We start from the raw sequence: 54,271 nt of genomic DNA on the forward strand, positions 1-54,271 counted from the left end.
TGTTCATTCGGACCCTCCGGTGAGTGCTGAAGCCTGGTAACTCCAGTCTCCCCGGTCCGGTCCGAATGGACAACCTCCCGAAAGCTCACAGCTAGCGAGCGTTCATGCCTTACGACCAGAAGAAAATCGTCGAAGCCTTGCGCGCCTTCGAACGCGGCGAGATCGTCGTCGTCATGGACGATGACGGGCGCGAGAACGAGGGCGACCTGATCGTCGCCGCCGTTCACTGCACGCCGGAAAAGATGGCGTTCATCGTCCGCAACACCTCCGGAATCGTCTGCACGCCGATGCCGCGCGAGGAAGCCAAGCGCCTGAATCTTTCGCCGATGGTCGCCGACAATGATTCGGCCCACACCACCGCCTTCACCGTCAGCGTCGATTTCAAGCACGGCACCACAACAGGCATTTCGGCCGACGACCGCACATTGACCGTGCGCAACCTTGCCAACGGCAATGTCGGCGCGTCGGATTTCGTCCGCCCCGGCCACATCTTTCCGCTGATTGCGCGCGAAGGCGGCGTGCTGATGCGTTCGGGCCATACCGAAGCCGCGGTCGATTTGTGCAAGCTTGCCGGCCTGCCGCCGGTCGGCGTCATTTCCGAGCTGGTCAATGATGATGGCACCGTGATGCGCGGCCCGCAGGTACAGGCCTTCGCCGAAAAGAACGGTTTGAAGCAGATTTCGGTCGCTGACCTGATCGCCTATCGCCAGCGCAAGGAAACGCTGGTCGAGCGTGTCGCGTGTTCGGACATCGATACGCCTGGCGGCAAGGCGCAGGTCTTCACCTACACGCTGCCCTGGGACTCGATGCACCATGTGGCGATCGTCTTCGGCGACATCCGTGACGGCGAGGAAGTGCCGGTGCGGCTGCATTCCGAGGACGTGGTGACGGACGTCTTCGGTACCAGCCACAGGCTGGACGGCATCATGAAATCGATGGGCGAGCGCCGACGCGGCGTCATCGTCTATCTGCGCGAAGGCTCAGTCGGCGTCGCCCATCAGGAGCGCAACCGACCGGCTGCCGGCGACCGCGAGGACCATGAAGAGGCGCGCCGCCGCGAAAGCGAATGGCGCGAGATCGGCCTTGGCGCGCAAATCCTGAAGGATCTGGGCATTTCTTCGATCAACCTGATCGCCTCGCGCGAACGCCACTATGTCGGCCTCGAGGGCTTCGGCATCCACATCGCCAAGACCGAGATTCTTTAGACCACTGAGGCAATCGGGATGAGCTTCGAGGCATATCTCAGTTGTTTTGAAAACGGCGAGCAGAGCCATTTCCCGACGTCGACGGTGAGCGAAGCCTTCGCGCCGTTCATCACCAGCCGCGATCCTGAATTCTCACGCTGGACCGTTACCTATCAGGACTCTTCGTCGGCATTGGACCAAACCGAGCTTTATCTGGATCTCGACCCGAATGACGCGTTGCGGTGTTCCGGGTTCACGGTGGCGCGCCCGACTTCCGATGGTCGCCTGTTCGATTCGCTCCTGAGAATTCTCCAGACAACCAACTCGACCATCTATTGTTCCGGCGAGTGTCCGCCAATGGTCGGACATGCCGAAGCAATTGCCCATTTGAACTCTGAATTGGTCGAGGCACTGGGAACCCCGGTCGTCGTCCTGAACGGAAACGAGATTAGGGCTCGGTTGGAAAGATCGTAAATTCCAGCTCCGGCATTCGTCGCCCATCCATCTTTCGAACCTGATTGCCTGAAATGCGGCGTCACGGCGCATGCCGAGGACGCCTTGAGCCGCCTTGGCTAGTGTGATTGTGACGCCGCGAGCTTGGCTGCAGCGCACGTAAAACCGTGCTGCTCCGAATGGGCTGCGCATCGGCATTCATGAAGCTCACGCATAAGAGCATGCGGAATTGAGCCCCTAATCGCGAGCGCTGCTCAAACTATCTTTCCCCTTGGGACACCTCTGTCCCGATCGCGACGACCAACAGGACGTTGCCGAAAATCTGCACGCCTTCAGCAGCCATTGATGTGCTCGCTCTGACAGAGAAGAGGATCAAAAGCGACATGACGACCTCCGGAGACTTTAGTATCACCAGACGGTATCTGTTGATGGCAGGAGCCGCTTCCGCGGCGATGACCGCGGCGCCATCCGTGGCGAACGCTCAAGCTCGCGATGTGCGTTCCGCCGTCGGCGAGCCTGCCATGTCGAAAGTGGCCATCACCGTGAACGGCCAGGCCCGCGAACTGGACCTCGATACGCGCACCACGCTGCTCGATGCGTTGCGCGAGCACCTGCATCTCACCGGCACCAAGAAGGGCTGCGATCATGGCCAGTGCGGCGCCTGCACGGTGATGGTCGACGGCCAACGGATCAATTCATGCCTGACGCTCGCGGTGATGCACGAAGGCGACACCGTCACCACCATCGAAGGGCTCGGCACGCCGGAGAACCTGCACGCGATGCAGGCCGCCTTCGTCAAGCATGACGGTTATCAGTGCGGCTATTGCACGCCCGGGCAGATCTGCTCCGCCGTGGCGGTGCTCGCCGAGATAGAGGCCGGCATTCCGAGCCATGTGAGCGAAGATCTGACCGCGGCACCGCAGGCAACTGCCGGCGAGCTGCGCGAGCGGATGAGCGGCAACATCTGCCGTTGCGGCGCCTATTCCAACATAGTTGAGGCGATAACCGAAGTCGCCGGGAGGCCGGCATGAGATCCTTCACCTATGAGCGCGCGAGCTCACCCGCCGAAGCTGCCGCTGCAGCGGCGAGCACGCAAGGCGCCAAGTTCATTGCCGGCGGCACCAACCTGCTCGATTTGATGAAGCTCGAAATCGAAACGCCGACGCACCTGATCGATGTGAACGGCCTGGCGCTCGACAAGATCGAAACGACGACCGAGGGTGGGATGCGCATCGGCGCCCTGGTGAGCAACACCGATCTCGCCGCTGACGAGCGCGTGCGACGCGACTACGGCCTGCTCTCTCGCGCGCTGCTCGCCGGCGCCTCGGGCCAACTGCGCAATAAGGCGACCACCGCGGGCAACCTGCTGCAGCGCACGCGTTGCCCCTATTTCTACGACACCAACCAGCCATGCAACAAACGCAAGCCCGGCAGCGGGTGCGCGGCGATTGGCGGGTTCAGCCGTCAGTATGCCGTGATCGGCGCAAGCGATGCCTGTATCGCGACGCACCCGAGCGATATGGCAGTGGCGATGCGCGCGCTCGATGCGACCGTGGAGACGGTGCGCCCCGACGGCACGGCGCGGAGCATACCCATCGCTGAATTCCACCGGCTGCCCGGCGACACGCCGCATGTCGAGAACGTACTCGTGCCCGGCGAGTTGATCACCGCAGTCACGCTGCCCAGACCGGTGGGCGGAACGCAGATCTATCACAAGGCGCGCGACCGGGCTTCCTATGCCTTCGCACTGGTCTCGGTCGGCGCAATCGTACAGCGCGACGGCACCGGGCACATCGCTGTCGGCGGCGTGGCGCACAAGCCGTGGCGTGTCGAGGCAGCTGAGACCGAGATGCCGCGCGGCGCCAGGGCCGTGAGTGCGCAACTGCTCGCCGATGCCAGGCCGACGCATGAAAATGCATTCAAGCTGCCGCTGGTCGAGCGCACGCTCGCTGCGGTTCTGGCGGAAGCAAGGAGCTGATTCATGAGATTCGATACCCCCGCTACGACGAACCCGATCGACCAGCTCAAGGTCGTCGGCAAGCCTACCGACCGGATCGACGGTCCGCTCAAGACCACAGGCACCGCGCCCTATGCCTATGAATGGCACGATGTCGTACCCAACCAGGCCTATGGCTATGTGGTCGGCTCGGCCATCGCCAAGGGCCGGATCGCCTCGATCGATCTGACCCATGCCAAGGCCGCGCCAGGCGTGCTGGCCATCGTCACGGCTGAAAACGCCGGCAAACTCGGCAAGGGTGACTGGAACACAGCCAAGCTGCTCGGCGGTCCCGACATCCAGCATTATCATCAAGCGATTGCGCTCGTCGTCGCCGAGACGTTCGAACAGGCGCGCGCCGCGGCGCAGTCGCTCCGCGTCGACTATATCAGGGCCCAGGGCGCGTTCGACCTCGCGAGCGCCAAGGATTCCGCGGTCGTGCCGGAGGCCACGCCTGATACTGCGGTCGGCGACTTCGTCAGCGTCTTTGCCAGTGCGCCGGTCCAGCTTGATGCGACCTACACCACACCCGATCAAGGGCACGCGATGATGGAGCCGCATGCATCGATGGCCGCGTGGGACGGGGACAAGCTCACGCTTTGGACGTCAAACCAGATGATCGCCTGGAGTACGGGGGACATGGCCAAGACCCTCGGCATCCCCAAGGAGAACATTCGCCTTATCTCGCCGTTCATCGGCGGCGGCTTTGGCGGCAAGCTGTTCGTGCGATCCGATGCGGTGCTTGCAGCCCTTGGCGCACGCGCCGCCCGGCGGCCGGTGAAGGTGGCGCTTGCGCGACCTTTTATGTTCAACAACACCACGCATCGACCGGCAACGATCCAGCGTATCCGCATTGGCGCGACCCGCGACGGCAAGATCACCGCGATCGGTCATGAAAGCTGGTCTGGCGACCTGCCCGGCGGCGGGCCAGAGAATGCGGTTCAGCAGACCAGCTTGCTCTATGCCGGCGCCAACCGCATGACCGCCACGCGGCTTGCCGTACTCGACTTGCCTGAAGGCAATGCGATGCGTGCGCCGGGTGAAGCGCCGGGCTTGATGGCTCTCGAGATCGCGATGGACGAGATGGCGGAAAAGCTCGACATCGATCCGATCGAATTCCGCATTCTCAACGATACCCAGGTCGATCCTTCGAACCCGGATCGCCGGTTCTCGCAGCGCCAGCTGGTCGAGTGCCTGCGCACCGGCGCCGAACGCTTCGGCTGGAAGACACGCGACGTCCAGACCGGCGGCACCATGACGGGCCGGGTCCGCGAGGGGCGCTGGCTGATTGGTGCGGGTGTTGCCGCGGGTTTTCGCAACAACCTTCTGACGACGTCTGCCGCGCGCGTTCGTCTCGATCGTCCTGGCACCGTAACTGTCGAGACCGACATGACCGATATAGGCACCGGCAGCTACACGATCATCGCCCAGACGGCGGCGGAGATGATGGGCGTGCCGCTCGACAAGGTGGTGGTGCGGCTCGGCGACTCGATCTTCCCGGTTTCGGCCGGCTCGGGTGGACAATGGGGCGCCAACAACTCGACATCAGGCGTTTATGCAGCGTGCGTCAAGCTACGCGAGGCGGTGACGCAAAAGCTTGGATTCAACTCCGCCGACGCCGTTTTTGAGGATGGCAATGTCCGCTTGGGCAATCGCAGCGTTTCGCTCGCCGAGGCCGCAGGCGAAGCAGGCCTCGTCGCCGAGGACGCGATAGAATATGGCGACCTCGCCAAACAGTACCAGCAATCGACCTTTGCTGCTCACTTCGTTGAAGTCGGTGTCGACGCTGCAACCGGGGAGATCCGCGTGAGGCGGATGCTCGCTGTTTGCGCGGCCGGTCGCATCCTCAATCCCAAATCGGCGCGCAGCCAGGTCATTGGCGCCATGACCATGGGCGTCGGCGCGGCGCTGATGGAGGAGCTTGCGGTCGACAAGCGCCACGGCTTCTTCGTCAACCATGATCTCGCCGGCTATGAGGTGCCGGTCCATGGGGACATCCCGCACCAGGAGGTGATCTTTCTCGACGAGACCGATCCGATTTCGTCGCCAATGAAGGCCAAAGGCGTCGGCGAGCTCGGCCTCTGCGGGGTCGGCGCGGCGATCGCCAATGCGATCTACAACGCCACGGGCGTGCGCGTGCGCGACTATCCGATCACACTCGACAAGCTGCTTCCGGGTTTGCCCGAGATATGAGCGTGGCTGTCGTTCTCGGGGAGCAATCGTCTTCCCCGCTGCCGCGCCTCGCGACATCCAAGAGCCTCGTCATCGAATGCAAATCTGGATCAGGAATGGAGAATCTCCTCATGAAGAAACTCGCGGCTTCCCTCATGATCTCGTCGCTCGCCGCCTCTGTCGGCGAGGCGCAGGAGCGGCCCGCAGGCCGGATCGCACCGCCGGAGGTCTATGTCGTGGCACCTGGTCTTGGAGATTACACGGACGAGCTTCTGTTCGGCGACGTCTGGCTGCGCGACGAGCTCAAGCCTCGTGATCGCAGCATCGTCACGGTCTCGGCTCTGATTGCGTCGGGTCGGATTGCCCAAGTGGGCGGGCATGTCGGTCGGGCGCTCGACAACGGCGTGACCCCAAGCGAGATCGGCGAGATCATCACCCATCTCGCCTTCTACTCCGGTTGGCCGAACGCCATTTCCGCCGTCAACGAGACAAAGGAGGTTTTCGATAAGCGCGGGATCGAGCCGGTTGCGGCCGAGGCGGGGCAGCCACTGGAACTCGATCCAGCTTCCGAGGCGGCAAGGGCAGCGAGCGTCGATACGTCGACCGGCCCTGTCGTTCCGGCGCTCGCGGAATACACCAACCGGGTGCTCTTCGGCGATCTTTGGCGACGGCCGCAAATTTCAGCGCGCGACCGCAGCCTTGTCACCATCGCCGGGCTCATCGCGATGGGCAAAGCCGAGCAACTGCCATTCCATGCAAGCCGCGGGATGGACAATGGCTTGACACGAACCGAGGTCGCCGAGGTTCCGACGCACCTGGCCTATTATGCCGGCTGGCCCAATGCGATGTCGGCGGTGCCAGTCCTGCGCGCGGTGTTCGAGGCTCGCGAAGCCGCTGCGCCAGGGAAAGCGGAAACCCGCGCCAGCGCGCTTACTGTGCAGAGATACGACCCGGAGGCCGCGGCCGCTGGATCACCTGAAAACTTCACTGGCTCCGTGCGGGTCGAGTCGCGGTTTCAAGCCGAAGAGCCGGCGCGAGTCGGCGGGGCGACGGTGAGCTTCGAGCCAGGCGCACGCACAGCCTGGCATACGCATCCGCTTGGCCAGACGCTGATCGTCACCTCGGGTTGTGGCTGGGTACAAATCGAAGGCGGGCCGATCAAGGAGGTGAGGCCTGGGGATGTGGTGAATATCCCGCCAAATGTCCGCCACTGGCATGGCGCCTCGAAGGGGGCCTCCATGACCCACGTGGCCGTGGCGGAATCCCTCAATGGTAGTGCCGTCACCTGGATGGAGCAGGTGACGGACGACCAGTATGCCCGCGGCCCCGAAGCCGCCGATCCGTGCCGCGGCTGATTTGCTGTGCCGTGTCGGCCTTCAGGGCGTCGCACCAGAGGCGGGCGGTCGTCTACGCCTTCGAAAAGAGGACGTCCGGCCCCGCTCGGGACCGGACGCATGGAGACTATTCAGCAGGAACCGCGGCTGCGTCGCATGCGGAGGTGTCGCAATCCGCCGTGGCAAGGCTGCGCTGGCCGGCGAGCACGATAACCAGTGCGATTGCGCCCGCCGCCACTGACACCAGGAACCCGCTCTGTGCGCCGAAGGCGTCCACCACCCATCCGGCGGCGAAGGAGCCGAGCGCCATGCCGATGCCTATGCCGGTCATGACCCAGGTGACGCCCTCGGTCAGCATCGCCTCCGGCACGCGCCGCTCGATCAGGCCGAATGCCGTGATGAAGGTCGGCGAGATCGCCACGCCGCTAACGAAGACGGCCAGCGCCAGAAGAGGCACCGTGTCGGCGACGAGCAGCGGCAGCGTGGTGAGGGCGATGATGGCGATGGCGATGGCAAGCTGAATTTGCAGCGGTGTTTTCAGGTTCAGGGCGCCGGTGATGATGCCGCCGACGAACGATCCGCGGGCGTAGACGCCGATGACGAGGCTGGCGGCGCCCGGCTGGCCGAGCTCTTTGGTGATCGCCACGGTGCTCACCTCGGTGGTTGCGAAGGTCGCGCCAATGAAGATCAGGGCCAAGGTGATGATTTGGACCGGCCGCAGGCGGATTGCCGAGCCGTGCGAGCCCTGGTCGACCGGTCGCACTCGCGGCTCGGTCGAGCCCTGCAGGATGAAGGCTGTCGAGCCGAAGGCGAGGAACAACGTGCTCGCCAACATTCCCGCTTCCGGGAAAAGGGCGACGCTCAGGCCCACCGATAGCGATGCCCCGGCGATGTAGACCAGCTCGTCGGCCGCCGACTCGAAGGCGAACGCGGTGTTCATCTCGGGGCGATCCCGGAAGAGCTCTGTCCAGCGCGCGCGCACCATTGCGGGGATGCTGGGCATTGCGGCGGCCAGCAGCGCTGACACAAACAGTGTCCATATTGACCAGTCCTGATTGGCCGCCGCAATCAGCACCACGAAAGCGAGCACGGAAATGACGGTGGTGGGCACCACAATCCGCGCTTGGCCGAGGCGGTCCACCAGCCGCGATATCTGCGGCGCGACAAAAGCGTTGGCCAGCGCATATGTCGCGGAGACGGCGCCGGCCAGCCAGTACTCGCCGTGCGTCTGCGACAGCATCGCGACGATCCCGATCGGAGCCATGGCCATCGGCATCCGGGCGACGAAGCCGGCTGCGGCGAAGCCCTTGGCTCCCCTTGCCTTGAAGATTTCGCGATAGGGATTGGGCATGAGAACACTCCTGGATTTTTGAGGCCGAGCCACTTATATACGTGGCGTATGCAAATCAGAATGACATACGACGCGTATGTCAATTAATATACGAGACGTATGTGAAGGGACGAGCGAATGGGGCACAAACCGCGCAAGGAGATGATCGCGGAGACCCGCGCCAAACTGGTCGCGGCGGCGCGCCATGCCTTTGGCAGTGTCGGCTATGCCGAGGCGTCGATGGACGACTTCACCGCATCGGCCGGGCTGACGCGCGGCGCGCTCTATCATCACTTCGGCGACAAGAAGGGCCTTCTCCAGGCGGTCATCGCCGAGATCGACGCGGAAATGTTCGCCCGGCTGAAGATCGTTTCGGCTAGGGCGGACACACTCTGGCAGGGCTTTGTCGACGAATGCACCGCTTATATCGAGATGGCGCTGGAGCCGGAGATCCAGCGCATTGTCCTTCGCGATGGACCGGCGGTGCTCGGCGATCCTTCGCAATGGCCGAGCCAGAATGAGTGCATCCGCTCGATGAGCGAGAACCTTCAAAAGCTGAGGGACGAGGGAACCATCGTTGCCGTTGATCCCGAAGCCGCAGCAAGGTTGGTCAGCGGCGCCTCGCTACATGCTGCGCAGTGGATCGCAAATTCGGAGGATCCCGAAGCGACGTCGAAAAAGGCGGTGAAAGCCTTCAACGTGCTTCTCGAGGGATTGCTCAAGCAAGGCCGCAGGATTGGCAGTCCGCAAGCACCGGCTGAGATTGACAAATCGCTGGCCTGAGTTTGTTCAAGACCATCGAAGGCCAGGTGCCCGACCTGGCGGCTGGTCGAGCCTCGGTCGGCGGCTCGCGCCGGACCCAACCAGCGCCCAACATCCAAACCCTGTTGAACGTCTGCCTTTGGCCGTGCCAAAAACATGGTCAATGCCGCCGGGCACGCCTATATCGGGGGCATGGTTACAAGGCTTTATACCCACCCGATCTTTCTCGAGCACATAACGCCGCCCGGTCATCCGGAGCGGCCGGACCGCCTGCGCGCCATCGAACGGGTGCTCGACGACGAAGCCTTTGCGGGCCTTGATCGTGCCGAGGCGCCCGAAGGCGACGAGGCTACCATTCTCTACGCACATCCGCAGGAATTCGTCGAACGGGTCCGCGCCACGATACCGGACACCGGTATCGCGCGCGTCGACGCCGACACCACCGCCAGCCCGAAAAGCTGGCAGGCGGCCGTGACGGCGATCGGCGCTGCCAACGCCGCTGTCGACGATGTCTTTCGGGGCAACGTCGCCAATGTCTTTGTCGCCGCCCGGCCGCCCGGCCACCACGCCGAAAAGACGACGTCCATGGGCTTCTGCCTGTTCAACACCGCGGCGATCGCGGCGCGCTACGCGCAAAGGCAGCACCAGGCGGAGCGCGTCGCCATCGTCGACTGGGACGTGCATCACGGCAATGGCACGCAGGATATTTTCTGGGACGATCCGTCGGTGCTCTATTGCTCGACGCACCAGATGCCGCTTTATCCCGGAACTGGAGCCGTGAGCGAAACGGGCGCCGGCAACATCGTAAACGCGCCGCTGGCGCCGCAGACCGGCAGCGAGGTTTTCCGAGACGCTTTCCTGTCGCGTATCTTGCCGGCGCTCGACAATTTCGTGCCCGACCTCATCATAATTTCCGCCGGCTTCGACGCGCACCACCGCGATCCGCTGGCCGAGATCAACTTGACCGAGGACGATTTCGACTGGGCAACCGGCCAGCTGATGCAGCGCGCCGGTCGCCACAGCGACAACCGGCTCGTCAGCCTGCTCGAGGGCGGCTACGATCTGCAGGGATTGGCATTTTCAGTCGCCGCCCATGTCGGGCGACTGATGAAAGGATAGACGATGGCTGGTGAGACCAACGAAGACGTCAAGGCAATGAGCTTCGAGCAGGCGCTCGACGCGCTGGAGAAAATCGTCGATGATCTGGAGCGCGGCGACGTGCCGCTCGACCAGTCGATCCGCATCTATGAGCGCGGCGAGGCGCTGAAGGTGCATTGCGATCGGCTGCTCAAAGCGGCCGAGGACAAGGTCGAGAAGATCAGACTTTCGCGCGACGGCAAGCCGGTGGGTACAGAGCCGCTGGACGCGGAGTAAGTCGCGGTCTCGAACGACAATTTCGCCTTGCGGCTTTTGGACATGATCATGATTGCGGATAAAATCCGTCCCGTTTGAAAACGGCTCCAGGACGAGAGGAGATTGCGAACGATGTGCAGAAACATCAAGACCCTGTTCAATTTCGATCCGCCGGCAACCAATGACGAGGTCCGCGATGCCGCACTCCAGTTTGTCCGCAAGCTGAGCGGAACGACGCGGCCGTCGAAACAGAACCAGCATGCGTTCGACCACGCCGTCGAGGCCATAGCCGCGTCGGCGCGCGAATTGCTAGACAGCCTCGAGACGACACAGCATCCGCGCAATCGCGAAGAGGTGGCGGTCAAGGCGAAAGCCAAATCTGCACTCCGCTTCGCCTGAGAAAGACCGCATGAGCTTCTTCCCCGGAAACGACCCTCTGCCCGGTGATGCCTTCGCCAGCGACCAGATCGAACTGATGGTTATTCCGAACGCTAAGGACATTGGCGGTTTTCAGGTTCGCCGTGCCTTGCCGACCGCCAGGCGTCGGATGGTCGGTCCCTTCATCTTCTTCGATCGCATGGGCCCGGCGATTTTGCGGGTCGGCCAGGCGCTCGATGTCCGTCCGCATCCGCACATCGGCCTGTCGACGGTGACTTACCTGTTCGACGGCAAGATCAGGCATCGCGATTCGCTCGGCACCGAAATGGTAATCCAGCCCGGCGACGTGAATTTGATGACCGCCGGCCGCGGTATCGTCCATTCCGAGCGTACGCCACAGGAGCTGCGCGGCGCGCCGATGTCGGTTTCCGGCCTGCAGACATGGCTGGCGCTGCCCGACGATAAGGAGGAGGTCGCCCCAGTCTTCGAGAATACGGCGGCAATGCGTCTGCCAGAGATCGACGCCGAAGGCGTCAGTGGGCGCGTCGTCATCGGCGCATTTTCCGGGCTGCGATCTCCCGTCATGACCGCTTCCGACACGCTCTATGCAGACCTCAGCCTGGCGCCCGGCGCCAGCGTGAAAATCCCTGCCGATGCCGAGGAGCGCGCCATCTATACGTTGGAAGGCGAGGTTTCGATATCCGGTGACCGCTTTCCGGCAGAGCGGCTGCTGGTGTTCCGGCCTGGCGACGAGATCGTCGTGTCGTCGCAGGGTGGAGCGCATTTCATGCTGTTCGGCGGCGCCTCACTCGGCTCCAAGCGCTACATCTGGTGGAATTTCGTGTCATCGTCGAAGGAACGCATCGAACAGGCCAAAGAAGAGTGGAAGACAGGCCGCTTCGATATCGTTCCTGGGGACGAAGAAGAGTTCATTCCTCTGCCGGACAATTAGAGCGCCGCGCGTGGTTTTGGACACGCAAAGGAAACCTTAACACTTTGAATCTGGCCCGCGTCACTCACACGCATTTACATTCGCCGGCCAGCGGCCTATTTCGCACGTGAATAAAAAGCGGGCCCTACGACCAGTGAACGCAAAGCTCCATACGCCCCTTCTCGACAAGGTCCGCATCCCGGCCGACCTCAGGACGCTTGACGAACGTGATCTGCCGCAGTTGGCATCGGAGCTTCGCACCGAGTTGATCGACGCCGTGTCCCACACCGGCGGACATCTCGGTGCTGGTCTTGGCGTGGTCGAACTGACGGTGGCATTGCACTATGTCTTCAACACGCCAGACGACCGGCTGATCTGGGATGTTGGTCACCAGGCCTATCCGCACAAGATCCTGACCGGCCGCCGCGACCGAATCCGCACGCTGCGGCAAGAGGGCGGCCTGTCCGGCTTCACCCAGCGCGCCGAGAGCGAATACGATCCGTTCGGCGCCGCCCACTCCTCGACGTCCATTTCCGCCGGCCTCGGCATGGCAATGGCACGCGATCTCTCAAATGGCCGCAACAATGTCATTGCCGTTATCGGCGATGGGGCCATGTCGGCCGGCATGGCCTATGAGGCGATGAACAATGCTGGCGCGCTCGATGCCCGTCTGATCGTCATCCTCAACGACAACGACATGTCGATCGCTCCGCCGACCGGCGCAATGAGCGCCTATCTGGCCCGCCTTGCCTCGGGCAAGGCCTATCTGGGCTTGCGCGATTTCGGCAAGAAGCTGACCTCCTATCTCGGCGAGCGCGCCGATCGCGCCATCAAGCGGGCGGTCGAGCATGCGCGCGGCTACGTCACCGGCGGCACGCTGTTCGAGGAAATGGGTTTCTACCACATCGGCCCGATCGACGGTCACAATCTCGAGCACCTGATCCCGGTGCTGAAGAACGTCCGCGACAATGCCGACGGCCCGGTGCTGATCCACGTCGTGACCCAGAAGGGCAAGGGCTATGGACCGGCAGAGGCGGCCGCCGACAAATATCACGGCGTCAACAAATTCGACGTCATTACCGGCGCGCAAGCCAAGGCGCCGGCCAACGCGCCGAGCTACACGAAGGTCTTTGCCGAAAGCCTGATCCAGGAAGGCCGGGAAGACGATCGCATCGTCGCCATCACCGCCGCCATGCCGAACGGTACCGGCCTCGACCTCTTCGGCGAGGCGTTCCCGTCGAGGACCTTCGATGTCGGCATCGCCGAGCAACACGCGGTGACCTTCGCCGCCGGCCTTGCCACGGAAGGCTTCAAACCTTTCGCTGCGATCTATTCGACCTTCCTGCAGCGCGCCTACGACCAGGTCGTTCATGACGTCGCGATCCAAAAACTGCCGGTGCGCTTTCCGATCGATCGCGCCGGCTTCGTCGGTGCCGACGGGGCGACCCATTGCGGCGCCTTCGATACGACTTTTTTGGCGACGCTGCCCGGTTTCGTCGTCATGGCCGCGGCGGACGAGGCGGAACTGCGCCACATGGTGCGCACGGCGGCAAGCTATGATGAAGGCCCCATCGCGTTCCGCTACCCGCGCGGCAACGGTGTCGGCGTCGACCTGCCGGAGCGTGGCTCGGTTCTCGAAATCGGCAAGGGCCGTATCGTCAGGGAGGGCACCAAGGTTGCGCTGCTTTCCTTCGGCACGCGGCTGCAGGATTGCCTGGCTGCGGCCGAGGAACTCGGCGCCGCAGGGCTTTCCACCACGGTCGCCGATGCTCGTTTCGCCAAGCCGCTCGACGAGGATCTGATCCGGCGGCTGGCGCGCTCGCACGAGGTCCTGGTAACGGTGGAAGAGGGCGCGGTCGGCGGCTTCGCCAGCCACGTGCTGCAATTCCTGGCCCATGAAGGGCTGCTGGAAAACGGCCTAAAGGTACGCCCGCTCGTGTTGCCGGACGCATTCACAGATCACGCCAAGCCCGAAAAGATGTATGCCGACGCCGGGCTGGATGCCGCCGGCATCGTGCGCACCGTCTTCGTGGCGCTGGGACACACCGCCAGCGCGCAAAGCGCCTGAATCAAAATCTCAACGGCTTGCATCAGCTTGTCGACAGGCGGTCATAACTGACTGTTTGTGTTGTCATCTTGGCTTTCGCCTACGGTGCATCATGAGGCCGCGATGACACCTTTGATGCAAGGGCTTTCATCGTTTCCGCTATCACCTCCGTGACATGCCTCGTCCGGTCAATGCCTTCTCCTACCGATATTAGGAGGACCTGATTTAGTGTGATGTCGCTGCTATGAGAACCTGCTACCCTGACTCGTCATAAAAACAGGCCCGTCGCGCATGGAACGGAGACTTAGCGCAATACTTGCTGCCGATGTGGTTGGTTACAGCCGGCTCATGGGTCTCGACGAGGGCGGTACGCTTTCGGCGCTCAAGACGCATCGGAGAGAGCTGGTCGATAGCAAGATCGCCGAGCACCAGGGCCGGATCGTGAAACTCACCGGCGACGGCATGCTGGTGGAGTTCCAGAGCGTGGTGAACGCGGTCGCCTGCGCGACTGATATCCAGCGCAGGATGCGCGAGCGCAACGCCGACGTGCAAGAGGAGCGCCGCATCGAATTTCGCATCGGCATCAATCTTGGCGACATTATCTTCGATGACAACGACATCTATGGCGACGGCGTCAACGTGGCGGCGCGAATTGAAACTATTGCTCGGCCCGGCGGCGTCGCAATCTCGGGCACGGTTCGCGATCATCTCGGCAAGAATCTTGACCTCGACTTCGAGGACACGGGGGAACATGAACTCAAGAACATCGACCGGCCCGTCAGAGTCTACCATGTCGCACTCGCCGCGCCTTTTCGCTTCGAGGATAGCGCGGTGACAGCAGCGCCTGAAATGCGCGTGAAGGAAAAACCTTCAATCGCCGTCTTGCCGTTCACAAATATGAGCGGCGACCCCGAGCAGGAGTATTTCTCCGACGGAATTACCGAAGACATCATCACCGACCTGTCGAAAATCTCTGGCCTGCACGTCCTCGCCCGCAACACGGTATTCACCTACAAGGGCAAGCCGGTGAAGGTGCAGCAAGTTGCGCGGGAACTCGGCGTCAAATTCGTGCTCGAGGGGAGTGTACGCAAGGCCGGTCAGCGCGTCCGCATCACGGGACAGCTTATCGACGGGGCGGATGGTGGCCACGTGTGGGCCGATCGGTATGACCGTGAACTCACAGACATCTTCGCTATCCAGGACGAGATCACTCACACCATTGTCGATCAGCTCAAGGTCAAGCTGCTGCCGGCCGAAAAAAAGGCGATCAAGGCGGCTCCCACTGATAACGTCGAGGCTTATACGTACTATCTAAGGGGAAGAGAGTTTTTCCACCGGACGTCCAAGACCTACTATGTGCTGGCGAAGCGGATGTTCGGCAAGGCAATCGAGCTCGATCCGCTTTATGCGCGCGCCTATGCGGGCATCGCTGACTGCGACTCCTTTCTATTCCTCTATTACGACGAGAAGGTCTCCCTCGAGAGCATTCTCGCCAACAGCGGCAAGGCGCTCGATATCGAAAGTGGGCTGGCCGAAGCACACGCGTCGCGTGGTCTCGCTTTCTCGGTTAGCCAAAAATATCAGGAGGCCGAAAATGAGTTCGAACAGGCTATCGCAAGTGATCCCAATCTGTTCGAAGCGCACTATTTCTACGCGCGCGCCTGCTATGCGCAAGGCGAGTTCAAGCGGGCTGCCCACCATTACGAACGGGCCGCCGAGATCAAGCCTGATGACTACCAGTCAGTTCTCCTGCTTATGCAGGTTTATCATTCTCTAGGGCGGCAGGAAGACGAAAGGGATGCAGCCCGCAAAGGCGTCGAACGCGCCGAGCGCGAATTGGCAAAGTATCCTGAGAACCCCCGGCCAGCCTATCTTGGCGCATCTGCCCTCGCCTTCCTTGGAGAAATCGAGCGTGCGAAGGAATGGTCCGCACGTGCTCTGGCCATCGATCCAGACGATATCCTGACCCAATACAACGTCGCCTGCTTCTACTGCATTTTAGGCGAACTTGATCGTGCGCTCGATCTGCTGGAACGCCTGCTACCTGATGCCAACCACGAAACCAAGGCGTGGGTGAAGCAGGATTCTGACTTCACCCCGCTGCACGGGCATCCGCGCTGGCAGCGCGTATTGGGGTTGGCAGCTTAGCCATTGAACTCTGCCTCATAGCGATGAGCGGCCACAGCACTTTGCGGCACAATCGTGTCTCTCAGGGAGGATGAAATAGCCACTAAGCATACCTTTGGCGACGTTTGTGCCAGTGGCGGTCAGGGACCGCTCAGGGTCATGGGCGTGAATTCGGCCGGTCGCGAACGAACCACCGCCAAGGGGTCATCTTCCGCTCTTCCGCACGGTACTGAGTCCACTAGAACCACATATCACGCACGCAGCGACCATCGCGCGGCAGGTCCTCGAATTTATGGAGGCCATCGAAATGGTCGATTGGGAGGTCGGCGACGGCGTCAAGCGGCGCAAGCCTCACATTGACTGCGATCCGAGTGCGACCGGCTCTGGAGCGCAAACCACGCCAGGCCAGAACACAGGCACATGTCGGACAGAACAGAATCTCGAGTGATGGGGCTTCCTTTCCGGCGCGCGTATAAGCACTCGTCGGTCCCGCAATGCGGATGCGTTCGTCAACATAATCGTAAGCCCATAACGCGCCATAGCGGCGGCAAAGCGTGCAATTGCAGGCTGTGATCGAGCCGGGATCGCCCTCCAACGTCCAGTGGGCCGCGCCACAATGGCAGCTTCCGGTCAGCATCCGTCCTCCTCACATTCTGGCAGCAAACGGCATATCGCTCCCAACATTGTGCCGGACCTGGTGCGATATTCAACAGATTGTGGGGCTGCCTGATGCGCTCGCCGCTTTCCGAAGATGTTCGTTGTCGTCGCCAATATCCTTGCCTTCGTGACAGGCTTTCGCCATGAAGGCCGATGAACTCCCCTTTGCCAGCCAGCACGCGCCAGCGGCTCGACGAACTGCTCGTCGCGCGCGGCCTGTTCCCGAGCCGCTCTCGCGCCCGCGACGCGATTGAGCGCGGTACGGTGACGGTCGATGGCGTCATAGCTCGCAAGCCCGGCCAGACCGTCTTGGTTGATTGCCTCATCGCCATCGATGATCCGGCGCAGGGTTACGTGTCGCGCGCTGCGCTGAAGCTGATCGCCGGGCTCGATCATTTCGGTCTCGATCCAGCCGGCAGCGAAGCGCTCGACGTCGGCGCCTCGACCGGAGGCTTCACTCAGGTCTTGCTCGAACGCGGCGCGGAACATGTCACGGCGATCGATGTCGGGCATGGCCAGATGCATCCGGATATCGGTGGTGACCCGCGCGTGACCGTGATCGAGGGATTGAACGCCCGCGATCTCTCAATCACCGATCTTGCCGATCGCATTCCGGATTTCATCGTCTCCGATGTCAGCTTCATCTCGCTCAAACTGGCGCTGCCGCCGGCGCTCGCCATTGCCAGCAGCGGCGCCAGGGCAATATTTCTGGTCAAGCCGCAATTCGAGGCGGGCCGCGAGGCAATCGGCAAGGGCGGCTTGCTGAAAGACCCATACGATGCGGCGCGGGTTGCCGGCCTGCTGCAGGATTGGCTCGACAGCGTCTCGGGCTGGCGCTCGCTGGGACTGCATCTGTCGCCGATCGAAGGCGGCGACGGCAACCGCGAGTTCCTGCTCGCCGGGATCAAGGACGCCAGGGTCGAGAATAAGGGGATCGGAGGCCGATGAACGCGCGCTTCACGATCACAAGGCTGGGCTCCCAGGGCGACGGCGTCGCCGGGACCGAAACCGGCGAGCTTTTCATTCCGTTCACGCTGCCCGGTGAAACCGTCACCGCCGCGCGCGAAAAAGACCGTGCCACGCTGATGGCTGTGCTGGAAGCGTCGCCGCTTCGTATCGATCCCGCCTGCCGGCATTTCACCGAATGCGGCGGCTGCGCCATCCAGCATCTCGAGGTCGAAGCTTATCATCGGTGGAAGCGCGACAAGGTTGCGCATGCGCTCAACAGCAAGGGCGTCACTTGCGACATTGACGAGCTGGTGCCGTGCGCGCCGCAGACGCGCCGGCGCGTCGTGTTCACCGCCCGGCGGAGCGAGGCCGGCATGCTGCTCGGATTCGTTCGGGCGCTGTCGTCCGAAGTCATTCCCATTGAGGAATGCCCGATCTCGTTGCCCGAGATCGTCGCAAAGCTCGACGGTCTGATAGCACTCGCCGAATTGGTTTGCGCAACGACGAAATCGTTCCGCATGACGGTCACAGCGACCGGTTCCGGCCTCGATGTCGCGGTTCACGAGTCCGGCAAGCTCGGCGAGAACCAGCGGCGCGTCGCCTCCAACTTTGTCATCGCTCAGGGATTGGCCAGGCTTTCGATCGATGGCGAGATCATCATCGAACCCAGAAAGCCGGTTGTCACGTTCGGCGGCGTCGCTGTCGCAGTGCCGCCGGGCGCATTCCTGCAGGCCACCGAGGCCGCCGAGCAGGCGATGGCGGAGATTGTCGGCCGGCACCTCGCGCGCGCCAAAAAGGTCGCCGATCTCTTCGCCGGCTGCGGCAGCTTTGCGCTGCGCCTCGCCGCGAAGTCGGAAGTCCATGCGGTGGAGGGCGATGCGGCAGCGCTTTCGGCGCTCGACCGGGCGTTCCGTTTCGCCAGCGGTCTGAAGCGGGTCACCAGCGAACGCCGCGACCTGTTCCGGCGGCCGCTCACTTTCAAGGAGCTGAATGCCTTCGACGGCGTTGTCTTCGATCCGCCCCGCGCCGGCGCCGAGGACCAGTCGAAGCAGATCGCCCGTTCCGATGTGCCGCTCGTCGCCGCGGTGTCCTGCAATCCGGTGACGCTGGCGCGCGACCTGCGCACCCTCATCGACGGCGGCTATGCGCTGAAAAGCGTGACGCCGATCGACCAGTTCTTGTGGTCGCCGCACGTCGAGGCTGTGGCGCTGCTGGAGAAGCCGAGGTGAAGGCGCTAATGCGCGTCGCGTTGAACGGCTTGCGAGACACGCTCTAAATTCTTGTTTTTGCATGTTGCGTTTCCCGACTGAAACGAGCATAATGCACGCTAGGGTAGAGGGAAAGAATAATGTTTTCATCAGGGGTTGTGGCTGAGATTTTGGGCGCCGCTTTGTTCATGGCGGTCACCGGTGCGCTGATCGGCTGGCTTTTGAGAAAGGTCACCCGCATCGGACTGTTGCCATCCTATGCACTTGGCATCGCGGTCATGACATTTGTCGGCGCTGCGCTATATGTGTTCAGCCAGGACGGGGCTGTCGACTACCTGAGTGCCTGGATCAGGCAAGCGATCGGCGGTGTTGTCGGCTTCCTGATCCTCTATGCGACCTCGCGCAGATCTGTCAGCAAGACGTAGCCGCTCGCTCCCGGAGGCCATGCGCTCAAGCCTATCTGTTCCGGATAGCAGTTGAGCTTGAACTATACGCGAGTGAAGAGAGTCCGAAGCGTCAGAAAGTCATCATGAACACCGGAGACTTCGAAGTCCCGGCGCGGTCACAGAGCCTCTCGGCGAGGCGGGTTGCCGAACTGCTCGGCGTCAACCTGACCGAACTGGCCAGCCTGATCGGTGTCACACGTAGCACACTTGCCGCCAACGCCGGCGCACGCAAGGTCGACGCTGCACTCAGTCCCGTCGTTCGCATTCTGTCGATGGCGGGCGAACTGGCCGGCAACGGACAACGCGCGGCGATCTGGTTCAAGCATCAGCCGATTCCCGGCTGGGCGGGAAAGACCGCCTACGATCTCGTTCGCGAGGGTAAGACCGACAAAGTGTTTGCCTATCTGGAGGGAGTCCGCTCCGGCATCTATGCCTGACACCTTCGTGCCTCACCGGACGGCATGGGTGGTTAGACGGGGCCCGCTAGGCTAGGCTTCTCTCACGCCGTCATATCCGGCCGCCTTTGCGGTCTTAACGAACTTGCGGTCAAAAGTCGCGAAGCCAGCGCAGTGAGCGGACTTGCCCAGGTGCAGCGCATCAGCGAAATCCAACCCTCTTTCAGAGAGGTCGAGCGCGGACGACACGACCGCTCCGTCCTCTATCTCCACTGTCGGAAGCCCGCTAAACGCCCGTAGCGTACGGGCGATTTCAAGCGGCGCAAAACCATAGGTACTGCGCAACACCCACTCGACCTCCAAGATCACCGTAACGGCGACAAAGACCGGCTGGCTATCGATCAGCGCCCGGGCGCGGGAAGACTGCGTCGGGTGATCGCCTGTCAGGTAGCGGACGATCAGGTTGGTATCAATCGCGAGCATGGCGCCGTCGCGCTTCGGCGAGCACACCCGCGTCCATTTCTTCCAACGTCTTCGGCTTGCCTCTATGGGGCAGGGATCCAAACACGTCCTCTGGCCGCGTCTCGGCGAAGACCGGCGCAGGTTTCAGCAGCACGCCCTCTGGAGTATCCTCGACCAGAAGGCGTGTGCCGGCATCCCATTCCCTCCGTTTCCGGATCGCGCTGGGCAAAATGACCTGTCCCTTGGTCGAGACCGTGGTTATGAGCTTTTCCGAAGCAGCCATCTCGGTACGTCCTTAGGTGTAAGACAAACGTAAGATAACCGGAAGTCGCGCCAAATTCAAGGCGCAAGCTACGCCTACTTGACGCGATGACGAGCCAGTGGGCGGCGAGGACTGGTTGTTCTGGGGCGGCGATAATTCGGCGTCGGCTCGCTCAAACCCGCGTGCCGCCGACCGTCATCTGGTTCATCCTGAGATGTGGCTGGCCAACGCCGACCGGCACGCCCTGGCCGGCCTTGCCGCACATGCCGATGCCGGTATCGAGCTTCATGTCGTTGCCGATCATCGAAACGCGGTGCATGGCGTCAGGCCCATTGCCGATCAGCATGGCGCCCTTGATCGGCTGCGTCACCTTGCCGTTCTCGATCATGTAGGCCTCGGTGCAGCCGAACACGAACTTGCCCGAGGTGATGTCGACCTGGCCGCCGCCGAAGGAGACGGCATAGATGCCGTTCTTGACCGAGGCGATGATTTCGTCCGGCTCCATGTCGCCTGAGGTCATGTAGGTGTTGGTCATGCGCGGCATCGGCTGATGCGCGTAGCCTTCGCGCCGTCCGTTACCGGTGGCGTTCATGCCCATCAGCCGGGCGTTCTGGCGATCCTGCATATAGCCGACAAGCTTGCCGTCTTCGATCAGCACGTTGCGGGCAGAAGGTGTGCCTTCGTCATCGACGGTCAGCGAGCCGCGCCGTTCGGCCATGGTGCCGTCATCGACGACGGTCACACCTTTCGCGGCCACCTGCTGGCCCATCAGCCCAGCGAAGGCCGATGTCTTCTTGCGGTTGAAGTCGCCTTCCAGCCCGTGGCCGACGGCCTCGTGCAGCATGACGCCCGGCCAGCCGCTGGACAGGACGATGTCGAAGGTGCCGGCAGGAGCCGGAATGGCCTCGAGGTTGACCAGCGCTTGCCGCAGCGCCTCCTTGGCCGCATGCTTCCAGCTCTCCTCGACCAGGAATTCGCCAAACGCCTTGCGCCCGCCCATGCCGTAGGAGCCGCTCTCCTGGCGGTCGCCATTGCCGACCACCACCGACACGTTGATCCTGACCAGCGGGCGGATGTCGCGCACCACCTGACCGTCGGCGCGCACGATCTCGACATGCTGCCAGGAGGCGGCGAGCGACGCCGTCACCTGTCGCACGCGCGGATCCTCGGCCCGCAGCCACGCATCGATTTCCTGAAGGAGCTTGGCCTTGGCCTCGAAGGAGGGCGAGGGGATCGGGTTCTCGTCGCCATAGAGATGGCGGTTGGTGCGGGCGGGAGCCGCGGCAAGCGTGCCCGAATAGCCGCCCTTCACCGTCGAGACGGCGTCGGCGGCGCGCAGCAGCGATGCTTCCGAAAGATCGCTGGAATGCGCGTAGCCACTCGCTTCGCCGGCGACGGCGCGTAGCCCAAAACCCTGGTCGGTGTTGAAATTGGCGGTCTTCAGCCGGCCATTGTCGAACATCAGCGCTTCGCTCTCGCTGTATTCGAGGAACAACTCGCCGTCGTCGGCGCCGTTGATGGTCTCGGCGACAATCTGCTTGATGCGATCGTCTGAAATGTCGAATTGGCCGATCAGGCTGTTCATGTTGTCGTGGTCCTCAGAAGCATCTTTGCTTCCGTTTAGCATCCCATAGATAGGGCAATCCAGGGCGTAATTCTAGGCGCAGGGCAACGGGTTGGGACATCGGATTGCTGCAAATAGAAAACGCAAATGTCCTCCGTCTTAAATATTTACTTATTGGAAAAGAGCGTAGAAAGTTAAATGATTTCAAGACCTTGAATTGAAATTGGTTTGGGCTTTCGCTTTGAGAAGATACGGCTTTGTGCTAAATTGGAGCCTATAAAAAGCCAAGGAGGATATCAATGTTAGATGTACCTGTTCTTCTGTCGCGCAAAAGCGATGGTGATCTAAGTTCAATGTGGGGCAACGCCATTCCCAAAGCGGCCGGCGGCTCCGAGGAAGCAATTCGGAGGATTGTTCAGATTGAAGACGAGTGGGCAAAACGAGCGGAAACTTTGCCAGCAGGTAATGCGTATGATGATCCGCTTCCGGAAAAGGGTATGTTGAAGTCCCTCGGTTATTGCGTTGGTAACCAAGGTCTTCCACAAGAGCGGCGCCAGCTTATCATCAAATATGCTGTTGAATCGCGGTCTCTTCCCCCGGTGCAAAGCAAGGCTTACGTACGAGAATGGGGCAAGGCCCGCAGCGATAAGCGGTTTCGAAAAATCCGTGCGTTTCTGACGACGCTCATCGACAGAAACGCAGGCAATCGGCCTTTTGCCAAAGCAGTTTCTGAATGGGCGGAAGATCTCAAATTTCTCGCACATCTCTGGAGTGAGTCTTCCAGAAAATTTTGAAAGGCTTAATCTCTCGACTCAAGGCAGGGCGGCGAAACCGTCGGCGAAACCCTTGAGCTCGACCGGAATGCCGATGCCTTCCTCCGGCGTCTGGAAGACGATGAAGGTGGCTGACGTTCCGGTCTTCAGCGTGTCGAGCAGTGGCTTTTCGAGAATGACCTCGGCATAGCAGCCGTCCTGGAAGCAGCGCACGAAATAGGCCCGGCCGATGTCCTTGCCGTCGACATTGAGGCCGAGCCCGTTGGGCAACAGCACGCCGAGCGGCGCCAGCACGCGCAGGATTTCGGCCTTGTTGTCGGCGGTGCGCAGCACGACGACGGAAAGCCCCATCTCGGGACGGTCCTCGGCGACGACATTCTGCATCATCACGCATTGTTCCGATGTGGCGCCGGCCGGCGTGTCACAGATGATCGACCACGCGCCATGCGTCGACCGTACCTTGCCGCTTGGCTGCGCGGCATTGGCCTGGCTGACGCCAAACAAGCCGACGCCAAGCAAGCAGACGCTACATACGGCAGCGAGAAGGATGACCTTCGCCAAGGTTCTCGAAAGCCCAAATCTCGAAAGGCCAAGTCTCGAAAGCCCAAGTCTCCAAAGCCAAGAGTTCATGACGGCTCCATTGCGAATCACGGCACTTTAAGCCGCGCCAAGGGCAAGTAAAGGATGAGACCACTGCCGGACTGCCTCGACCAAGGCAATTGTGCGCTTTTCCGTGCCAAATTCGCCCGAATTGCGACCGGTCGGCGCATTTTGCCAGGACACTCCGCCGCTCGGGCTTCCGCGATCCGCCACCGCCGCGGCCGCCGCCAAAATGCGCAGCCGCGCTTGCGCGCAAAAATGCCGCACGGTTTCCTCCGCTCCTTTCTTGCAGAGGCAAATAGAGTATGGTTTGAACCAGCCTCGGGACTATCCGGGATTCCCGTCCCGGCGTTGTTCGATATTCTTGCGGTCCGATCGCGAGGAACTGGGAGATAATGACGGCAATGAGAAAATTCCTAGCAGGCGCCAACTTCCTAGCAAGCGCTTGGGCCGCCACACTGTTCACCGGTGCATCCGCCCATGCGGCCCAGCCTGCGCCGTGGGAAATGACCTTCCAGCCCGCCGCCACCGACATGATGCGGCAGATCGCCTGGTTCGAGCACTACACGCTGTGGTTCATCGTGCCGATCACCCTCTTCGTGCTCGCCCTTATCGCCTATTGCATCTTGAAATTCCGTGCCAGCGTCAACTCGATCCCATCGCGCACCAGCCATAACACGCTGATCGAGGTGATCTGGACGGTTGGGCCGGTCGTCATCCTGCTCTGTCTCGCCATCCCTTCGTTCCAGCTCCTGACCGCGCAATACACACCGCCGGAAGAAGCCAAGCTGACCATCAAAGCGACCGGCAACCAGTGGAACTGGGACTACGAATACCAGACCGAAAACACACTTTCCTTCAACTCCGCGATCCTTGCGGATTCTGACCGCGCGGCGGCCGGCAAGGAGGACCGCGGCGTTTATCCGCGCCTGCTCGCCGTCGACAACGAGATGGTTGTGCCGGTCAACACCATGACCCGGGTGCTGGTGACGGCCGCGGACGTGATCCACGCCTTTGCCATGCCGTCCTTTGGCATCAAGACCGACGCGGTTCCGGGCCGCATCAACGAGGTCTGGTTCAAGGCGGAAAAGGAAGGCCTCTATTACGGCCAGTGTTCGGAGCTCTGCGGCAAGGACCACGCCTTCATGCCGATCGCGATCCGCGTCGTCTCCGACGCCCAGTACAAGACCTGGCTGGCGACAGCCGGCACCGACCTACCCGGCGCCAACAAGGCGCTGATGGCCGAGGTCGACAGCAAAGACAAGGTAGCGGCCGCCGGCAACTGATGCCGCGACCAGAAAAGATCAGGGAACGGAGCCGAACATGGCAGACGCTGCAGCTCACGACCACGACCATAAGCCGTATCATGGCTGGGTCCGGTGGGTGTATTCGACCAACCACAAGGATATCGGTACGCTCTATCTGATCTTCGCGATCATGGCGGGCTGCGTCGGCGGTGCCCTTTCGGTCGTCATGCGCATGGAACTGCAGGAGCCGGGGATCCAGATTTTCACCGGCCTGGCGCAGATGGTCTACGGCTTGAACGCTGACGCTGCGCTCGACGGCGGCAAGAGCATGTACAACGCCTTCACCACCGCGCATGCGCTGATCATGATCTTCTTCATGGTCATGCCGGCGCTGATCGGCGGCTTCGCCAACTGGATGGTGCCGATCATGATCGGCGCACCCGATATGGCTTTCCCGCGCATGAACAACGTATCGTTCTGGTTGCTGCCACCGGCTTTCATCCTGCTGATCATCTCGGCTTTCGTGCCGAGCGCGCCTGGCGCCTACGGGGTCGGCGGCGGCTGGACGATCTATCCGCCGCTATCGACATCGGGCCAGCCGGGACCGGCGATGGATCTTGCGATCCTGTCGCTGCACATCGCCGGCGCTTCATCGATCCTCGGCGCGATCAATTTCATCACCACCATCTTCAACATGCGCGCACCCGGCATGACGCTGCACAAGATGCCCCTGTTCGCCTGGTCGGTGCTGATTACCGCTTTCCTGCTGCTGTTGTCGCTTCCGGTTCTGGCCGGCGGCATCACCATGCTTTTGACCGATCGCAACTTCGGCACCACCTTCTTCGCGCCGGACGGCGGCGGCGACCCGATCCTGTTCCAGCACCTGTTCTGGTTCTTCGGGCATCCGGAAGTCTACATCCTGATCCTGCCGGGCTTCGGCATCGTCAGCCACATCGTCTCGACCTTCTCGAAGAAGCCCATCTTCGGCTATCTCGGCATGGCCTATGCCATGGTCGCGATCGGTGCGGTCGGCTTCATCGTCTGGGCGCACCACATGTACACGACCGGCCTGTCGCTCGACACGCAACGCTATTTCGTCTTCGCCACCATGGTTATCGCGGTGCCGACGGGCGTGAAGATATTCTCGTGGATCGCCACCATGTGGGGCGGGTCGATTTCGCTCAAGACCCCGATGCTGTGGGCGATCGGCTTCATCTTCCTGTTCACCGTCGGCGGCGTTACCGGCGTCCAGCTTGCCAATGCCGGTCTCGACCGCCCGCTGCACGACACCTATTACGTGGTCGCGCATTTCCACTATGTGCTGTCGCTGGGCGCGGTCTTTGCCATCTTCGCCGGCTGGTACTACTGGTTCCCGAAGATGACCGGCTACATGTATTCGCCTGTCATCGCCAACACCCATTTCTGGGTCACCTTCGTCGGCGTCAACCTCGTCTTCTTCCCGCAGCATTTCCTCGGCCTCTCCGGCATGCCGCGCCGCTACATCGACTATCCGGATGCGTTTGCCGGCTGGAACATGGTTTCGTCCTACGGCTCGTATATTTCCGCCGTCGGCGTGGTCATCTTCCTCTATGGCGTGTTCGAGGCTTTCCAGAAGAAGCGGGTGGCCGGTGCCAATCCATGGGGCGAGGGTGCGACGACGCTTGAATGGCAGCTGCCTTCGCCGCCGCCCTTCCACCAGTGGGAACAGCTGCCGAAGATCAAATAGGCGGCTGCTGGGCGAATACCGAACCGCCGGTCCGCCCGGCGGTTTTGGCCAACGGAATGATGGACTTAAAGTACGCATGGCCCTTGTCGACGACACATTGACTGACGAACCGGGCTTTCGCATGTCGGAAGCGACGGCGGGCGATTTCTTCGCCCTGTTGAAGCCGCGAGTCATGTCGCTGGTGGTGTTCACCGCCTTTGTCGGCCTGGTCGCGGCACCTGTGACCATCAATCCCCTTCTGGCGGTGATCGCTATCCTGGCTATCGCCATTGGTGCTGGCGCGTCCGGCGCGCTCAATATGTGGTATGACGCCGATATCGATGCGGTGATGACCAGGACCGCCGGTCGTCCGGTGCCGGCCGGCCGCATCCGGCCCGGCGAGGCGCTGAGTTTCGGCCTGGTGCTGTCTGTGCTGTCGGTGATGACGCTCGGCGTGCTGGTCAACTGGCTGTCGGCGACGCTGCTGGCCTTCACCATCTTCTTCTATGCGGTCGTCTACACGATGTGGCTGAAGCGCTGGACGCCGCAGAACATTGTCATCGGCGGTGCAGCCGGCGCCATTCCGCCGGTGATCGGCTGGGCCGCAGTGACCGGAACGGTCAGCCTGGAAAGCGTCGTCCTGTTCCTGATCATCTTCCTTTGGACGCCGCCGCACTTCTGGGCGCTCGCCCTCTTCAAGTCCGAGGACTATGCCAGGGCCGGCATCCCGATGATGCCGAATGTCGCCGGCCAGGCTTCGACCCGACGCCAGATCTTTGCCTACGCGCTGATCCTCGCGCCGGTTGGCGTGCTGCCATGGCTGCTCGGTTTCACCACGCCCGCCTATGGCCTCCTTGCAGTGCTGCTTGGCGCCGGCTTCGTCTGGTATGCGTGGAAGGTGCTGCAGATGGCCGACGACGACCATGTGATGAAGCCGGCCAAGGCATTGTTCGGCTACTCGCTGCTCTACCTCTTCGCCATCTTCGCCGTCTACCTTGCCGACTGCGTCGTCGGGCGGGTGCTGGCCATGGCGGGAGCATGACCATGGCCGACAAGAAGCTTGAACTCGTCACGCTGACCGAGCGCCAACAGAAGGCCCGGCGCAACCGCTCGGTAGCCATCGGCCTGGCGTTGGCGGTGCTTGTCGTCATCTTCTATATCGCGACCGTCGTGAAGTTCGGTCACAACCTCACCGGAACGATGTGAGGCTCAAGATGAATCGCCAAACAGGGACCAATCCTCAAAAGAAGAACACCAACCGCATCGTCGCCGGCGTCTGCATCGCCTTTTTCGGCGGCATGATCGGCATGGCTTACGCCGCGGTGCCGCTCTACGCGATGTTCTGCCAGGCGACCGGTTACGGCGGCACCGTGAAACGCGCGACGCAGCAATATGCCGACCGCGTGCTCGACCGCGACATTACCATCCGTTTCGATGCCAACACTGCCGGCGTGCCCTGGCAGTTCGAGCCTGTCGCCCGCTCGATCACCATCAAGATAGGCGAGACGGCGCAGGCGCATTATAGCGCGACCAACAAATTCGTCCGCGCCACCACCGCCCGCGCGACCTTCAACGTGCAGCCGGAACTGGCGGGATCTTATTTCAACAAGGTCGAGTGCTTCTGCTTCACCGACACGACGCTGAAGCCTGGCGAGACGCTGGACATGCCGGTCGTGTTCTATGTAGATCCCGACATCGTCAATGCGCCGGAGCTGAAGGACTTGAAGACGATTACCCTGTCCTACACGATGTTCCCGGTCGAGAAGAACGAGAAGAACAAACCAGTCGCGTCGTCGGCGCCGGCCGAAGGCACAAGCAACAAAGTTTCACATACCGAACGAAGCCTCGGGGGTTGATATGGCAGACGCGCACGCAAAACCACAACATGACTACCATCTCGTCGACCCGAGCCCGTGGCCGTTCCTAGGCTCAGTCGGCGCGCTGGTCACCGCGATCGGCGGCGTCTGTTATATGCAGTATCTCAAGGGCGGCGATTTCCCGATTTTCGGCTTCAATATCGCCAATCCATGGCTGTTCTACATCGGCCTCTTGATCGTCATCTACACCATGTACGCCTGGTGGTCCGACACCATCAAGGAAGGGCATGAAGGCCACCACACGCGTGTCGTGTCGCTGCATCTGCGCTACGGCATGATCATGTTCATCGCTTCCGAGGTGATGTTCTTCGTCGCCTGGTTCTGGGCTTTCTTCGACGCCAGCCTGTTTCCCGGCGAGGCACAGCAATACGCCCGCGCCGCCTTCACCGGCGGTGTCTGGCCGCCGAAGGGCCTCGAGGTTCTCGACCCCTTCCACCTGCCGCTCTACAACACAGTCATCCTGCTTTTGTCGGGCACTACGGTGACCTGGGCGCACCACGCGCTCATTCATGGCGACCGCAAGGGGCTGATCAACGGCCTGGTTCTGACCGTCGGTCTCGGCATGCTGTTCACCATGGTGCAGGCTTACGAGTACATGCACGCGCCGTTCGGCTTCAGGGATTCGATCTACGGCGCCACCTTCTTCATGGCGACCGGCTTCCATGGGTTCCACGTCATCATCGGCACCATCTTCCTATTGGTCTGTCTGGTCCGCGCGATGAAGGGCGATTTCACGCCCAAGCAGCATTTCGGCTTCGAGGCGGCCGCCTGGTATTGGCACTTCGTCGACGTGGTGTGGCTGTTCCTGTTTGCGTCGATCTATGTCTGGGCCTCGAGCGGTGCGGTCATCGAAGGTCACTGAAATCTTCTTGAGGAAATCGATGAGGCGGCTGCGGCGACGTGGCCGCCTTATCTTTTGGGGTGAAGGGCACTAAGGTATCGCAATGAGCGACGATAAGGCGATCTGGCCACCAATCGATCCGATTTCGGCCGGCCTGCACGGCCGCTGCCCGCGCTGTGGCGAGGGACGGCTGTTTTCTGGCTTCCTCACCGTCGGCAAACGCTGCGCCAATTGCGGCCTCGACTATTCCTACGCCGATGCCGGCGACGGGCCGGCGGTGTTCGTCATTCTGATCATCGGATTCATCGTCGTCGGGCTGGCGCTGTGGATGGAGGTGACGCTGAATCCGCCGATCTGGCTGCATTTCCTGCTGTGGATACCGCTGACGCTGGTGCTTTGCCTGGGCGCGCTCAGGCTGATCAAGGGTGTGCTCCTGACGCTGCAATACCGCAACGAGGCGGCAGAGGGCAGGCTGGACCTCGGCGAATGAGCACGACATCCGATTCAGTCGCAGACCGTTCTAGGCCGAAGATGGCATTGCTGCTTGGCCTAGGCCTCGTGCTGTTCTTCTTCTTGCTGGCGCTCGGCACCTGGCAGGTGCAGCGCCTATACTGGAAAGAGGGTCTTATTCAGACTATCGACGAGCGCACGCACTCGGCGCCTGTGCCGTTGGCCGAGGTCGAAAAGCGGTTCGCCGCCACCGGCGATGTGGATTACACGCCCGTGACGGCAACCGGCACGTTCCTGCATCAAGGCGAGCGACATTTCTTCGCGACCTGGCAAGGCCAGTCCGGTTTCGATGTCTTCACGCCCTTGCATCTGGAGGACGGCCGCTTCGTGCTGATCAATCGCGGCTTCGTACCGTACGATCTCAAGGACGCGGCCAAGCGCCCGCAAAGCCAGGGTGCGACGGTGACGGGGCTCGCCCGCAATCCGCTGCCGGCAAAGCCCTCGATGATGCTTCCCGACAATGATCCGCAGAAGAACATCTTCTACTGGAAGGATCGCGATGCCATGGCGGCCAGCGCCGGTCTGCCGGCCGGCGCGGGTCTGGTGCCATTCTTCATCGACGCCGACGCCACGCCGAACCCGGGTGGGCTGCCGGTCGGCGGCGTGACCGTCATCGACCTGCCGAACAGCCATTTGCAATATGCCGTAACCTGGTACGGCCTTGCAGCTGCCCTTGCCGGCGTCCTTATCTTCATGCTTCGCCACCCGGTGAAAGAGGAATGATCGCCACCAGCGCCCTTGACAGGGCAGGGGTGCGCACCTCATTTCGCGCCTTGAGTTCAAGACTTGAGTTCACGCTACGACCAACCGGCCGGGAATCATGCTTCACACCACCACAAAGCCACCGCTGACAATAAGGCTCTGCCAGCCGCGGGGTTTCTGCGCCGGCGTCGACCGCGCCATCCAGATTGTAGTGCTGGCGCTGAAGAAATACGGCGCACCGGTCTATGTCCGCCATGAGATCGTACACAATCGCTACGTCGTCGAGGGGCTGCAAAGCCTCGGTGCGGTGTTCATCGAGGAGCTCTCCGAGATACCGGCGGAGCATCGCCAGAGCCCGGTCGTCTTTTCGGCGCATGGCGTGCCGAAGTCGGTGCCGGCTGACGCCCAGGCGCGCAATCTCTTCTATCTCGACGCCACCTGCCCACTGGTGTCGAAGGTCCACAAGCAGGCGATGCGCCATCAGCGGCTCGGCCGCCATGTGCTTCTGATCGGCCATGCCGGCCACCCGGAAGTGATCGGCACGATGGGGCAGTTGCCGGACGGCGCCGTCACCTTGATCGAGACCGAAGCCGACGCGGCGAATTTGGTGCCCGCCGACCCGCAGGCGCTTGGGTTCGTCACCCAGACGACGCTGTCGGTCGAGGACACCGCCGGTATCATTCGGGTGCTTAAGGATCGTTTTCCCGATTTGCATGCGGCGGCAGCGGAATCGATCTGCTACGCCACCACCAATCGCCAGGAAGCGGTCAAGGAGACCGCCGCGGGCTCCGATCTCTTCCTGATCGTCGGCGCCCCCAACTCCTCCAATTCGCGGCGTCTTGTCGAAGTGGCCGAGCGCGCCGGCGCCTCGATGTCGCTTCTCGTCCAGCGAGCCTCCGAAATTCCATGGACAGATATCGCCGGCATCTCGACGCTTGGTCTGTCGGCAGGCGCGTCGGCGCCGGAAATCATCGTCGACGAGATCATCGATGCATTTCGGCAGCGCTTCAACGTGACGATCGAGCTGGCGGTGACGGCGACGGAAACGGAGGATTTTCCGGTGATGCGGGTCCTGCGCGACGTCGAACTGACGGCGGCCGACATGGCCTTCGTCAACGGAGCCGCGTGAAGAGCCCATGGCAGTCTACACCGACGTCAATGAAGGCGAGCTCGGCGCGTTCCTGAAGGCCTATCCGGTCGGCGATCTCCTATCCTACAAGGGCATCGCTGAAGGCACCGAGAACTCGAATTTCCTGCTGCACACGACCAGCGGCTCCTACATCCTGACGCTCTACGAAAAGCGCGTCGACAAGGCCGACCTGCCGTTCTTCCTCGGCCTCATGGGTCACCTTGCCAGGAAGGGCATTTCCTGCCCGCTTCCGGTGACGGCGCATGATGGCGACGTCATCGGAACGCTTGCGGGGCGGCCGGCAGTCATCATCACCTTCCTCGAAGGCCTTTCGCTGCGGCGGCCGACATCAGCGCATTGCGGTGAGGTCGGCAAGGCGCTGGCGGCGCTGCATCTCGCCGGCGCCGATTTTCCCATGAGCCGTCCGAATGCCCTTGCCATCGATGGCTGGCGCAAGCTGTGGAGCGCCGCTCGCATTCGCGCCGACGAGGTCGAGCCGGGACTGGCGGCCGAGGTCGATGCCGACTTCGTCGATTTCGAGCGAAACTGGCCCAAAGACCTGCCGGAGGGCATCATCCACGCCGATCTTTTCCCCGACAATGTCTTCTTCCTCGGCGAGAAACTGTCTGGGCTGATCGACTTCTATTTCGCCTGCAATGATCTCTACGCCTATGATGTCGCTACCTGCCTCAATGCCTGGTGCTTCGAGAAGGATTTTTCCTTCAACCTGACCAAGGGCACCGCGCTGCTTGCTGGCTATCAAAGCGTGCGGCCCTTGAGCGGCGAGGAGAAAGCTGCGCTGCCGATGCTGGCGCGCGGCTCGGCACTGCGCTTCATGCTGACCCGGCTTTACGACTGGCTGACCGTTGCCAACGGCGGGCTGGTCGTGAAACGCGATCCGACCGAATATATCAGGCGGATGCGTTTCCACCGGGCGATCAAATCTCCTTCCGAATATGGACTGACATGACCAAGCGCGTTGAAATCTTCACCGATGGTGCCTGTTCGGGCAATCCGGGGCCTGGCGGTTGGGGGGCGGTCCTGCGCTTCAACGGCGTCACGAAAGAACTGTCGGGCGGCGAGGCTGCTACCACCAACAACCGCATGGAACTTTTGGCCGCCATCTCGGCGCTCAATGCGCTGAAGGAACCCTGTGCCGTCGATCTTTATACCGACAGCAACTACGTCAAGGACGGCATTTTCAGCTGGATCGACGGCTGGAAGCGCAACGGCTGGAAGACCGCCGCCAGACAACCGGTGAAGAATGCCGAACTGTGGCAGGCACTCGACGAGGCGCGCAACCGTCATCAGGTGATCTGGCACTGGGTCAAAGGCCATGCCGGCCATCCGGAGAATGAGCGTGCCGACGAGCTGGCGCGGCTCGGCATGGCGCCGTTCAAGAATAAGGCGGCTAGGCCCGCGCCCGTTTCCGCCAAAGAAAACGCCCAAGCCAGGCAGCCGGCAGCCAAGAAAGTGCACCGCTCGACCCAGAGCTACTAACCAGTCTGGTCCGCTGTATTCAGCGGATCAGCAGCGCCGTGCCGAAAAGCCCGAGCGCGAACACCGTATGTGAGACGAGATTGAGGGCGCGGATCTGCATGGGGTTGGGGCGCTTGGAGGCGGCCCAGCCGGCACCCATGCCGGGCGCCAGCAGGAACCAGCCGGCGCCCACTGTGACGATGCCGAGGATGAAGGCCGGCAGGAAGGTCGGCGCGGCCAGCCACGCCGCTCCCGCCAAAACAGCCAGAATGATGCCGTAGACGATGCCGACAAAATAGTGGAAGGCCCAGCCGAGCGCCGATTCATGCGCGTAGGGTACTGCCTCGCCGATATCGTCGTGGAATACCTTGCCGTCCTTGAGGTGCCAGACCCAGCGGCCGACCAATCCCCAGTTCGGCCGCGGCTGAGCAAACACCGTGTTCAGGAAAATCGCCCAGAGGTCCATAAGCGCCGTGGCGCCGATGCCGATCGCCACAGCGCGCCAGAAGTGGTCAAACATCGTTGAGGTCTCCCAAAGGCAGGCAACTCCGAACAGCTAGCGCACGAGCCCGAAAACCGGAACCGGTTTTTGTTGGGATCATGCGGCTCAGAAGATCGTTCTTGCACGCCCAATTGGACGCGCGGCTGTCGAAACAGGCGTGATCGTCGGCCAAAAGGACCGTGCAAACCTTGGCCTATGCTGTCGCCAAAACGGAAAGCTGTCCGAGAATGTGAGCTGCACCGGATTCATCGACGCCAGGCTTTGTCTCGACATTGAGCGCGGCGACCTTGCCGTCGTCGACGATCATCGAAAACCGCTTCGAGCGCAGCCCCATGCCACCGCCGGAAAGGTCGGCGTCGAGACCGATCGACTTGGCGAAATCGCCATTGCCGTCGGCAAGATAAAGCAGCTTGCCTTCACCGCCGCTGAAGCGGGCCCAGGCGCCCATGACGTGAACATCGTTGACGGCGACCACGGCGATGGTGTCAACGCCGCGCGCCAGGATAGCGTCGTAATTATCCAGATAGCCGGGCAGATGATTGTTGGAGCAGGTCGGGGTGAAAGCGCCGGGAACGGCGAACAGCACCACCTTCTTTCCCGAGAAGATCTCGGCCGTCGTGATCGCTTTTGCGCCGTCGGCAGTCATCGTTCTGAAGGTCGCTTGGGGCAGCTTGTCGCCAACTGCAATCATCATCGTGGTCCTCGTTTGACAAATGGAAGGGAGTGTCCTTGCGATAGCGAACTCAGCCGTTCCCCGCAACCGTCGGCAAGCTTGGAGCAAAAGGATGTTCGACTTGAACATCCTTTTGCTCGGGATCAAGGGAACGGCAGCAGGCCTTCGACCGCGCCGGCCGCAGTTGTCAGCGTGTAGTAAAGTCCGCCATCCGTCGGCGTCGTCGTCGGCCTGTCGAGGATCGGCACGGTAAACACCAGCTTGCCTTCCTTTTCGCTGCGGGCCGGCACGCCGAACATGTAATCCCGCTCACCGGCGACGAAGAAATCCGCGGCTTCGGGATTGCCCGGAAAGCTCGCCTCGACAATCAGTGTCTCGCGGTCGCCCGGCAGGATCTTGATGCCAAAATCGGGTCTTGCGGGAGCAGGCAGGGTTGCAAGAGCCGCCTTCACCAACGCGGCGTCTTCGACATTGTCCGGATCGGAGCTCGGATCGATGATCAGCTTCGTCTGCACCGGGATGCAGATCGTCTCGCAAATGCCGAGAAAGACGTCGGCATCGATGACGGCCGGCTCGTTCGGCGCCGACAGCGTGAATGTCACCGGCAGCGAAACCGGATGGTCATAGCCGGCCCATTTGCCGTAGCCGTCGTCGTGGCGCTGGGGCGGCGGAAACGAAAACGTCGCGTTGGCAATGTTGGTGCTGGCCGAGATATCGATTTGCGGCGGCACGCCCGCGTCGCCCGGATCGCGCCAGTAGGTTTTCCAGCCAGACTTGAGCGCAATATCAAGGACGCCATGGATGCGCCCGGCTTCGTCGGGCTTGCCGCTGGTCACAAGCCGCACTTTGCCGCCTTCGCTATTGTACCAGGTCGACGAGGAGGCTGCGGCAGGGAGGCCGGTTCCACATCCAACAGCGGCGCTGAGCAGCAGGACTTTCAAGCTTTGCATGGCGGTGATTTGAGCGTCCGTTCATGGCTGCGCAATGGCTTCATGGCGTCGCCGTTATCATATTTGCGTGACCTCGGCACAGCTTTGCGTGACCTCGGGCACAGCTTTGCGTGACCTTAGATAAACATCTGCGATCAAATCGCGCGCGGCGCATCTTTTCGGCGCTCCAGAAACGCGTTACGCTCTCCCGATGGACTTGTTGCGCCACAAGAAGATGGCTGCGGGACGCGGCTTTCTCGACGACCAGTTCCTGATTGCCATGCCCGGCATGAAGGACGACCGCTTTACGCGCTCCGTCATCTACATTTGTGCGCACAGCGACGAAGGCGCGATGGGCCTGGTCATCAACCAGACGCAGCAGATGCTGTTTCCGGATCTGCTCGTGCAGCTCGGCATCATGAACGAACAGGAGGCGATCCGCCTGCCCGCGCAGGCCCGCGACTTCGTCGTGCGCAACGGCGGACCGGTGGACCGCAGCCGCGGCTTCGTCCTGCATTCGGGCGACTACCGGGTGGAATCGTCGCTGGCCGTCTCCGACGACATTTGTCTGACCGCGACCGTTGACATATTGCGCGCCATTTCATCGGGCCGTGGACCCCGGCACGCGCTGATGGCACTCGGCTATTCGGGCTGGGGCGCCGGTCAGCTGGAAAGCGAAATCGCCGAGAACGGTTGGCTGACCTGCCCGGCAAATGCGGAGCTTCTGTTCGATACCGACATCGAGCGCAAATACGACCGGATTCTCGCCTCGATCGGTATCGACCTCGCCCATCTCAGCCTGGCTGCCGGTCACGCCTAGTGCATGTCGCGCAAAAGTGTGCAGCGGTTTTGCGATAGCGACATGCATAGAACAACAACCTAAAGCGCGTCGCGTGAGGCCGATCAAACGCGACGCGCTTTAGTGGTGAAAACCCGATACCTGGCTGGTTACCGCTGCATTGCCATCGCCAGCCGTTTGCCCAAATCGTAGACGAGATTCTCGATACCGGCTGTCCAGGACAGGTCAGCCTCTTTAACGCGGGTTTCGACATCGCTGTATTTGCCGATGCGGGCTTCTAAGAAAGAGCGCATGCGCTGGTGAAACTGGCCGACGGTGAGCTGTTTTCCCTTGGCCCTGAACATCGCGTTATTGAACCGCGCCGCCTTGGGGAAGATTCTGCTGGCCGTGGCATTGGGCGTCTCGTCGGCGTTCGACAGGAGCTGTGCTGCGCCGTTGGTGCCAAGAAAATGGGGGAGGTAAAGATCCCTTTCGTCCATCGCCTTCTCAAGACGGGCTTCGATGCGTTCCTTCGCCGCGAGAAGGTTCTTGGCCGCAAGTGCTGCCGACAGATAGGGATCGCGCCTGAATTCAAGGATGCGTTCTTCATCGGCCTTGTCGTCGACGAAATGGTGTTCGCGCTTGCCCTCGAGGCGGATCCGGATCAGTTCCGCTTCGTCGCCCAGGCCGAACTCTGAACCGTACTTCTTCACCGCCTCGAGCCATGTCTGGTCGAGGAACTGCATAAGACCAAGTGCCGACCCTTTAGGCGGGCGGTTGTTGATGTCGAAGGAGGATTCCTTCTCGGCGATCGCGAAAAGGGTGTCGGCAGGAAATTGGGTGTCCTTGGCGGCACGCAGAATCTCGCTGGCAATGTACTGCGACACCTTGTATTCGCCGAACTCGTGCACCGACATACCGATGACGATCTGTTCCGCGCCTTTGGAAAGGATGGACACGGTGCCCTTCAATGCATCGGCCAGGGTGCCTTCTCCCTTGCGTCGGGAGGTCGATATCGTGCCCGGATCGAGGATGTCGAACTCGGGTGCGGCCGAGGGGAAACTCAGAGCGGAGGACGGAACAGCAGTGGCAACCGCGGCTTCGGTCACTCCGTTGACCAAGACCCCCGAATAGACCGGCCATGGCATGGCCGCCACTGTCGCCGCCAAGCCAAGCCCAGCGATCCTTTTCGACAAAGGGCGTCGGCCCAAAAGGATGACGCCTCCGCAAGCAAAGATTTCAAATGTTCTTTGGAGTGACGCCAGGTCCCCCTCCGTTCCTTGTCTAGCTGCCCAGATACTTTGGGGCAGATCTATTTCCAACGTTGAGCCGTCAACGTCGAAAAAGACAAGAAGAACGGTCAGTGCTTTCTCTAGCTAGTCATGGATAATGGCGGTACAATGGCCGCAATGCGGCGAGGACAATTCGCAATGTACAACAAGATGATTTTTATCGACCGTTGCGTAGTCGATTTGTTGCTTGTGAAGAGAGATCATTTAGCCTTTGGCCGTCGCCAGATTGGTGCTGAGCTCGAAGGCTAGTCCCGATCCATTGCTATAGGGTTGCAGCACGGGCGTACTCTCGCTCACGATCGCCTCCACAACGCGCTTGCGTTCCTGATCGCCCATTTCCTTGGCTAAAGAACTCATCCCGACCAACGCCATCGTATTCAAGCGCTGGAAAGGTGCGCCTTCCCCGAAGTGGATGGTGCGCGAAATAATCCTTGATCGGACCTCGTGGAAGCCGGCGTCTCGCAGCAGCGCCTCAAGTGGAGCCGCTTCCCCGAAGCTGTACCGTTGATCGGCGATGGCGCCCAGATGGCGCTCTGCGACGCGGCGCAGTTCGCGAAAGAACGGGATTTCGTCGTCCGGGCGCCACGTGGCGATTGCCAGCCTACCACCCTTCGCCAGCGCGCGACGCATCTGCGCCGCCGCCGTGGGTTTGTCAGGAAAGAACTGCAGTCCTTGCTGGCAGATGACCACATCGAACGTCTCACCATTACGCAGAGGCAGCTCGCCGGCATTGCCTTGGCGCCAGTCAATGGCTGGTTCTACAGCCCGCGCCACGGCAAGCATGTCCGGGCTGATGTCGACGCCGACGATATGTCCGGCTTCACCGAACCGCTCTCTTGCAACCCGCGCCACTACTCCTGTTCCGCAAGCGATATCGAGCACGCGATCGCCCGAAGACAACTCCAGCTCGTCAAGAGCCATCTCGGCCCATGGACGGAAGAGAGGGCCGACGAGCCACCGCTCGTACATCTCCGGGAAACTTGCCTGGTTCATTGCGTAGCTGGGCAAGGTCATGATCGTCCTCCCTCAAATTTCCATCCGGCCATCGCGAGCCTTTCTCCGCGCTCCTTGGCCGAGCGCGATTCCAACGAAGCAAGAAAGTTGCAGTCGTTTCGCAGAAAAAAAGGCATCTCAAATCAGCAGTAGCTCCAGTTTCAGCAATAAACGCCTAGCCCGGCCAATCGAACGTTTGGGCAGCTCGGACCATTGCCGCCGTCGCCGGGCTATAGGGCCGGCCCGGAACACTAGCCAGGGACACCGTGCGTGCCACCGCGGGTTCGATCAGCGGACGCTGCAGAAGTTCAGGCGATGTCACCGAATATTCAGGCATGAAGGCGAAGCCGATCCGCGCCAGCACCATTGATTGGATCCAATCCTCGCGCTCGGAACGAAAGCGGGCATAAAGGCTAACGTTTCTTTCCCGGCACACACCCATCACCAGGTCCCGCATTTCGCAGGACAGACGATCGACATAGGGTTCTTGAGAGAGATCGACCAACTTGATTGCATTGAGGCTCGCAAGCCGGTGATCCGGCGCGAATACGACGACGTAGCGCTCACTATAGAGATCATGGACGCGGAAAGCCGCTCCCAATCCCTCCAGCGGATTGAGAACGGCCAGATCGAGATCGCCTTGCTCAAGCCTGTTTTTCAGTTCCTGAACGCTCGCCTCGCTAACTTCAAGCTCGACGCCATGATAGTCGCGCTGGAACTTTGCCAGGAACCGGGCGAGCTTCACATGGCCGATGGTCGACATGACGCCGAGGCGGATCGGCACCTGGTTGAGCAGCCTGAAATTATCGGCAAGCGTTCTGGTTGCGTGGGCCTCCTGCATGATCTGCTGAAGATGCGGCAGAATGGAGCGCCCGAACTCACTCAGGAGGATGCGCTTTCCCTCGCGGTGGAACAACGGCGCGCCAAGCTCATCCTCGAGCGTCTTGACCGCTTTGGTGAGCGCCGGTTGAGACACATTGCAATCGGTGGCGGCCTTGGTGAAGTTCAGCATCTTCGCGGCGGCAAGCACGTAGCGAACCTGAAACATCTCCATGGCGAGCCCTCCCGAGGCGGTTCCACGAAACGGCATTGTAATCCTTTCATCGATAACTGTCGGCTATCGATCGATAGAAAAAATGTCGTTCTCTTTCCCCCGCCGCTGCATTCAACTCCTGTGGTCACTGTTCACAGGAGGAGATCTGGAAATGACTGTTTACATGGTGGAACGCGATCTCAAGGGCATCAGCATGGAAGCTCTGGGAGATGCGCAGAAGGCGGCGATCAGCAAAGCCGCCGAGATGACCTCCAACGGCACCGACATCAGCTATCTGCGCTCGACCTTCGCACCGGAGGACGGGCGCTGCATGTGTCTGTTTGACGCTGCCTCCGATGTCGACGTGAAGCGTCTAAACGACGATGCGGGGCTGCCCTATCATAGAATCGTACCGGCGCTCGATCTTACTCCATAACGCCAGCACGACCGGGCTCGTGATGACCATCCGGGCCCGGCGTTCTGAAGGGTCATGCGCAGGGCGCCAGGCTGATCATTTGGAACGGGGAAAGACCAGGACATTCGTGCATACTGCATCGGCTAGCCAGGGAGGCGTACCATGTTTGGCAACTCGGGCATCATTCCCCTGCCTCGCCCGCTTGATCGTCGTGTGGATACTCTTGCGCAGTCGTTCATGCGCCAGCGGCTCGGATCGCAGATGGACTTCTCGACCCCGGAAGGCGAGCCGGCGCTGTTACCGCCCAACTCGGTGTCCTGGCGTATTTTCAAGAACCCTGTTGCGCTGTTCATCGGCGGGGTTACGGCGGTACTGCTCGAATTGGCAGAGCCGCGGGTTCGCGACGCCATTTGGCAGCACAGCACATTCCGCTCGCACGCCCTCCGACGATTACAGCGTACCGGCCTCGCTGCCTTGGTTACGGTCTATGGCCCTCGAACCAAGGCCAAGGCCATGATTGAAGGTGTGGTCAGGATGCATGGGCGCGTTTCGGGTCGAACCAGCGAAGGTGAGCCATACCACGCCACCGACCCGGAGTTGCTGGACTGGGTGCAAGCGACGGCCGGGTTTGGTTTCATGGAGGCGTATCACGTCTATGTGCATCGTCTGCATTTTTTCGAACGGGACGCGATGTCTGCTGAGGCTCGCCCCGTCGCGCTTCTCTATGGTGCGGCCGGCGCGCCCAAGTCGCAGGCCGAGCTTTACGCGCTGTTCGATGTGATGCGGCAAAGACTCGTCCCGTCGCCGATCGTCTCGGAGTTCCTGGAGATCATGGAAGACGTTCCCGCCTTGCCGGGAGTGGCTCGACCGCTTCAGCGGCCATTTCTGAAGGCGGCAGTCGAGATCCTACCCCGCTGGGTTCGCACGCGCTTGGCACTCGGCGACCGCTGGACGTTGAAGCCGTGGGAGCGTGCTTTTGTGAAGACAACGGCTGCAATCTGCGAAAGCATCGTCCTCCCTTCATCACCCGCCGTTCAATCGTGCCGTCGCCTCGGCCTTTCCGAGAGCTATCTCTATCGCCGACGTTAATTCAGGCTTTCCAACATTGATGGAGCCGCGCCGCGGATAGCAAATTTAGTTTTCGGTACCGCGTGACCAAAACGGGTTACTCGCAACCTCCGAGCACCGGGAAGCAGACCCCTGGCATGTCGCCCAAAGTGCGCAGCGGTTTTGGGACAACGACTTGCACAAAATCAAGCCTGGGTCAGCGGATACTGTTCCTTCAGCGTCTTCAGCACCTGATCGCCGGGCATCGGCGCGCCGAACATGAAGCTCTGCACATATTCGCAGCCCATCTGGCGCAGTTCGAGCGCATCGCTTTCATCCGAAATGCCTTCGGCCACGACCGAAAGGCCGAGTTCATGCGCCATGTTGACCATGGATTTGAGCAGCACCGCGCGCTTCGGTGTCGCGTCGTCGACGAAGCTCTTGTCGATCTTGATCGTGTCGAAGGGGAAGCGCGTCAGATAGGCAAGCGATGAGTAGCCGGTGCCGAAATCGTCCAGCGACAGGCCGATACCAAGCTTCTTCAGCTTGTTCAGCACATGGGCTGTCTGCTCGGGATTGTCCATCACCAGCGATTCGGTGAGTTCGAGCCGGAAGCAGCGCGGCTTCAGATTGGCCCGCGCGATCACCGAGCGGACGTCGCTGACCAGATCGCGGCGGATGAGCTGGCGGCTGGACAGGTTGACCGAAACCGACAGCGGCGCGTCGCCGATCTGCTTTTGCCATCCGGCCAGATCTTCGGCGGCCTGTTGCATGGCGAACAAGCCAAGCTGCACGATCAGGCCGCAGCTCTCGGCGACCGGGATGAAATCGCCCGGCGGGATCATGCCGCGGCGCGGATGGTCCCAGCGCAAAAGCGCCTCGAAGCCGGCAACGCTGCCGTCTTCGAGCCGCACGATGGGCTGGTAAGCGACTGTGAATTCGCGCCGTTCGATGGCGCGGCGCAAGTCGGACTCGAACTGCAGCCGGTCGGTGCCAACGGTCCGGAAGGCGGGGCGGAACGGCTCGATCCTGTCGCCGCCGAAACGCTTGGCCTGGTGCATGGCAAGCTCGGCGTCCTTGACCATATCCTCGGCCGAACTCTGCGCCGAGGTCCAAGTGACCAGCCCGATCGAGGCGGTCAGCACGATCTCGCGCTTGGCAAAGGTGATCGGATTGTTGATCGCATGCTTGATGGCGTCGGCAACTGCTGCGATGCGGGCCGGGTCCTGTTCGGAAAGCAGCATCAGTGCGAACTGGTCGCCGGCAAAACGCGACAGCGAATCCTTCGGCTTGAGCAGCCGGTGCAGCCGGCGCGCAATGGTCAGCAGGATGGTATCGCCGGCCGAGATGCCGAGCCCGTCATTGACCTGCTTGAACCGATCGATGTCGATGACGAAGACGGTCGGACGCACCTTCTCTTCCGTGCGCGCGATCGAGATGATCGCCTCCAGCCGGTTCATCAGCAATTCCCGGTTCGGCAGGCCGGTCAGATTGTCGTGCACGGCATCGTGCAGCAACCTCTCCTCGGACTTCTTCTGCTCCGTCACGTCGACCATGGTGCCGACGCAGCGGATGACCTCGCCGTCCGATCCGATCACCGGCCGGGCGCGCAGCGAAAACCAGTGATAGTGCCCATCGGCGCCGCGCAGGCGGAAATTCTGCGACACACGGCCGCGCCGGTGTTCGAGCACCACGTCGAGCGTTGTGCGGAACGTGTCCCGATCATCGGCATGCAGCACCGGCAGCCAGTTGCGGGCGGCGCCGCCCAGGCTGTCGGGCGCAAGGCCAAGCTGGATGCTGACATCCGGCCTGGTGACGACGCGGTCGCGCATCACGTCCCAGTCCCAAACCGTGTCGCCCGATCCGGCGACGGCCAGCGCCTGCCGTTCGAGATCGGAGAACAGGCCCTGATGCAGTGCGCCGCCGGCAAAGGCGTGCTGCATGACGGTGAAGCCGATCAGCAGGATGATGAGGATCAGCCCGCCGCCCAATGCCGGCTGGGCGATGTCGTTGTCGAGCATGCCGGTGATCGCCATCCACGACCCGCATAGCCACAACAGGACCATGACCCAACTGGGCACCAGCATGATGGCACGGTCGTAGCCGCGTATGCCGAGGAAGATGATCAGGCCGAGGCCGGTCAGCGCGGTGGCGGCGAAGGACAGCCTGGCGATGCCGGCGGCGACCGCCGGATCGACGATTGCAACGCCTGCGATCAACACCAGCCCCAGAATCCAGACCAGCGCGCCGTAGCTGAAATGGCCGTGCCATCGGTTGAGGTTGAGATAGGCGAACAGGAACACCACGAAGGTCGCCGCAAGCGCCACCTCCGTTCCGGCTCGCCACATCTGCTCGTTGCCGGGCGATATTTCCAAGACCTTGTTGAGAAAGCCGAAATCGATGCAGATATAGGCGAGCACCGCCCAGGCGAGTGCTGCGGTTGCCGGGAACATCGAGGTCCCCTTGACGACGAAAAGGATGGTCAGGAACAGCGCCAGGAGGCCGGCGATGCCGATGACGATACCGCGAAACAGCGTGTAGGAGTTGACGGAGTCCTTGTAGGATTCCGGATCCCATAGATAGACCTGCGGCAGTTTGGGCGAGGCAAGTTCGGCAATGAAGGTGATCACCGTTCCGGGGTTCAGCGTCACCCGGAACACATCGGCGTCGGGGCTGGTCTGGCGGTCGAGCGCGAAGCCCTCGCTGGGCGTGATCGCGGCAATGCGGGTCGAGCCGAGATCCGGCCAGAAGATGCCGGAATTCACCAGCCGAAAATGCGGTGCGACGATCAGCCTGTCGAGCTGCTGGTCGGTGGTGTTGGCAAGCGCGAACACCGCCCAGTCGCCGGTCGAGCGCGCATCATTGGCCTCGACCTCGATGCGCCGCACGATGCCGTCCGGTCCCGGCGCGGTCGACACCTGGAAGTTCTCGCCTTGGTTGCGGTAGATTTCGACGGCCCCCGAAAGGTCGAGCGCCACGTCGTCGCGGGCGATCTTGATCGGTTCGACGGCGAAGGCCGAGGACGCCGCGCAGAGCACGACGATTGCGGTCAGCACAAAGGCGAACAACGACCCGATTCGCAGGAAATTCGTCAAAAATCAGTCCTTCGTTCCCGCGCCCGGCGGATCGTCCTCGATCCGGGCGTAGAGGTAATGGTCCTGCCAGATGCCATTGATCCTGAGATAGGATCGCAGAAGTCCTTCGCGCCGGAATCCGGCTTTTTCAAGCACGCGGATCGACCGGGCGTTGTCGGGAATACAGGCAGCTTCGATCCGGTGCAACCTCAGCGTATCGAAGGCGAAGCGCGTCACCACCTTGACCGCGTCGGTCATTAGGCCACAGCCGCTGTAGCGCTCGCCGATCCAGTAGCCGATATGGCCGCTTTGCGCGACGCCGTGGCGGATATTGCCGAGGGTGATTCCACCGACAAGCTTGCCATTGCCTTTCTCGAAGATAAAGAAGGCTATGGCGGTTCCCTGCGCATAGTCTTCGCGATAGCGGCTGAGGCGATGCCGCCATGCCGTGCGGTCGAGCTCGTCGGGGTTCCACCGCGGCTCCCACGGCTCCAGGAAGGCGCGGCTTTCCCCGCGCAGCACCGACCATTCGCGATAGTCGTTGGTCAGCGGCACGCGCAGCGTGATCCGGTCGCCCTTCAGTGCCGGCAGGTCACGGCGAAAGAAAGGGAGCGCGAACATGACGCTTTGATGGACTTAGCCGGCGAGCTTTCGGGCCGTGGTCTGCGTGCCCGATAGCGATTCGAGGACCGCCTCATAGGGAGCGAGCGTACCCACCGGTCCGACGGCAGTCAGCGTCGGCTTGGTCGAAAACAGCCGTGACGACAGGTCCGTCAGCCGCTCGACCGTCAGCGCCGACAGCCGTTCCATCAGCTCTTCCTTGGCAATCGGCCGGCCGAACAGAAGCATTTGCCGGGCGATCTGCGAGGCGCGGCTGGCCGGGCTTTCGGCGGACATGATCAGGCCTGCACGGTACTGGGCGCGTGCCCGGTCGAGTTCCTCCTGCAGGATGTTCTCGCCGACCTTCTGCAACTCGTTGATGACCACCGGCACCAATTCGGCGATGTCGCTCTGCCCGGTCGCGGCATGGACGCCAAAAATGCCGGTGTCGGAAAAACCCCAGTGGAAGGCATAGACCGAATAGCACAGCCCGCGCTTTTCGCGGACCTCCTGGAAAAGACGAGACGACATGCCGCCGCCAAGGATCATCGACAGGACCTGCGAGGCGTAGAAGTCGCGTACATGATAGGCGCGGCCCTCGAACCCCAGCACGATCTGCGCGTCCATCAGTTCGCGGTCCTCGCGGAAATCGCCGCCGACATATTGCGCATATTGCGGCATCGTATTGTCGGACTTGCTGCGGAAACCGCCGAGGTGCTTTTCGACCTCGCGCACGAAATTGTCGTGCTTGATGTCGCCGGCGGCAACGACAACCATACGCTCGGCCCCATATTGCCGTTCGATGAATTTGTGCAATTGCTTCGAGGTGAAGGATTTGACGGTTTCCGGCGTGCCAAGGATGGAGCGGCCGATCGTCTGGTGGCGGAAGGCCGTCTCGGTGAAGTGGTCGAAGACGACGTCGTCGGGTGTATCGTGCGCGGCGCCGATCTCCTGCAGGATCACATGCTGCTCGCGCTCCAGCTCCTGCGGGTCGAACTCGGAGTCCTGCAGGATGTCGGAGAGGATATCGACGGCCAGGGGCACGTCGTCGCTCAGCACCCTGGCATAATAGGAGGTGGTCTCGACACTCGTGGCGGCATTGATCTCGCCGCCGACATCCTCGATTTCCGAGGCAATCTCGAAGGCGCTGCGCCTTCTGGTTCCCTTGAACGCCATGTGTTCAAGCAGGTGGGCCATTCCGTGCTCTTCGTTACGCTCGTTGCGGGCGCCTGATTTGATCCAGGCACCAAGAGCGACGGATTCGAGGCTTGGAAGGGTTTCGGTGGCGACTGTCAGGCCGTTCGACAGACGGCTTACCTCAACACCCATATAGCTGATACTCCCTAACTTGCCGCCCGCGTGTGGCGGCTAACATAATCTTCCACCATTTTCAGGTCGGATGGAAGTACCGTGTATTTTTCCTCTGATGTCATCAACCCGCCTAGCCATGCGGGCAGGGCAGGCGACACGCCGCTGGCGGCTTCGACGGCGGCAGGGAATTTTGCCGGATGGGCAGTGCCCAGCACGACCATCGGCACGGAATTGATGGCCTTCGCAGCCGCAACATGCATGGCCGCGGCCGTGTGCGGGTCAAGCAGATAGTCGCTGGCTGCGAGCGTTGAGCGGATCGTTGCGGCGACTTCGTCCATTGTCGAACGGCCGGCATCGAATTCGGAGCGGATCCTGGTGATCTCGCCGGCTTCGATGGTGAAGGCGCCGGACTGCTTGAGGCCGCCCATGTAGCGCCGCACGGTCGAGGCGTCGCGGCCGGCCGCCTCGAACAGCAAGCGCTCGAAATTCGAAGAAACCTGGATGTCCATCGACGGCGACGTGGTCGAAAAGACGCCTTTCGTGCGATACTCGCCGCTCGACAGCGTGCGCGCCAGAATGTCGTTGTCGTTGGTCGCGATGATCAGCCGCTCGATCGGCAGCCCCATCTTCTTGGCGGCGTAGCCGGCGAAGATGTCGCCGAAATTGCCGGTCGGCACCGTGAAGGAGACCGGCCGGTCGGGCGCGCCGAGCGACAGCGCCGATGAGAAGTAATAGACGATCTGGGCCATGATGCGGGCCCAGTTGATCGAATTGACGCCGGACAGCGATACCCGGTCGCGAAAACCGTGATCGTTGAACATGTCCTTCACCAGGCCCTGGCAATCGTCGAAATTGCCTTCGACCGCCAGCGCATGGACATTGGGGGCGATGGACGTCGTCATCTGCCGCTGCTGCACCGGCGAGACCCGGCCGTGCGGGAAAAGAACGAAGATGTCGGTGCGATTGCGCCCGGCGAAGGCATCGATGGCAGCCCCGCCGGTGTCGCCGGACGTGGCGCCGACAATCGTGGCGCGCTGGTCGCGTTCGGCAAGCACATGGTCCATCAGCCGGGCGAGAAGCTGCATTGCCACGTCCTTGAAGGCAAGCGTCGGGCCATGGAAGAGTTCCAGAACGAACATGTTCGAGCCGGTCTGCACCAGCGGACAGACCGCCTCGTGACGGAAGGTCGCATAGGCTTCGCGCACCAGGCGTTCGAAAACCGGCATCGCGATCTCGTCGCCGAGAAACGGCGACAGCACGCGGATGGCGAGGTCGGGATAGGCGAGGCCGCGCATGGCGCGGATCTCTGCCGCCGAAAACTGCGGCCAGGTTTCAGGCACATAAAGACCGCCATCGCGCGCCAAGCCCGCCAGCACCGCGTCGGAAAATCCAAGCACGGGCGCTTCCCCGCGGGTACTCACATATTGCATCGTCATGTTCCATTGCTGCCGGGCGGTTTCGTCCGCGGCAAAGTGGTTAATTTCCGCACTTGATCAGTCGCATTTTTGCCGCGCGGTTGATATACGTCACCCGCTTTGCGAGAGGGAAGTCCAGTTCATGGCGTTTCATACACTCAACGGTCGTTTTGTCGCGGGTCTGGCGCTCACTGGCTTTATGCTTACCGTCGCCGGCTGCCAATCAGGCGGCAATGGCATCCTGGGCTTCGGAAAGACGGACACGACACCGCCACCACCGCCGGACCCCAAGGTTCTCGCCAGCCAATTGCAGGCCTATTGTCCGAAAGTGACGCTGCGCGACGGCACCGCCTACTTCAACACCTATGCCAAGGGCAGCCAAAAGCCCAAGAAAAAAGCCGCCGAAGACGCCGAAGCTGCCGCGCTTGAAGCGGGCAGCGATCAGCAGGAGGATTCCGCCAAGATCATCTATCAGGCCTCGATCACCGACGTGACCCGCGACTGCGCCCGTGCCAACGGCTCGCTGACGATGAAGATCGCCGTTGCCGGCAAGGTCGTTCCGGGACCGATGTTCAGCCCGGGCACCATCACGATGCCGATCCGTATCGCTGTGATGCATGGCACCGAGGTCCTTTACTCGCAGCTTCACCAACATAAGGTCCAGGTCACCAATCCCTCGAGTGCCACCCAGTTCGTCTTCACCGATTCGAACGTAGTCGTTCCCGAGCCCACCGCGCGGGACTATCAGGCGTACGCCGGCTATGACGAAGGCCCGGCGAAGAAGACCGACAAAAAGATTGCCGCGGCCGAATAGCGGCGGCATTTGAGCCGCCTCGGGCCGGAGGCGCATGCATCACGCATCCGCCGACCATTCCGACAGGGCGGCGATCACGCTTTTCAGCTCCGCCCAGCGGCGAATGACCGTTTCGGCGCCGGCCTCGGTCAACGCGTCGGCATGCCCGGGATAGCTGTGCGCGGCTCCGGTGAAGCCGATCACACGCATGCCGGCTGTCCTGGCGCCGGTGACGCCATGCACGGAATCCTCGATGACGAAGGTGTTCGCCGGATCGGCCTTGAGCTTTTCCGCGGCAAAGAGAAACACGTCGGGCGCCGGCTTGGATTTTCCGCTCGGCGTTTCCAGCGACGAAAAAATGTGCCCCGTGAAAAACGGCAGCAGCCGCACCTTTTCCAACATGAATTCGATCCGCTCGGTGCGCGAATTCGAGCAGATGCAGCGCGGCGTGCTCACCGCGGCGACCGCCTCGTGCACCCCGTCGATGGCGCGCACCTCGCTGCGCAGCCGGCGGTCGACCAGGTCCTCGGCGCGATCGATCAGCGAGGCCTGGAACGGGACGCGCGATTTTTCCTCGACCCGCATCATGATGTCCTTGAAGGTCAGCCCGGCATAGGTTTCGGAAAGCTCCTCAGCCGATATCTCGTAACCGGCCGACGTCAAAAGCTCGGCTTCGATGCGCGCGGCAATGATTTCGGAATCGACGAGAACGCCGTCGCAATCGAAGATGACAAGGTCTGGCTGGGGCATAGCGATCCGGAAAGCGGGAGGGGAGGGGCTGAGGCGGTTCAGGCGGCGCGGCATACACCAACAGGCCGAGCTTCGCAAATTACCTGCGGTCTGAACCCTCAGCCTTCACCGAATATTTACGCTGATCGGTAACCATAACAGGGAGTAAACAGTAACGCGTGCTTTGGGTGTAACAATGTCTGCCGTGCGTCTTCTCGACGAGCTTTCCCATGCTCCCCAGCAATCTGAATGGCTGGATACGATCCTGAAGGGCGATTGCGTCGCCGCGCTCGACCGACTGCCGGAAAAATCCATCGACGTGATCTTTGCCGATCCGCCCTACAATCTGCAGCTCGACGGCGATCTGCACCGGCCCGACCAGTCCAAGGTCGATGCCGTCGACGACGACTGGGACCAGTTCGCGAGCTTTGAGGTTTACGACGCCTTCACCCGGGCCTGGCTGCTGGCGGCGCGCCGCGTGCTGAAACCCAACGGCACCATCTGGGTCATCGGCTCCTACCACAACATTTTCAGGGTCGGCGCCAAGATGCAGGATCTGGGGTTCTGGATCCTCAACGATGTCGTCTGGCGCAAGACCAATCCGATGCCGAATTTCCGCGGCCGCCGCTTTCAGAACGCTCATGAGACGATGATCTGGGCCTCGCGCGACCAGAAGGGTAAGGGCTACACCTTCAACTACGAAGCGCTGAAGGCGTCGAACGATGACATCCAGATGCGTTCCGACTGGCTGTTTCCGATCTGCACCGGCAGCGAGCGCCTCAAGAACGAAAATGGCGACAAGCTGCATCCGACACAGAAGCCCGAGGCGCTGCTCGCCCGCATCATGATGGCCTCGACGAAGCCCGGCGATATTGTGCTCGATCCCTTCTTCGGTTCCGGCACCACCGGCGCGGTGGCCAAGCGCCTCGGCCGCCATTTCGTCGGCATCGAGCGCGAGCAGACCTATATCGACGCCGCCAACGAGCGCATCGGCGCAGTCCGGCCGCTGGACGGCGCTGATCTTACCGTGCTTACCGGTAAGCGCGCCGAGCCGCGCGTTGCTTTCGTCAGCCTCATCGACACCGGGCTGATGCTGCCGGGTGCCACGCTCTATGACGCCAAGAAGCGCTGGGCGGCCCGGGTGCGCGCCGACGGCACGGTGGCGGTCGGCGACAGCGCCGGATCGATCCACAAGATCGGCGCGGAAGTTCAGGGGCTGGATGCCTGCAACGGTTGGACCTTCTGGCATTATGAGCGCAGCGGCGGCCTGACCCCGATCGACGAGCTTCGCCGCATCGCCCGCCTCGGCATGGAGCGGGCAGGGGCCTGACAATAACCGCTATGGCGGTCTCGTTGCACATTGTTCCCGAAGGAAGCAGGATCGCGCTTTCTCGACTGAGGGGCCGTGACGCGCTCGCCAATGCCGTCGTCGGGTCTTCCTCCTTCGCTCGTCGCATCGCTTCGGTTGTTTGTTTTTCGTATCGCTGTAGATCGATGAACGGGCCGTCAGGCATCTTGGCTTGCCTTTTCGCCGGGTTACACCTTGATGCCGCCTGTGAGGGAAGATCAGCGCTCGCCGGTTGGAATCTCATGATCATGCGAGTCGGAGACCGAGGTAACGAACCATCGGGTCGAAGTCTCGGTCATCATGCAACAGCGCGTGTCCGCCCTGGATGCAGAATGTGCCGATAATCATATCGATTGTCTTGCGGATGGTGATGCCCCGCTGCCGGAGCATGCGGTAGTTTCGGGCAGCTTCGACTGCCGTCGCCGGATTCAGCATCGGTACAATGGCGAACTGCCGGAGGTTTCGTTCAATCAGTTGGGCATGCGGTTCGTTGAGCGCGCCTTGTAGCACTTCCAGCAGGATCAAGTCTCCGACCAGAATCTCCTGAGTGTCATCGAGATGCCTGAGCTTACTGACCGAGACGCTCTCCGTATTGCGGAGATGGGCGATCCACACAGAACTGTCGACGACGATCATCGATGCTGATCGGGCGAACGGCCTTCCCGCATGGCGTCAAGATCGCCCTCCCAACCGGCGCCAGCAAGGGCGGCGATAGCCATATCCTGCCGGTGCCGGCGCACCAGAGTGCGCAGGGCCGCCTCAATCGTCGCTTTCTTGGTCTTGAGACCGGAGGCCGCCATGGCCTCCGCGATCAGTTTGTCGTCGAGTTCGATGTTGGTTCTCATGGCGGTTCTCAATGTGTATGAATTGGACTAAACATACACATTCTGCTCCCGACCAACAAGCCGTCCCAACCAAAGAGGGGACAAGGCCTACGTCGATCAGTGGCTGCATCTTGCTAAAGCGACGGGTGAGTTCCACCGCATCTACGATTCTCACGTCAAGTAGCGCCCGACGACGCGATCCGAAGCAGCGCCGTGGAGCGCGTCTCAGCGACTGCACCACCATCACATGCCGTCTTGTCCATCAGCTTGAGAGGACGAACACAGATACAGCCGTTGCGCGCTTTGCCACCTATTGAACTCACCCGATTGCCCTGGGCCGACGACGGATCCTATTGCACTACGCCGTGTTGAAGCGAGTCATCAGTCAGGCCCGTCGCAGTGATCACACTCTGATCCCCAGGCGATCGAGGTCCGCCTCGAGCGTCTTGGCGTCGGTGAACAGCACCGACTGCCAGCCGGCGGCCTTGGCGCCGTCGACATTCTTCTGGCTGTCGTCGATGAACAGCGTGGCCGCGGGCTCGAGTCCGAACGCGGTGACGTGATGGTCGTAAATGCCGCGATCCGGCTTGATCATGCCGATCTCGCCCGAAATGGTGACACCGCGCGGACGGTTGAGAAAGTCGAAACGCTGCCGGGCTTCAGCCAGCGTGTCGGCGGCGAAATTGGTCAGCATGGTGACGTCGTGGCCGCTCTCGATCAGCGTCTCCATGATCTGGACGCTGTCGTCATAAGCGTGCGGCACCATCTCGTGCCAGAGGCGGCGAAAGTTGCGGATGTTGTCGGCGTGGTCCGGGTGTTCGGTGATCAGCAGCGCTTCGGCCTCTTCCCAGGTCCGGCCGCGGTCCTGCTCGATGTTCCAGTCATGCGTGCAGACATTGTCGAAGAACCATTTCCGCTTTTCGGCATCGGGGATCAATCGGCTGAAGGGCAAGTTCGGATCGTAGTGAATCAGCACCCTGCCGATGTCGAAGACTATGTGGCGGATTTCGGTCATTCTCGTCCTCGTTCAATGCAATTCAATGTGGGGCGATGTGGGCGATTTAATGTGCGCGCTGCTTCTTCGTCGCGCCCGGTATCGCTGCTTCGATTACCTTTTTCATGACGGTGGGCAGCGCTTCGCCGGAAATTTCGTGGGCCAGCGACCAGAAATGGCCCGCAGGGGTGGGGCCATCGGTCAGCGTTTTGAAGACGTCGAGTTCGAGCGCGAAATGGGTGAAGACATGGCCAATCCGGCCGACTGGCCGCCAGTCGCCGGGGAAGGGCGCTGCCGCCTCTGTGGTCGCGCCGTCGATCCGCGCGGTCCAGCTGGTCGTCGGCACTTCGGTCATGCCGCCGAGCAGGCCCTTATCCGCACGTTTGCGCAAAAGGATGGCGCCATCGTCACGTACGGCAACGAAGGCAGCCCCGCGCCGCAGTGGTTTCTCCCCCTTCGGCAGGCGGACAGGAAAGCGCTCGGGATCGCTTGAAACAATGGCGCTGCAATCCTCTCGCAGCGGGCACAGCATGCAACGCGGCCGGCGCGGCGTGCAGATCGTCGCGCCGAGATCCATCATCGCCTGGGCGAAATCGCCCGGTCTGGTCGCTGGAACCATGCGCTCGACATGGGCGCGTATGTCACCCTTGGCTTCGCTCAGCGGCGTGACGATCGAAAACAGCCGGGAAACGACCCGCTCGACATTGCCGTCGACGACCGCGGCGGGCTGGTCGAAGGCGATCGCCGCGATTGCTGCCGCCGTGTAGGCGCCGATGCCGGGCAGTTCTCTCAAGCCAGCTTGCGTATCCGGAAACCTGCCGCCTTGCCGTGCGACGAGATCGGCGCAGGCCTTGAGATTGCGCGCGCGGGAATAATAGCCGAGCCCGGCCCAAGCCTTCATGACATCTTCGGTCGGCGAGGCGGCCAACGCCTCGACATCAGGCCACTTCTGGACAAAGGCCCGGAAATAGGATTTTACCGCTTCGACCGTGGTCTGCTGCAGCATGACTTCGGAAAGCCAGACGCGGTAGGGATCGGGACGCACGCCGCGTGCCAGCTCGCGCGGCGCAATACGCCACGGCAAGTCGCGGTGATGCGCGTCGTACCAGGCGAGCAGGCGGGACGCGATCTCGCCGCTTTCTCCAGACGCGGCTCTGCCGCTGTCTCCGGATGCGGTCTTGCGGGTCTGGTCGTACAGTGCCATTGATCGAGGACTGGCCTAACCGATGCGAGGTGAAGGTCGTGACTGGAGAACGCACATGGCAGGGAAAAGGCCCTTCGGCAATCCCGTTCCGGTGAGTGATCTCGCGACCCAGATTCTCGATCCGGTGTTGCGCAAGCGGGCCGGGATGTCGATCGGGCTCGTCCAGTCATGGGAGGAGATTGCCGGGCCGCGGCTTGCCAGCCGTTCGCGCCCTGAAAAGATCCAGTGGCCGCGCCGCATGCATGAAGATGATCCGTTCGAGCCGGCGGTGCTGGTCATCGCCTGCGAAGGGATGGCCGCCCTCCATCTGCAGCACGAGACCGGCGAGATCATCAAGCGGGTCAATGCCTTCCTCGGCTTCAACGCTATCGGCCGGATCAGAATCGTGCAAAAGCCGGTGACGGCGGACAAAGGGCGGCCTAAACCAAGCTTTCGGCCGCTGACCGTGGCCGAGAAGGTGAAGTTGTCAGGCACTGTCGGAATGATCGAGGATGACGGGCTGCGCGCTTCGCTGGAGCGGCTCGGCGCCACCATTCTCGGTCAAAAGAAAGTATAATCTCGCGCTTTCGTGATCGCGTACACAAGATTTGGCGATTGGAATGGGGACGGCGATGCCTTAATTCGCGCCAACTCTCGCCTTTTCTAGCCTTTGCATTGCAAAATCCAACCATTGTCAGGTGATTCGTATGCCCCGTCTTTTGTCCCGCAGAAACCTCCTGTCGTCGCTGGCCGCCATTCCGGCGATGGCCCTGCTCGCCGCCTGCAGCGACTCGGGCGAGAAAGCCGTGGCGGAGGATGTGAAACCTGCAGCCCCCGCCGATGCGATGAAGCCGGCCGATCCAGCAAAGCCTGCCGCTCCGGCCGCGGCCAAGGCGCCCGAGGCCCAGGGCACGGTGGACATGGCCGCCTTGCTGAAGCCCGGCGCACTGCCCGACATGCAGCTCGGCAAGGACGACGCGAAGGTCACCATCGTCGAATATGCCTCGATGACCTGCCCGCACTGCGCCCATTTCCATGAAACCACTCTCCCGGCGCTGAAGACGAAATATATCGACACCGGCAAGGCCCGCCTTATCCTGCGTGAATTTCCATTCGACCCCAGCGCCGAGGCCGGTTTCATGCTGGCGCGCTGCTCCAAGGATAATTATTTCCCGATGGTGGATGTTCTATTCAGGCAGCAGGCGAACTGGGCAGGTGTTGCCAACACCAAGGACGCCCTGCTGCAAATCTCCAAGATGGCCGGTTTTACACAGGAGTCCTTCGAGGCCTGCTTGACGGACCAGAAACTTCTGGACGATGTGAGATCGGTCCAAAAGCGCGGCGCCGATGAATTCAAGGTCGACTCGACGCCGACCTTCTTTATCAACGGGAAGACCTACAAGGGGGCGCTGTCGATTGAGGAAATCTCGGCCATTATCGACCCTCTGCTCTGATGTTTCGGCAGC

The 54,271-nt window shown here is 61.7% G+C and carries 58 protein-coding genes; 36 read left to right on the top strand and 22 right to left on the bottom strand.

The features are described 5' to 3' along the window. Positions 1-104: 104 nt before the first annotated feature. Together ribB and NKH12_RS15400 are read left to right on the top strand one after the other, a co-directional pair. On the top strand, positions 105-1,205 hold the full coding sequence (gene ribB / locus NKH12_RS15395; protein WP_287198540.1) for a 3,4-dihydroxy-2-butanone-4-phosphate synthase: 1,101 nt from the start codon (positions 105-107) through the stop codon (positions 1,203-1,205). 18 nt (positions 1,206-1,223) lie between these two features. After that, positions 1,224-1,658, top strand: coding sequence for a hypothetical protein (locus NKH12_RS15400; protein WP_352953911.1), 435 nt, complete (start codon positions 1,224-1,226; stop codon positions 1,656-1,658). A 238-nt stretch (positions 1,659-1,896) separates the two neighbouring features. Here the strand turns inward: NKH12_RS15400 and NKH12_RS15405 are convergent, their stop codons facing one another. Further along, positions 1,897-2,022, bottom strand: coding sequence for a hypothetical protein (locus NKH12_RS15405; RefSeq protein ID WP_352953912.1), 126 nt, complete (start codon positions 2,020-2,022; stop codon positions 1,897-1,899). Here NKH12_RS15405 and paoA point away from each other — a divergent pair. From paoA to NKH12_RS15425, 4 genes are all read left to right on the top strand, one after another. Further along, the gene (gene paoA, locus NKH12_RS15410; RefSeq protein WP_352953913.1) at positions 2,021-2,668 is read left to right on the top strand and encodes an aldehyde dehydrogenase iron-sulfur subunit PaoA; all 648 of its coding nucleotides are present in this window, start codon (positions 2,021-2,023) and stop codon (positions 2,666-2,668) included. The genes NKH12_RS15405 and paoA overlap by 2 nt on opposite strands. Further along, the gene (locus tag NKH12_RS15415; RefSeq protein ID WP_352953914.1) at positions 2,665-3,615 is read left to right on the top strand and encodes an FAD binding domain-containing protein; all 951 of its coding nucleotides are present in this window, start codon (positions 2,665-2,667) and stop codon (positions 3,613-3,615) included. Before paoA ends, NKH12_RS15415 begins: the two co-directional genes overlap by 4 nt. Before the next feature lie 3 nt (positions 3,616-3,618). After that, a complete protein-coding gene (gene paoC / locus NKH12_RS15420; protein WP_352953915.1) occupies positions 3,619-5,826 on the top strand; it encodes an aldehyde oxidoreductase molybdenum-binding subunit PaoC in 2,208 nt (735 codons plus the stop codon). A gap of 110 nt (positions 5,827-5,936) precedes the next feature. Beyond that, a complete protein-coding gene (locus NKH12_RS15425; RefSeq protein WP_352953916.1) occupies positions 5,937-7,160 on the top strand; it encodes a (R)-mandelonitrile lyase in 1,224 nt (407 codons plus the stop codon). A gap of 106 nt (positions 7,161-7,266) precedes the next feature. On the opposite strand, the gene NKH12_RS15430 is transcribed toward NKH12_RS15425, so the two are convergent. Next, the gene (locus tag NKH12_RS15430; protein ID WP_352953917.1) at positions 7,267-8,490 is read right to left on the bottom strand and encodes an MFS transporter; all 1,224 of its coding nucleotides are present in this window, start codon (positions 8,488-8,490) and stop codon (positions 7,267-7,269) included. 117 nt (positions 8,491-8,607) lie between these two features. On the opposite strand from NKH12_RS15430, the gene NKH12_RS15435 reads away from it, so the two are divergent. The 7 genes from NKH12_RS15435 (at position 8,608) to NKH12_RS15465 (ending at position 16,088) form a co-directional block, all read left to right on the top strand. Continuing rightward, positions 8,608-9,252: a TetR/AcrR family transcriptional regulator gene (locus NKH12_RS15435; RefSeq protein WP_352953918.1), complete on the top strand. Its 645-nt coding sequence runs from the start codon at positions 8,608-8,610 to the stop codon at positions 9,250-9,252. 171 nt (positions 9,253-9,423) lie between these two features. Next, the gene (locus NKH12_RS15440) at positions 9,424-10,350 is read left to right on the top strand and encodes a histone deacetylase family protein (RefSeq protein WP_352953964.1); all 927 of its coding nucleotides are present in this window, start codon (positions 9,424-9,426) and stop codon (positions 10,348-10,350) included. Positions 10,351-10,353: 3 nt separating this feature from the next. Beyond that, entirely contained in the window at positions 10,354-10,605 is a 252-nt protein-coding gene (locus NKH12_RS15445; protein ID WP_029355594.1) for an exodeoxyribonuclease VII small subunit, read from the top strand. Positions 10,606-10,716: 111 nt separating this feature from the next. Next, the gene (locus tag NKH12_RS15450; protein WP_352953919.1) at positions 10,717-10,983 is read left to right on the top strand and encodes a DUF2277 domain-containing protein; all 267 of its coding nucleotides are present in this window, start codon (positions 10,717-10,719) and stop codon (positions 10,981-10,983) included. Positions 10,984-10,993: 10 nt separating this feature from the next. Then, positions 10,994-11,914 (top strand): pirin family protein, encoded by a 921-nt coding sequence (locus NKH12_RS15455; RefSeq protein ID WP_352953920.1) that lies wholly within the window; start codon positions 10,994-10,996, stop codon positions 11,912-11,914. Between the two features lie 133 nt (positions 11,915-12,047). After that, positions 12,048-13,961, top strand: a complete 1,914-nt coding sequence (dxs, locus tag NKH12_RS15460) for a 1-deoxy-D-xylulose-5-phosphate synthase (protein WP_352953922.1) — start codon at positions 12,048-12,050, stop codon at positions 13,959-13,961. A 270-nt stretch (positions 13,962-14,231) separates the two neighbouring features. Then, positions 14,232-16,088 carry an adenylate/guanylate cyclase domain-containing protein gene (locus NKH12_RS15465; protein WP_352953923.1) on the top strand — a complete coding sequence of 619 codons (1,857 nt, stop codon included), beginning with the start codon at positions 14,232-14,234 and terminating at the stop codon, positions 16,086-16,088. A 217-nt stretch (positions 16,089-16,305) separates the two neighbouring features. On the opposite strand, the gene NKH12_RS15470 is transcribed toward NKH12_RS15465, so the two are convergent. Next, the gene (locus tag NKH12_RS15470; protein WP_352953924.1) at positions 16,306-16,704 is read right to left on the bottom strand and encodes a GFA family protein; all 399 of its coding nucleotides are present in this window, start codon (positions 16,702-16,704) and stop codon (positions 16,306-16,308) included. 173 nt (positions 16,705-16,877) lie between these two features. Between NKH12_RS15470 and NKH12_RS15475 the strand changes: the two genes are divergently transcribed. From NKH12_RS15475 to NKH12_RS15490, 4 genes are all read left to right on the top strand, one after another. Then, on the top strand, positions 16,878-17,672 hold the full coding sequence (locus tag NKH12_RS15475; RefSeq protein WP_352953925.1) for a TlyA family RNA methyltransferase: 795 nt from the start codon (positions 16,878-16,880) through the stop codon (positions 17,670-17,672). Beyond that, positions 17,669-18,901: a class I SAM-dependent RNA methyltransferase gene (locus tag NKH12_RS15480; RefSeq protein WP_352953926.1), complete on the top strand. Its 1,233-nt coding sequence runs from the start codon at positions 17,669-17,671 to the stop codon at positions 18,899-18,901. The genes NKH12_RS15475 and NKH12_RS15480 overlap by 4 nt, the downstream gene beginning before the upstream one ends. A gap of 119 nt (positions 18,902-19,020) precedes the next feature. Next, positions 19,021-19,305 (top strand): hypothetical protein, encoded by a 285-nt coding sequence (locus NKH12_RS15485; protein WP_352953927.1) that lies wholly within the window; start codon positions 19,021-19,023, stop codon positions 19,303-19,305. A 104-nt stretch (positions 19,306-19,409) separates the two neighbouring features. Then, positions 19,410-19,763, top strand: a complete 354-nt coding sequence (locus NKH12_RS15490) for an antitoxin Xre-like helix-turn-helix domain-containing protein (protein ID WP_352953928.1) — start codon at positions 19,410-19,412, stop codon at positions 19,761-19,763. 51 nt (positions 19,764-19,814) lie between these two features. Here the strand turns inward: NKH12_RS15490 and NKH12_RS15495 are convergent, their stop codons facing one another. From NKH12_RS15495 to tldD, 3 genes are all read right to left on the bottom strand, one after another. Continuing rightward, positions 19,815-20,204, bottom strand: coding sequence for a type II toxin-antitoxin system VapC family toxin (locus tag NKH12_RS15495; RefSeq protein WP_352953929.1), 390 nt, complete (start codon positions 20,202-20,204; stop codon positions 19,815-19,817). Continuing rightward, positions 20,191-20,466 carry an AbrB/MazE/SpoVT family DNA-binding domain-containing protein gene (locus NKH12_RS15500; protein WP_352953930.1) on the bottom strand — a complete coding sequence of 92 codons (276 nt, stop codon included), beginning with the start codon at positions 20,464-20,466 and terminating at the stop codon, positions 20,191-20,193. Before NKH12_RS15500 ends, NKH12_RS15495 begins: the two co-directional genes overlap by 14 nt. Positions 20,467-20,617: 151 nt before the next feature. Beyond that, the gene (tldD, locus tag NKH12_RS15505) at positions 20,618-22,030 is read right to left on the bottom strand and encodes a metalloprotease TldD (protein WP_352953931.1); all 1,413 of its coding nucleotides are present in this window, start codon (positions 22,028-22,030) and stop codon (positions 20,618-20,620) included. Between the two features lie 278 nt (positions 22,031-22,308). On the opposite strand from tldD, the gene NKH12_RS15510 reads away from it, so the two are divergent. Beyond that, positions 22,309-22,803, top strand: a complete 495-nt coding sequence (locus tag NKH12_RS15510; protein ID WP_352953932.1) for a hypothetical protein — start codon at positions 22,309-22,311, stop codon at positions 22,801-22,803. Positions 22,804-22,821: 18 nt separating this feature from the next. Here NKH12_RS15510 and NKH12_RS15515 read toward each other — a convergent pair whose 3' ends face one another. Further along, positions 22,822-23,412, bottom strand: coding sequence for an invasion associated locus B family protein (locus NKH12_RS15515; protein ID WP_352953933.1), 591 nt, complete (start codon positions 23,410-23,412; stop codon positions 22,822-22,824). Positions 23,413-23,786: 374 nt separating this feature from the next. Here NKH12_RS15515 and coxB point away from each other — a divergent pair, with 374 nt between their 5' ends. The 11 genes from coxB (at position 23,787) to rnhA (ending at position 32,893) form a co-directional block, all read left to right on the top strand. Further along, positions 23,787-24,668 (top strand): cytochrome c oxidase subunit II, encoded by an 882-nt coding sequence (gene coxB / locus NKH12_RS15520; RefSeq protein ID WP_502910800.1) that lies wholly within the window; start codon positions 23,787-23,789, stop codon positions 24,666-24,668. Positions 24,669-24,705: 37 nt separating this feature from the next. Further along, complete coding sequence (ctaD, locus tag NKH12_RS15525) at positions 24,706-26,355, top strand: cytochrome c oxidase subunit I (protein ID WP_254018901.1); 1,650 nt, start codon at positions 24,706-24,708, stop codon at positions 26,353-26,355. A 76-nt stretch (positions 26,356-26,431) separates the two neighbouring features. Next, the gene (locus tag NKH12_RS15530; protein WP_352953935.1) at positions 26,432-27,376 is read left to right on the top strand and encodes a heme o synthase; all 945 of its coding nucleotides are present in this window, start codon (positions 26,432-26,434) and stop codon (positions 27,374-27,376) included. Beyond that, a complete protein-coding gene (locus NKH12_RS15535; RefSeq protein ID WP_023799323.1) occupies positions 27,373-27,540 on the top strand; it encodes a cytochrome c oxidase system small membrane protein in 168 nt (55 codons plus the stop codon). Before NKH12_RS15530 ends, NKH12_RS15535 begins: the two co-directional genes overlap by 4 nt. 8 nt (positions 27,541-27,548) lie before the next feature. Beyond that, on the top strand, positions 27,549-28,190 hold the full coding sequence (locus NKH12_RS15540) for a cytochrome c oxidase assembly protein (protein ID WP_352953936.1): 642 nt from the start codon (positions 27,549-27,551) through the stop codon (positions 28,188-28,190). A 1-nt stretch (position 28,191) separates the two neighbouring features. After that, positions 28,192-29,073: a cytochrome c oxidase subunit 3 gene (locus NKH12_RS15545; RefSeq protein ID WP_352953937.1), complete on the top strand. Its 882-nt coding sequence runs from the start codon at positions 28,192-28,194 to the stop codon at positions 29,071-29,073. Between the two features lie 82 nt (positions 29,074-29,155). Further along, positions 29,156-29,542 (top strand): DUF983 domain-containing protein, encoded by a 387-nt coding sequence (locus NKH12_RS15550; protein WP_352953938.1) that lies wholly within the window; start codon positions 29,156-29,158, stop codon positions 29,540-29,542. Then, complete coding sequence (locus tag NKH12_RS15555) at positions 29,539-30,285, top strand: SURF1 family protein (RefSeq protein ID WP_352953939.1); 747 nt, start codon at positions 29,539-29,541, stop codon at positions 30,283-30,285. Before NKH12_RS15550 ends, NKH12_RS15555 begins: the two co-directional genes overlap by 4 nt. Before the next feature lie 97 nt (positions 30,286-30,382). Beyond that, positions 30,383-31,393: a 4-hydroxy-3-methylbut-2-enyl diphosphate reductase gene (gene ispH / locus NKH12_RS15560; protein ID WP_352953940.1), complete on the top strand. Its 1,011-nt coding sequence runs from the start codon at positions 30,383-30,385 to the stop codon at positions 31,391-31,393. Between the two features lie 7 nt (positions 31,394-31,400). Further along, a complete protein-coding gene (locus tag NKH12_RS15565; protein WP_352953941.1) occupies positions 31,401-32,363 on the top strand; it encodes a homoserine kinase in 963 nt (320 codons plus the stop codon). Then, a complete protein-coding gene (gene rnhA, locus NKH12_RS15570) occupies positions 32,360-32,893 on the top strand; it encodes a ribonuclease HI (protein WP_352953942.1) in 534 nt (177 codons plus the stop codon). The genes NKH12_RS15565 and rnhA overlap by 4 nt, the downstream gene beginning before the upstream one ends. Before the next feature lie 19 nt (positions 32,894-32,912). On the opposite strand, the gene NKH12_RS15575 is transcribed toward rnhA, so the two are convergent. The 3 genes from NKH12_RS15575 to NKH12_RS15585 all read right to left on the bottom strand — a co-directional run bounded on the left by NKH12_RS15575 (position 32,913) and on the right by NKH12_RS15585 (position 34,997). Then, the gene (locus tag NKH12_RS15575) at positions 32,913-33,392 is read right to left on the bottom strand and encodes a DUF2938 domain-containing protein (RefSeq protein ID WP_352953943.1); all 480 of its coding nucleotides are present in this window, start codon (positions 33,390-33,392) and stop codon (positions 32,913-32,915) included. Between the two features lie 175 nt (positions 33,393-33,567). Next, positions 33,568-34,068, bottom strand: coding sequence for a peroxiredoxin (locus tag NKH12_RS15580; RefSeq protein ID WP_352953944.1), 501 nt, complete (start codon positions 34,066-34,068; stop codon positions 33,568-33,570). A 122-nt stretch (positions 34,069-34,190) separates the two neighbouring features. Next, positions 34,191-34,997, bottom strand: coding sequence for a protein-disulfide reductase DsbD domain-containing protein (locus tag NKH12_RS15585; protein ID WP_352953945.1), 807 nt, complete (start codon positions 34,995-34,997; stop codon positions 34,191-34,193). 190 nt (positions 34,998-35,187) lie between these two features. Here NKH12_RS15585 and NKH12_RS15590 point away from each other — a divergent pair, with 190 nt between their 5' ends. Next, on the top strand, positions 35,188-35,796 hold the full coding sequence (locus NKH12_RS15590) for a YqgE/AlgH family protein (RefSeq protein WP_023799312.1): 609 nt from the start codon (positions 35,188-35,190) through the stop codon (positions 35,794-35,796). A gap of 128 nt (positions 35,797-35,924) precedes the next feature. On the opposite strand, the gene NKH12_RS15595 is transcribed toward NKH12_RS15590, so the two are convergent. The 3 genes from NKH12_RS15595 to NKH12_RS15605 form a co-directional block, all read right to left on the bottom strand. Continuing rightward, positions 35,925-36,923: a transglycosylase SLT domain-containing protein gene (locus tag NKH12_RS15595; protein WP_352953946.1), complete on the bottom strand. Its 999-nt coding sequence runs from the start codon at positions 36,921-36,923 to the stop codon at positions 35,925-35,927. Between the two features lie 327 nt (positions 36,924-37,250). Continuing rightward, positions 37,251-38,060: a class I SAM-dependent methyltransferase gene (locus NKH12_RS15600; protein WP_352953947.1), complete on the bottom strand. Its 810-nt coding sequence runs from the start codon at positions 38,058-38,060 to the stop codon at positions 37,251-37,253. 154 nt (positions 38,061-38,214) lie between these two features. Next, a complete protein-coding gene (locus NKH12_RS15605; RefSeq protein ID WP_352953948.1) occupies positions 38,215-39,093 on the bottom strand; it encodes a LysR family transcriptional regulator in 879 nt (292 codons plus the stop codon). Between the two features lie 151 nt (positions 39,094-39,244). On the opposite strand from NKH12_RS15605, the gene NKH12_RS15610 reads away from it, so the two are divergent. Both NKH12_RS15610 and NKH12_RS15615 read left to right on the top strand, forming a co-directional pair. Then, complete coding sequence (locus NKH12_RS15610) at positions 39,245-39,508, top strand: DUF4242 domain-containing protein (protein WP_023799307.1); 264 nt, start codon at positions 39,245-39,247, stop codon at positions 39,506-39,508. Positions 39,509-39,649: 141 nt separating this feature from the next. Continuing rightward, complete coding sequence (locus tag NKH12_RS15615) at positions 39,650-40,576, top strand: oxygenase MpaB family protein (protein WP_352953949.1); 927 nt, start codon at positions 39,650-39,652, stop codon at positions 40,574-40,576. Between the two features lie 164 nt (positions 40,577-40,740). On the opposite strand, the gene NKH12_RS15620 is transcribed toward NKH12_RS15615, so the two are convergent. The 4 genes from NKH12_RS15620 to thrC are packed head-to-tail and all read right to left on the bottom strand — an operon-like array spanning position 40,741 to position 46,949. Further along, positions 40,741-43,629, bottom strand: coding sequence for an EAL domain-containing protein (locus NKH12_RS15620; RefSeq protein ID WP_352953950.1), 2,889 nt, complete (start codon positions 43,627-43,629; stop codon positions 40,741-40,743). A gap of 3 nt (positions 43,630-43,632) precedes the next feature. Then, the gene (locus tag NKH12_RS15625) at positions 43,633-44,229 is read right to left on the bottom strand and encodes a GNAT family N-acetyltransferase (protein WP_352953951.1); all 597 of its coding nucleotides are present in this window, start codon (positions 44,227-44,229) and stop codon (positions 43,633-43,635) included. A gap of 15 nt (positions 44,230-44,244) precedes the next feature. Continuing rightward, the gene (locus tag NKH12_RS15630) at positions 44,245-45,537 is read right to left on the bottom strand and encodes a M16 family metallopeptidase (protein WP_352953952.1); all 1,293 of its coding nucleotides are present in this window, start codon (positions 45,535-45,537) and stop codon (positions 44,245-44,247) included. Positions 45,538-45,551: 14 nt separating this feature from the next. Beyond that, positions 45,552-46,949, bottom strand: a complete 1,398-nt coding sequence (gene thrC / locus NKH12_RS15635) for a threonine synthase (protein ID WP_352953953.1) — start codon at positions 46,947-46,949, stop codon at positions 45,552-45,554. Between the two features lie 127 nt (positions 46,950-47,076). On the opposite strand from thrC, the gene NKH12_RS15640 reads away from it, so the two are divergent. After that, complete coding sequence (locus tag NKH12_RS15640) at positions 47,077-47,748, top strand: hypothetical protein (RefSeq protein WP_352953954.1); 672 nt, start codon at positions 47,077-47,079, stop codon at positions 47,746-47,748. Between the two features lie 39 nt (positions 47,749-47,787). Here the strand turns inward: NKH12_RS15640 and NKH12_RS15645 are convergent, their stop codons facing one another. Continuing rightward, positions 47,788-48,477 carry an HAD family hydrolase gene (locus NKH12_RS15645; RefSeq protein ID WP_352953955.1) on the bottom strand — a complete coding sequence of 230 codons (690 nt, stop codon included), beginning with the start codon at positions 48,475-48,477 and terminating at the stop codon, positions 47,788-47,790. 175 nt (positions 48,478-48,652) lie between these two features. Here NKH12_RS15645 and NKH12_RS15650 point away from each other — a divergent pair, with 175 nt between their 5' ends. Further along, on the top strand, positions 48,653-49,786 hold the full coding sequence (locus tag NKH12_RS15650) for a site-specific DNA-methyltransferase (protein WP_352953956.1): 1,134 nt from the start codon (positions 48,653-48,655) through the stop codon (positions 49,784-49,786). A 264-nt stretch (positions 49,787-50,050) separates the two neighbouring features. On the opposite strand, the gene vapC is transcribed toward NKH12_RS15650, so the two are convergent. From vapC to mutY, 4 genes are all read right to left on the bottom strand, one after another. Further along, positions 50,051-50,440 (bottom strand): type II toxin-antitoxin system VapC family toxin, encoded by a 390-nt coding sequence (vapC, locus tag NKH12_RS15655; protein WP_352953957.1) that lies wholly within the window; start codon positions 50,438-50,440, stop codon positions 50,051-50,053. After that, positions 50,437-50,649 carry a type II toxin-antitoxin system VapB family antitoxin gene (locus NKH12_RS15660; protein ID WP_352953958.1) on the bottom strand — a complete coding sequence of 71 codons (213 nt, stop codon included), beginning with the start codon at positions 50,647-50,649 and terminating at the stop codon, positions 50,437-50,439. Before NKH12_RS15660 ends, vapC begins: the two co-directional genes overlap by 4 nt. Positions 50,650-51,031: 382 nt before the next feature. After that, positions 51,032-51,643, bottom strand: a complete 612-nt coding sequence (locus NKH12_RS15665) for an HAD family hydrolase (RefSeq protein WP_352953959.1) — start codon at positions 51,641-51,643, stop codon at positions 51,032-51,034. A 46-nt stretch (positions 51,644-51,689) separates the two neighbouring features. Then, positions 51,690-52,826, bottom strand: a complete 1,137-nt coding sequence (gene mutY / locus NKH12_RS15670) for an A/G-specific adenine glycosylase (RefSeq protein WP_352953960.1) — start codon at positions 52,824-52,826, stop codon at positions 51,690-51,692. A 55-nt stretch (positions 52,827-52,881) separates the two neighbouring features. On the opposite strand from mutY, the gene NKH12_RS15675 reads away from it, so the two are divergent. After that, positions 52,882-53,382 carry a DUF721 domain-containing protein gene (locus NKH12_RS15675; RefSeq protein WP_352953961.1) on the top strand — a complete coding sequence of 167 codons (501 nt, stop codon included), beginning with the start codon at positions 52,882-52,884 and terminating at the stop codon, positions 53,380-53,382. Positions 53,383-53,512: 130 nt separating this feature from the next. Continuing rightward, positions 53,513-54,259: a DsbA family protein gene (locus NKH12_RS15680; protein ID WP_352953962.1), complete on the top strand. Its 747-nt coding sequence runs from the start codon at positions 53,513-53,515 to the stop codon at positions 54,257-54,259. Positions 54,260-54,271: the final 12 nt, after the last annotated feature.

Origin of the sequence: Mesorhizobium sp. M1322, assembly GCF_040318085.1 — a bacterium.
Taxonomy (GTDB): domain Bacteria; phylum Pseudomonadota; class Alphaproteobacteria; order Rhizobiales; family Rhizobiaceae; genus Mesorhizobium.

What these genes read in the sequence shown, in the direction of transcription:
- NKH12_RS15675 (WP_352953961.1), top strand. Translation starts at nt 52,882, where the DNA reads ATGGCAGGGAAAAGGCCCTTCGGCAATCCCGTTCCGGTGAGTGATCTC.
- NKH12_RS15545 (WP_352953937.1), top strand. Translation starts at nt 28,192, where the DNA reads ATGGCAGACGCGCACGCAAAACCACAACATGACTACCATCTCGTCGAC.
- NKH12_RS15585 (WP_352953945.1), bottom strand. Translation starts at nt 34,997, where the DNA reads ATGCAAAGCTTGAAAGTCCTGCTGCTCAGCGCCGCTGTTGGATGTGGA.
- NKH12_RS15470 (WP_352953924.1), bottom strand. Translation starts at nt 16,704, where the DNA reads ATGCTGACCGGAAGCTGCCATTGTGGCGCGGCCCACTGGACGTTGGAG.
- mutY (WP_352953960.1), bottom strand. Translation starts at nt 52,826, where the DNA reads ATGGCACTGTACGACCAGACCCGCAAGACCGCATCCGGAGACAGCGGC.
- NKH12_RS15445 (WP_029355594.1), top strand. Translation starts at nt 10,354, where the DNA reads ATGGCTGGTGAGACCAACGAAGACGTCAAGGCAATGAGCTTCGAGCAG.
- NKH12_RS15500 (WP_352953930.1), bottom strand. Translation starts at nt 20,466, where the DNA reads ATGGCTGCTTCGGAAAAGCTCATAACCACGGTCTCGACCAAGGGACAG.
- NKH12_RS15645 (WP_352953955.1), bottom strand. Translation starts at nt 48,477, where the DNA reads ATGCCCCAGCCAGACCTTGTCATCTTCGATTGCGACGGCGTTCTCGTC.
- NKH12_RS15495 (WP_352953929.1), bottom strand. Translation starts at nt 20,204, where the DNA reads ATGCTCGCGATTGATACCAACCTGATCGTCCGCTACCTGACAGGCGAT.
- NKH12_RS15600 (WP_352953947.1), bottom strand. Translation starts at nt 38,060, where the DNA reads ATGACCTTGCCCAGCTACGCAATGAACCAGGCAAGTTTCCCGGAGATG.
- NKH12_RS15450 (WP_352953919.1), top strand. Translation starts at nt 10,717, where the DNA reads ATGTGCAGAAACATCAAGACCCTGTTCAATTTCGATCCGCCGGCAACC.
- NKH12_RS15550 (WP_352953938.1), top strand. Translation starts at nt 29,156, where the DNA reads ATGAGCGACGATAAGGCGATCTGGCCACCAATCGATCCGATTTCGGCC.
- vapC (WP_352953957.1), bottom strand. Translation starts at nt 50,440, where the DNA reads ATGATCGTCGTCGACAGTTCTGTGTGGATCGCCCATCTCCGCAATACG.
- rnhA (WP_352953942.1), top strand. Translation starts at nt 32,360, where the DNA reads ATGACCAAGCGCGTTGAAATCTTCACCGATGGTGCCTGTTCGGGCAAT.
- NKH12_RS15535 (WP_023799323.1), top strand. Translation starts at nt 27,373, where the DNA reads ATGACCATGGCCGACAAGAAGCTTGAACTCGTCACGCTGACCGAGCGC.
- NKH12_RS15435 (WP_352953918.1), top strand. Translation starts at nt 8,608, where the DNA reads ATGGGGCACAAACCGCGCAAGGAGATGATCGCGGAGACCCGCGCCAAA.
- ribB (WP_287198540.1), top strand. Translation starts at nt 105, where the DNA reads ATGCCTTACGACCAGAAGAAAATCGTCGAAGCCTTGCGCGCCTTCGAA.
- NKH12_RS15650 (WP_352953956.1), top strand. Translation starts at nt 48,653, where the DNA reads ATGTCTGCCGTGCGTCTTCTCGACGAGCTTTCCCATGCTCCCCAGCAA.
- NKH12_RS15590 (WP_023799312.1), top strand. Translation starts at nt 35,188, where the DNA reads ATGGACTTGTTGCGCCACAAGAAGATGGCTGCGGGACGCGGCTTTCTC.
- NKH12_RS15615 (WP_352953949.1), top strand. Translation starts at nt 39,650, where the DNA reads ATGTTTGGCAACTCGGGCATCATTCCCCTGCCTCGCCCGCTTGATCGT.
- NKH12_RS15625 (WP_352953951.1), bottom strand. Translation starts at nt 44,229, where the DNA reads ATGTTCGCGCTCCCTTTCTTTCGCCGTGACCTGCCGGCACTGAAGGGC.
- NKH12_RS15400 (WP_352953911.1), top strand. Translation starts at nt 1,224, where the DNA reads ATGAGCTTCGAGGCATATCTCAGTTGTTTTGAAAACGGCGAGCAGAGC.
- NKH12_RS15510 (WP_352953932.1), top strand. Translation starts at nt 22,309, where the DNA reads ATGTTAGATGTACCTGTTCTTCTGTCGCGCAAAAGCGATGGTGATCTA.
- NKH12_RS15490 (WP_352953928.1), top strand. Translation starts at nt 19,410, where the DNA reads ATGAACACCGGAGACTTCGAAGTCCCGGCGCGGTCACAGAGCCTCTCG.
- NKH12_RS15555 (WP_352953939.1), top strand. Translation starts at nt 29,539, where the DNA reads ATGAGCACGACATCCGATTCAGTCGCAGACCGTTCTAGGCCGAAGATG.
- NKH12_RS15605 (WP_352953948.1), bottom strand. Translation starts at nt 39,093, where the DNA reads ATGGAGATGTTTCAGGTTCGCTACGTGCTTGCCGCCGCGAAGATGCTG.
- NKH12_RS15515 (WP_352953933.1), bottom strand. Translation starts at nt 23,412, where the DNA reads ATGAACTCTTGGCTTTGGAGACTTGGGCTTTCGAGACTTGGCCTTTCG.
- NKH12_RS15575 (WP_352953943.1), bottom strand. Translation starts at nt 33,392, where the DNA reads ATGTTTGACCACTTCTGGCGCGCTGTGGCGATCGGCATCGGCGCCACG.
- NKH12_RS15565 (WP_352953941.1), top strand. Translation starts at nt 31,401, where the DNA reads ATGGCAGTCTACACCGACGTCAATGAAGGCGAGCTCGGCGCGTTCCTG.
- NKH12_RS15430 (WP_352953917.1), bottom strand. Translation starts at nt 8,490, where the DNA reads ATGCCCAATCCCTATCGCGAAATCTTCAAGGCAAGGGGAGCCAAGGGC.
- paoA (WP_352953913.1), top strand. Translation starts at nt 2,021, where the DNA reads ATGACGACCTCCGGAGACTTTAGTATCACCAGACGGTATCTGTTGATG.
- NKH12_RS15415 (WP_352953914.1), top strand. Translation starts at nt 2,665, where the DNA reads ATGAGATCCTTCACCTATGAGCGCGCGAGCTCACCCGCCGAAGCTGCC.
- NKH12_RS15665 (WP_352953959.1), bottom strand. Translation starts at nt 51,643, where the DNA reads ATGACCGAAATCCGCCACATAGTCTTCGACATCGGCAGGGTGCTGATT.
- NKH12_RS15480 (WP_352953926.1), top strand. Translation starts at nt 17,669, where the DNA reads ATGAACGCGCGCTTCACGATCACAAGGCTGGGCTCCCAGGGCGACGGC.
- paoC (WP_352953915.1), top strand. Translation starts at nt 3,619, where the DNA reads ATGAGATTCGATACCCCCGCTACGACGAACCCGATCGACCAGCTCAAG.
- ispH (WP_352953940.1), top strand. Translation starts at nt 30,383, where the DNA reads ATGCTTCACACCACCACAAAGCCACCGCTGACAATAAGGCTCTGCCAG.
- NKH12_RS15465 (WP_352953923.1), top strand. Translation starts at nt 14,232, where the DNA reads ATGGAACGGAGACTTAGCGCAATACTTGCTGCCGATGTGGTTGGTTAC.
- NKH12_RS15405 (WP_352953912.1), bottom strand. Translation starts at nt 2,022, where the DNA reads ATGTCGCTTTTGATCCTCTTCTCTGTCAGAGCGAGCACATCAATGGCT.
- NKH12_RS15530 (WP_352953935.1), top strand. Translation starts at nt 26,432, where the DNA reads ATGGCCCTTGTCGACGACACATTGACTGACGAACCGGGCTTTCGCATG.
- NKH12_RS15440 (WP_352953964.1), top strand. Translation starts at nt 9,424, where the DNA reads ATGGTTACAAGGCTTTATACCCACCCGATCTTTCTCGAGCACATAACG.
- NKH12_RS15455 (WP_352953920.1), top strand. Translation starts at nt 10,994, where the DNA reads ATGAGCTTCTTCCCCGGAAACGACCCTCTGCCCGGTGATGCCTTCGCC.
- NKH12_RS15680 (WP_352953962.1), top strand. Translation starts at nt 53,513, where the DNA reads ATGCCCCGTCTTTTGTCCCGCAGAAACCTCCTGTCGTCGCTGGCCGCC.
- NKH12_RS15425 (WP_352953916.1), top strand. Translation starts at nt 5,937, where the DNA reads ATGAAGAAACTCGCGGCTTCCCTCATGATCTCGTCGCTCGCCGCCTCT.
- coxB (WP_502910800.1), top strand. Translation starts at nt 23,787, where the DNA reads ATGAGAAAATTCCTAGCAGGCGCCAACTTCCTAGCAAGCGCTTGGGCC.
- NKH12_RS15610 (WP_023799307.1), top strand. Translation starts at nt 39,245, where the DNA reads ATGACTGTTTACATGGTGGAACGCGATCTCAAGGGCATCAGCATGGAA.
- thrC (WP_352953953.1), bottom strand. Translation starts at nt 46,949, where the DNA reads ATGCAATATGTGAGTACCCGCGGGGAAGCGCCCGTGCTTGGATTTTCC.
- NKH12_RS15630 (WP_352953952.1), bottom strand. Translation starts at nt 45,537, where the DNA reads ATGGGTGTTGAGGTAAGCCGTCTGTCGAACGGCCTGACAGTCGCCACC.
- tldD (WP_352953931.1), bottom strand. Translation starts at nt 22,030, where the DNA reads ATGAACAGCCTGATCGGCCAATTCGACATTTCAGACGATCGCATCAAG.
- NKH12_RS15540 (WP_352953936.1), top strand. Translation starts at nt 27,549, where the DNA reads ATGAATCGCCAAACAGGGACCAATCCTCAAAAGAAGAACACCAACCGC.
- NKH12_RS15660 (WP_352953958.1), bottom strand. Translation starts at nt 50,649, where the DNA reads ATGAGAACCAACATCGAACTCGACGACAAACTGATCGCGGAGGCCATG.
- NKH12_RS15475 (WP_352953925.1), top strand. Translation starts at nt 16,878, where the DNA reads ATGAACTCCCCTTTGCCAGCCAGCACGCGCCAGCGGCTCGACGAACTG.
- NKH12_RS15485 (WP_352953927.1), top strand. Translation starts at nt 19,021, where the DNA reads ATGTTTTCATCAGGGGTTGTGGCTGAGATTTTGGGCGCCGCTTTGTTC.
- NKH12_RS15640 (WP_352953954.1), top strand. Translation starts at nt 47,077, where the DNA reads ATGGCGTTTCATACACTCAACGGTCGTTTTGTCGCGGGTCTGGCGCTC.
- ctaD (WP_254018901.1), top strand. Translation starts at nt 24,706, where the DNA reads ATGGCAGACGCTGCAGCTCACGACCACGACCATAAGCCGTATCATGGC.
- NKH12_RS15580 (WP_352953944.1), bottom strand. Translation starts at nt 34,068, where the DNA reads ATGATGATTGCAGTTGGCGACAAGCTGCCCCAAGCGACCTTCAGAACG.